Source organism: Rhizobium sp. BR 314, assembly GCF_047445805.1.
Classification (GTDB): Bacteria; Pseudomonadota; Alphaproteobacteria; order Rhizobiales; family Rhizobiaceae; genus Rhizobium; species Rhizobium lusitanum_B.
In genome coordinates this window covers 1-56977 of sequence record NZ_JARWLA010000025.1, presented here as the reverse complement: position 1 = coordinate 56977, position 56977 = coordinate 1, and the positions used below count along the sequence as shown (strand labels likewise).

The window sequence follows — 56977 nt, the reverse complement described above, 5'->3', positions numbered from 1 at the left end:
GGCCGACGTCGACGTTTCCAATTCCGGCAGAAGGTCCAATGATCCACTGAATGGCGTCTCGAACGTTTGATCAAGCGTCTGCAGAATCACATTCCAGTCGAGCAAAAGCTCGTCAATGACGTTCGATCGGCCATACATCACAACGCTCTCTGGCTCAAGATTGTTGTATAGGAGCAACTTACCGGGTCGAGCGGTGGCTTCGCGCGAGGCGTAGGTCACTCCCATGCCTCCGCTACGCGGTAGCACAATCGACAAATGCTGCACAGCGTTGATGGTAGGCTGGATTTGAAACTCAAACTCGTGTTGATGAAAACCCTTGATCACGGTGGCATAGTCACAGGTCGAAAAATCCAGACTCCACTGGAAGTCATCGACAGGGCTGACCAGCGCGGCTTTATACTCACCAAAGGCAGTACCGAGTGTTTCGATCATGCCATCAAATGACGATCCACCACGCTTAAATGTCAAATGGGGGCTGCTGCTTTGAAACATCCGATACGCCTGTTCGTGGTTGCAATTGGGATACTACACTCTTGGCGAGCCTATTTGCGGTTAGTCGCCGCGGTAACGAATTCAGCTCATAGTCCCATGAAGCCCTGGAAGTCCATCCGCACCTCGTCGTCGTAATAGGCCCAAATCCGCCCAGTAATCTTGTGGGCGGCACCCACTCAAAGACGTTCAGTTTCATTTCGGTCTCCTAAATGTCACTTTCGCGACACATCGAAGGACTTGCTACGCGGCCCGCCTCCTGCAGAATTATCTCACGCATCCAGGTGCTCGCCGGATCGTTTTCATGCGAGGCTGGCCACTGGATGCCCTCGGTGAACGCCGGAAGAGGTATTGGACTTTCCACAATTCGCAAGGGCATAGATGGTGCGAGATGCTTCACCAGTCGCAGAGGCAGAATTGCGAGCCTGTCGGTGCCCAATAGCGCTGCGGGCACCATCCCGAAGCTCTGAACGGCAACTTCGACACGCCTTTTGACACCTCGTTCCGATAAATAAAAGTCCTCAAGCGACTGCTGTTGACCAACCCCAGACTTAGCTGTGACGTGGCCCATCGCCATATACTCTCTGACCGTAAGTTGACCAGATAGTTTCGTATTCGTCGTACAGCCAACGGACACGAACTTTTCGTCGAACAGCTTCGCTCTGGGATGTGCGCTTGACATAAACAATTCCGGAAGAATTAGAAAATCGGCTTTGCCCCGCCGCAGAAGCTGGTCCGGATTATCTGGGAGCGGAATTAACTCGAAACTGACAGCGGGAGCTTCCCTTGCCAGACGCTTTATGATTTTCCGGAAGAATACTGTCGTCATGAAATCACAAAGCGCGATCGTAAAGTGTCGCTCCGGTTCGTCTAATGCGAAGCTATCTGCAGAAATAATGTTGAGTTGAATGTGCTGTAGTGTCTCTCGGACCGCGGAGGCGAGGCTTTCCGCACGTGGCGTCAGGATAAGTTTCCGGTTCTGCATCGTAAACAGGTCATCGCCGAAATAGTCGCGCAGCCGGCGGACGGCGGCACTCATTGCAGGCTGACTGAGATTGATGCTGCGCGCCGCTGCCGAAACGTTGCGTTCCGTCATCAAAGCGTCAAATGCGACGAGAAGATTAAGATCAAGACCCTTGAAACGCATACCGATTTAGCCCCAGAATTATCGTGAGGGTTGAAAAGAACAGTAGTGTTCCGATGTTTGCGGGCAGATCTGACGTCGTGACCTTTCAAAGCAAGATCAATCATTATCGCAAAGACTATTGAGTGCGTAATACGGATATCTTAGGATTGAATTGACCAGTTTTGATTGTAGGCAACCTCACATTCTGGACATTATGGCCTACTGCCTGCCGTTGCATTTTTCACAGTCTCCAGGGTGTTGAGTTTGGCTTCGTCCAGTTTTTTCTGACGGCACTTTGATGGTGCCGCATGGTTTCAACGCCCAACTTCTTGCGTGTCAGATGCTGGACAGGACGGGACCGAACTGGCACATCGTTAATTTCAGTGGGCGAACTTGCCTGGAACGCGGCTTCGAACGAGCTACTGGAAGACATGTCGACACCGTGCTTCAAAAGGGATTCGGGCACGCCGTGCCTCCTGACTGCGACGTGTCTGCCCGGTCGGGTTCAGCTTGCGTTCCAGCAAAATCGCGCAGCAACACCCGGAAGCGCCGAGAGCCCGATCGCTCATCGTCGCTAAATTGTCAGTTGTTTAAAGAAAAGCTCAATTGGCTTGCTCTTCCCTCCAGGCGGTCACAATTTTGCAAAGCCAAATTGCACTCCGCGAACATGTGGGAAGAAGCCCGCGGCGGCCTCCAGAACTCGCTTGAGGAATTCGACATATCAGAGTGCCGGGCACGAAAAATATTCGGTTGCTTGAGTGGAATCACCAACCGCAAAAGTCCAATCGAAGGGCTGCGAGCGGCGACCCTCCCGGACAGGCAAAACCATGTATCCGATAAGGGGCAAAGCGTCGTGGCAAATCATCCTATCTTTTGCATTTGCCGCGACTTGTCATGAAGAAGCTCGTTGATCGAGAGCAGCCCCTAACTTCAGATTGCTGAGATGCGCCGCGGCAGGAGCTTGGCCGGCTCGGCGATTCCTAACGAGGGATGCGCTGTTTAGCGTGTAAATTGATGCCGTGGATGTGTGCTATTCAAACAATCGATTTTGCGAATTGATGGCGGTGCTGCATCAGGCGGACCATTGATTGCAGAGAACCTGGGGCGTCGACGGCACAAGAGTGACGCTGAAAGCAATCAAAAGCAGTCAGGAGAAGCCCTGCCGAGAACTATCGCGCAATCAAAAACCGGAGATGAAGCATGCGTCTTACACTTGCCGCCGCGGCGGTACTTTCCACTTTATCTTTGCAGCAAGCCGTCGCTGGCACTGTAAACTGCGCTCCGATCACCGAGCAGCAGGTAGCAGAATTGTTCGATCGCTGGAATGCGTCGCTCAGAACACTCGACTCCGAAAAAGTTGCCGCGAATTATGCGGAAAATGCGATCCTGCTGCCGACGCTGTCGAACACACCGCGCCTGACACACGAGCAGCGAGCCGCTTATTTCGAGCACTTTCTCAAAAAGCGGCCGAAAGGATCGATCGATCTGCGCGTGATCAGGATCGGATGTAACATGGCAACGGACAGCGGCATTTATACTTTTTCATTCGCCGATGGCACCAAAATTCCCGCACGTTACACCTACACCTATGAATTCATGGACGGAAAATGGATGATTACAGCCCATCACTCCTCATCGATGCCTGAGACATAGGGATGGCTCGAGCACGCGTGCTGGCGATATGCCAGCACACGCTTGCGGTGAACTCCAGCTCATCACTCCAAGCCAGAACTTTCGCCAGCAACACTTGCCTCACTGTTCTTTCTTCCCAACGAAAATCGCTGGATCGTATGACGGGCCATAACGTGAGCTTGAAACCGCCGAAAGGGTCATGGCATGAAGGTCTATGCCGGCGTCATCTTTGAAAAAGCGGCTTCCGGCGGCCTCGTCGACACGTCGTCTCCGTCGTTCTTGCAAAAGCACTGGTCGAAATTGCCGGCGAGGAAGAGGCTGCCGCGGCCCGTCACCTTTTGAGGCCGTTTCTGTCAACCGGCGCCAGGGGCCGAACAGATTCTCCGCCCTTAGCCGGCGCAGCGATCAATCAGAGTACAAATTCAAAGCGTTCGACCAGAGCCCACTCTCAGCAACGGTGCCCGCCTCCTCGGAGAGGCCGATCGCGGGACGGCTCCTCCTCCTTGACGCAGTGCATTGTGGAGCTACGCATCCATCATGCCAAGCGACAAATGGGATTCAAAACATCGAGATGATTGGGCGGCGCGCTTGTCCTATGTCGGACATTGTCGAAAGGACAACGTTGCATTTGGCTTCAAGGCGTTGGGTCATCGTCACAATCCGAATTTAAGCACAAACGTCTTTCGGCATTCGAACTAAGGACAGCTCATTTCAGCGACGTCGATGATACGCAAGTCCTGGATCGTTCACTCGACTGGAATGACCTTTGCGTTTGCGATTTAAGGGCGGCGGGAACGGGCGACCGGCATTGGAAGACGGGAAGCCATGATGCCTGGCGGCGAAAAAGCACCCCTCGAGCGCAGAATCCCATCTGATCGAAAGGAAGACGACGCGTGAAATCTGGACATGATAAGCCGGACTGGAGACGAAAGTCATTGCGCGCCTCATCATCAACTTTCATCTCGAAAAAACATAGCGAGGCGCATTTACCTTGGTATACCATCTATCCAACGATACAGGAGTTTTCCTCTGCAATCGGCGCCCATACGTATGAGGAATGGCTGCGGAGCCTGCCAACCGATGACGCTGTTTCGCTCTATCTGCACATTCCATTTTGCCGCTCGATGTGCTGGTATTGTGGTTTTCCAACGAGCATCACTCGTCTGGATAATTTGATCATCCACTATCTAGCAATGCTCCGTGAGGAGATCCGCTTGGTCGCCGAGCAAGCGCCGAAGGCACTTGGCGTGAGCGACGTGCACTTCGGGGGCGGATCCCCGACCATCATGCCGCCAGCAGACTTCCTGTCGCTAATGGAACTTTTGCGCGGCCACTTCGCGTTCGAGAAAGCGGCTAACATCGCTATCGAGGTCGACCCGCGCACCTTCACCACCGATATGGCCGAAGCCTTGGAGAAAGCCGGTGTGAACCGCGCAAGCGTTGGTGTGCAGAGCTTTGATCCCATCGTACAAAAGGCGATCAACCGGGTTCAGAGCGAGGCGCAGGTGATGACTGCCGTCCAGAACCTTCGCCTGCATGGAATAGGGCGCATCAATTTCGACCTGATGTTTGGATTGCCCTATCAAACAGTCCAGTCCTGTCGCCAGAGCGCGAAGTTAGCTATTGAGATGCGTCCCGACCGTCTCGCGGTCTTCGGTTATTCGCACGATCTATCCTATAGAAAAAATCAGCTCCTGATTGACCGGGCAGCATTGCCCGATATAGCCGGGCGCGCTGAGCAGGCCTCGGTCATGGCCGAAACGTTAGCCGCTGCCGGCTATCTGCAAATCGGGCTCGACCATTTCGCGCTGCCGGATGATGAGCTTGCATTAGCGGAGAGAACTGGTCGTCTGCGGCGCAATTTGCTTGGTTACTCGGCCGAAACACGCCCAACTGTGATCGGCTTCGGCGCGTCGGCCATCGGTCGTTGCGGCGAAGGCTACGTTCAAAACGTATGCGGCGTCCACGCCCCATCGATTTTTCAGTTGCAGTGATCTGAGGTTGATCTACGGCCCGTCAAATGAGCTCACCGAAGAGTACCTGACGAGCTCATTGTGAGGCCTTGATGCGGGCGGCGTAGGCCCAGGGCATGAGGGCATCGATGTCTTTTGCTAGGTGGCCGTTTGCGAGGCTGACGAAGAGATCGCACAGATAGGCGTAGGGTTCAACGCTGTTCATTTTACAAGTGCCGATCAGGCTGGCAAACCGGGCCCAGTTGCGGCCCCCTCCCTCGAAGCCGGGTTCATAATGCCGGGTTTCTGGCATTCGAGTCCACGGTCACTTATCCCTTCCATCCACTGGTTGACCAAACCGTATTGGTAACCGGCAGCCATGAGCACGAAGGTGTTCATTATCTGCTGATTCGACAAGCCCATGGTGGCTCATTTCAAATCCCCGCATGGATGTTTGATCCTGCGGCAAGTTCGATCGAGATTGTAGCCGAGCCGCGCCTTTCGGCAGCCAAGCTTATTGAACTGCGCGCATTCATTGATTCTCACGTACCTTTTCGCTCGGTTCAAGAAGCCGAAGGGATAAGCCATGAGAAAGCAATTTCGCATGCAATTGGATCTGTTCGTGACAGCCCGGCCGGTAGACCTGAGCGACACCCAGCGCCGGGAAGCCTTAACACTCCTTCAATTACTGTTGACGGAAGCGGCGGCAAAGCTGGCCGGCAAGCGGTTCGCCGACGGCGGAAAGGAGGCGGGCAATGAGTAAGATTACCGCCGACCATCTTAGCCTTAGCGCCTTCGTCTACGTCCGGCAGTCGACAGCCTACCAGGTTGCCAATAACCTGGAAAGCCAACGACGGCAGTACGGCTTAGTCGAGCGTGCTCGACAGTTGGGTTGGGAGACCGTCGAGATCGTCGACGATGACCTTGGACGATCCGGAGGTGGCATCGCCCGCCCAGGATTCGAGAAGCTGTTGGCGGCGATATGTGAAGGTCGGGTGGGAGCAGTCGTATCGCTTGAGGCCTCACGTCTGGCGCGCAATGGCCGTGATTGGCATACGTTGCTGGAATTTTGTGGTCTGGTCGGCACTCTGATCGTTGACGAAGAGGCTATTTACGATCCGCGCTCGCCTAACGATCGTCTCCTTCTTGGCATGAAGGGTACGATGAGCGAGATGGAGTTATCCGTGTTTCGGCAACGATCCGTCGAGGCCATGCGCCAAAAAGCGCGGCGCGGCGAACTTCATCTGACTGTTGCCGTCGGATATGTGAAGACGGATGATGCCCGTGTCGAGAAAGATCCTGATCGGCGCGTTCAGGAGAGCATTCTGCTCGTCTTTCGTAAATTCGCCGAACTGCAGACCGTCCGCCAGGTGTTGCTCTGGTTCAGGCAAGAGAATGTCTTGGTTCCGTCTGTCAATCAAGGGCGCGGCAAACCGCCGATCGAGTGGAAAGCTCCGGTTTATCATACCCTTCATCACATACTGACAAACCCCGTCTACGCTGGCTCGTACGCCTACGGCCGGCGTGGGACACGGGTGATGATCAAGGATGGGCGCAAACGGGTCATCCGTGATACGTTGCGGCGTAATTCGAAGGACTGGGAAGTTTTGATCCACGACCATCATGAAGGCTATATTAGCTGGGCCGAGTTTGAAAGGAATCAGCATCTGATCGCCGAGAATGCGAATGGAAAAAGCTACATAGGGCGGGGTTCGATAAGGCGTGGCGAAGCTTTGTTGCCTGGACTATTTCGTTGCGGTCGCTGCGGTCGTCGACTGCATATTCAATATTCTGGGAAAGGCGGCAACACGCAGCGATACGTTTGTCGCGGCACATTCGGCGACATGGCGGCTGCAAACTGCATCGGGTTCGGTGGCATGCGCGTCGATCGGGCCGTCGCGCAGGAAGTTCTCGAACGACTGCAACCCCTCGGGATCGAGGCGGCGTTGCAGGCAATGGAGGCGCACACGCAGCGTCATAGCGATAAGCGTCAGCAACTCGAGAACTCAATCAAGCAAGCACAATATGAGGCTGCTCGAGCGCGGCGCCAGTATGACGCTGTCGATCCCGACAATCGGTTGGTCGCGGGCGAGTTGGAAAGACGCTGGAATGAGAAACTGATCCAATTGCGTGACCTGGAGATCGAGCTTGAGACGCTCTCGACCGACCGCGACATGCCCGCGCTATCGGCAGATGACCGTGCAAGACTGATGAAGCTCGGCAGGGACCTGGGGCAGGCATGGGACAGCCCCAGCGTATCCATTGAGACGCGCAAAAAGATCATTCGGCTACTAATCACGGAAATTGTTGTCGATCTCGTGCGCGCCTTGGCAAGGCAGTTACCTGATTTGTCAATCGCAGCGATCCTGAACCGCTCCGGCAAGCGGACTGGACATGGCGCCAGCTGGACACGAAGCCACGTCTGCAGTCTTCGCAACATCCACGGCATCCCCGTCTATCGGGAAGGCGAACGGGCTGAACGCGGCGAGAGAACCCTCGACGAGACCGCCGACATTCTGAAGGTAAGTCGAGCTACGGCTTATCGGATGGTAAGCAGCGGCGTCCTTCCCGCTCGACAGCTATGTGCTGGAGCGCCTTGGATCATTCAACTTTCCGACCTTCAAGACGACACTGTTCGCCGCGAAGCAGATGCCAGGCGATCAAGACGTCCGATATCTCAGGATCCGGTTCAAAATCCCCTTTTATTTTAAGGACATCGTCAGATGAGCAGTATGTCGCGCCAACGTCGCTACCGGCAAAGAGCGCATTGCGGCGATTCATGGCTGGTCGGCGGATCGCGTTTTCCACCAGGTTGGAGTCGATATCGACGTGGCCGTCGTCCAGAAACAGCCGGAATCCGTCCTGCCGCGTCAGCATATAGGCCAGGGCTTTTCCGAGGTCGGACTTGCGTGAGACGCGCTGGCTTGCGCTGCGAGCCAGGTGAAGAATTCGTCCACCAGCGGGAGGGACAGGTCCTGTCGAACTGCCCGGCGATGTTCGGGATCTGAGCCCCGGATACTGCCTTCGATCTTGTAGAGCGCGGCGATCCGCACCAGCGCCTCGTCGACGATGGGCGATCCACTCTTTGGCGCGGCCTTGATCAGCTTTCTGCGCCCGTGCGCCCAACAGAAAGCCAGCTTCAAGGGATCACCGCCCATCCGGTCCGACGTGGCGAGGTGAGAGTAACCACCGTAGGCATCCACCTGGATTGTCCCGTTGAACCCGTCGAGGATTTCAGCGGCATATTCGCCTTTACGCCCGGGCCGATAATGGAACACCACGCCCGGCGGCGCAGAACCGTTCCAGCCGCGGTCGTCACGCAACACGGCCCAGAGATAACCGGTCTTCGTCTTGCCTCGCCCCGGATCCAACACCGGAGCCGTGGTCTCGTCGACATAGAGCCGCGTGCTTTCAAACAGCAGCCGTTTTGCCATGTAGTCGACCAATCTTGTGAGCGTTGATCCGGAAGTTGCCGCGAGCAACGGGCGGGCGCTCTTGCTGGTTTCGAACTTGATGGAATTGGCCAACATGGTGGAACACCTTTGTGACAGGTTGGCAGCGCGGTGGCGAGCGGAGTGTAAGGACAATTATGCCGCTAATGTAAACGAGATTATGCCGCAAGAGGACTCGCTGTATGGCATATTTCCCTAATTTGCTCAGAGAATGTCCTTGATACAAATCAGAAGTGCGGTATAATTAGCATTACATTAATGCTCGATCTCATACCCGGAGCCCGCAATGCCTGCGAAGTACGGCGGCAAGCGATCAAAGATGGATGCCCTCATCGACGAGGGCACCTTCAATCCAAATTCCGAGAAGGTGCGCGACCCGAAGTTCCGCGGCAGCGAGTTCTTCGATCCGCGCGACGCCGTCCAGGTCAAATACGAGATGCTGCGACGCGTCTCCGTCGACAACGTCTCGGTAACGGACGCTTCCGACGAGTATGGTGTTTCCAGACCGACCTACTACCAGGCCAAGGCAAACTTCGACACGAGTGGGATTGCTGGACTGGTGCCGGCAAAGCCGGGTCCCCGCGGGCCCCACAAGGTCGACGACAAAGTCCTGGCATTTCTGCAGGCAAGGCTGGTTCCGGGCGTACCCGTTCATGCACGCGAGCTCGCCAAGATGGTCCGCAACGAACTCGATATCGAGCTTCATCCCAGGACGATCGAGCGGGTGTTAAAAAAAACGATCCGCTAGACGTTGCCACGGGACCGGCATGTTCATTGCCGGCCATCGCGGACCAGTACGAGATGCTGCGCAGTGCAGCTCTCGGCGAAGTTCTGCCGCTCAAGGCCCGTAGCGGCCTCATGCTTTTTCTGCGCCGCGGCATGTGGGGATGGGCCCGTGCACTGCCTGCGGCGGCAAGCCCTGATCAAGACCCGTTTTACCTGTCATTGGCCACCCGACCGGCGCGCGACGACCTCAGCGCCGTCGTTCATGTCCTGGCGACCATCGCCATGAGCATCCACCAACGGAGAGCACCATGAACATGAATGTACACCTCAAAGTCCAGTCCCATCACCGTGAACGCAGCGCCTACCTCTACATCCGCCAATCTTCGATGCGGCAAGTCATCGACAATACCGAGAGCGCCATGCGGCAATATGCGCTTCGCGGGCGCGCTATCGCACTTGGTTGGCGCGAGGAGCAAATTATCGTCATCGATAACGATCAGGGTGAATCCGGCGCATCGGCGGTCTGGCGCGAGGGATTTCAGCGGCTGGTCAGCGATGTCGGCATGGGGCATGCCGGGATCGTCATGGGTCTGGAGGTCTCCCGGCTGGCGCGCAACAATGCCGACTGGCAGCGTCTACTGGAGATCTGCGCCCTTGCTGACACCCTGATCCTCGACGAGGACGGTGTCTATGACCCGGCAAGTTTCAACGACCGCCTCCTGCTCGGCCTCAAGGGAACAATGAGTGAGGCCGAACTGCATGTGATCAAGGCAAGGCTGCGCGGCGGTATTCTCAACAAGGCACGGCGCGGCGAGTTCCGTTGCCCCCTGCCAACCGGACTGGTCTATGACCATTCCGGCAATGTGGCTCTCGATCCGGACATGCAAATTAGAGAGACGATTGCTCATTTCTTTGAGACGTTCTCTCGCGTCGGATCCGCCTCCCAGACCGTCAAGGCCTTTCGTCAGGAAGGTATTCTCTTTCCCTCCCGCCTGCACGATAGCCAGACTGTTTTTCGGCCACTGACGCCTTCGACGGCGATGCGCGTGCTGCATAATCCACGTTACGCCGGAGCCTATGCCTATGGTCGCCGTCGCTATCGACGAACCATCGATGGCAAAAAGCTCGTCCGTGAACAAGGTACCGACGATTGGACGGCGTGTATTCCAGATGCCCATCCCGGCTATATCAGCTGGGAGCAGCACCAAGAGAACCTGAGGATTCTAAAGTCGAACATCTGCCATAAATGGAACGCCGGTGTCGCATCGCCTCCGCGGGAAGGACCGGCGCTGCTGCAGGGACGGGCCGTGTGTGGGCAATGCGGCAGGCATTTTCACATGCGCTACGCTGCCCGACGCGGTCGACAGGAAGCCTGGTACGTTTGTGACCGCGCCCGTAGCAATCGCGGAGAACACGTGTGCCAGGCGATCGCTGCTCCTCCCGTCGACGAAGCCATCGGCATGTTGATCGCGGATCAGATGACGCCGGCAGCCGTCGAACTGGCAATTGAAGTCCGCAAAGAAATCGAAGCGCGACATGAAGAGGCGGACCGGCTGCGCTGTCGCGCAATCGAGCGCGCCCAAACCGAGGCCGATCTCGCCCAGCGCCGTTTCATGCTCGTCGATCCCAATAACCGCCTTGTCGCCGACACGCTCGAAGGGGAATGGAACGAGAAGCTCCGCATCTTGGCTAATGCCCGCGAAGAGCGCGAGCGCGCCCAGGAGCACGATCAATTCATCCTCAATAAGGCCGTCCAAGAGCGGTTGGTCACAATGACGGCGGACTTCAAAAAGCTCTGGACCAATTCAGAGACCCCGAACCGCGAACGAAAGCGCTTGCTTGCCCACATCATTGAGGATGTCACCCTCCTCAAACTACCGAAGAGAGGCACAACCAAGGCTCATATTCGCTTCAAAGGCGGCAAAACCCAGACACTCGTCACCATCAGCCCAAAATCGCCCAGCCAGCAGGTCAAGACGAGCCCCGACGTCATCCAACTGATCGATAAACTCCTCGACGATCATATTTTTTCCGAGATCGCCGACATTCTCAACAATCAGGGATACCGTCCGGGCTCGGTGACGCGCCGTGACCAGCGCAACGCCCGCTTCACAACCAAACGCGTCACCTATCTTGTTCGCGAATACAAGCTGAGATCACGCTATGACCGGCTCCGGGATCGTGGGATGTTGACAAAGAAGGAGGCGGCTGCACACCTCAATATCCATGAGCATACCCTCGCCAGATGGGCTGAACATGGCCTCGTCACCAGCCATGCCTACAACGGACACTATTACCTGTACGAGCTTCCGAAGAGCGATTTACCGCAAAAGCAATGCAGTCGATGGAACCAACTCGTCGATCGCCTCGCCGCCCATAAGGAAAATGCCAGACACGCCAAAACCTTCAACTGAATCCGAAAGAGAGATGCAGTATGAATGCAGATCGTTGTAGGTTAGCACCATTCCGGTGCCATCCCACACCAGGATCTTCAGGCGATCGCCGCGCTTCGACCGGAAGATCACCGTCACCCCGGAATGCGGATCGAGCTTCAATTCGGTCTGCACCATCAGAGCCAGCGCCTGATGCCCACAGCGGAAGTCAACCGGCCGCGTTGCAATCAGGATCGGCAGGCGTTGGCCCGCGACGATCATGCCGTCCCTCGCATGGCTCGCACCAGAGCCGCCACACGTTCAACCGGCACATCGCCGGGAACCCGCATCACAACGTCCGGGCCGATCTCCAATGTCAAGACCGACGAAACCGTCGCCGGCAGCGGCGGCGCCAAAACACTCACAGCCTCGCTCGGCTCTGCCGCAATCGCCAAAGGCACAAATGCAGGCTCGGCATCGCCGCTCTCCGACTGGCCCGACATAGTCTCAAAAGGCAACGCCAGAATGCCCTCGCGCACTTGCCGGCGCCACAAGGAAAGCTGGTGCGCAACAACGTCATGACGGCGCGCGACATCAACAACACGAACGCCAGGCTCAAGGCTTTCCGCCACGATCCGCGCCTTCACATCGTCCGGCCAACGCCGGTTTCCGCGGCGCGGCTCGACAACTTCGTAACGCCCAACAAATCCATCATCTGCCATGCAAATCTCCAGATAGTCCTGGAAACCTTCTCGCACACCCGGCAAGCCTCAAAATATAGCCAATTCAATGGGGCGGAGACGGCGCTTACGCCGCAATCATAAAAATACGAAAGTTGATTCAATTTGAGAGGGCCATTGCCGATTACATCCGGATTGATGACATTGCCGACATAGCCGATCCAATCATTATATTGAGAGCCGGCGCGGCCGATGAGGAAACCACCAAGCGATATATTCGCCACAGGTAGATCGGCGCCGATCGTGCTACTATCGTCCGTATAATCGAACCGTAGAGTCGTCGTCGTCTTCAGGAGGCCATATTCAGTCTCCGTTGCCGCATTGACATAGATTTCGCTTCGCGTCAGCCAGGTGGTGCCGCTGGGTTCAACTGGGGCGTAAGGATTGTATGACGATGCCTGCGTGCGGACCATACCCCCGACTTGCATGCAGGTTTCAGATCCAGGGATATAGAAATAGCCCTTGCCGTAGGCATCGCAGATGCGGACAAGTTCAGCCGGTTCCGGCTCGACGGCGACGACTTGATCGATAGCGCATACGGAAGGCGCGACTGAAAGTGTTGCAATCCCGCCGAGAAGAATGGGTCTGATATTCACTGAAGCTCCGATGTTTGGGTCAAAGAGAAATTCATCGCCCGCGCTAAACGCGTGCTCAACAATCGTCCTGGAAAGCGAATTTTATGCATGAGATTTGGGATCAGGGATTCATTCCCATCCCTGAGCAAGCAAGGACTATCGTTACGTTTTCAAGAGAAGCAATTCGTCCTGAATATTCCTTGGTGACAAGACCAGATCTCTCCATTACGTCCGGAAATCTGATGGCAGGAGGTAGGCGGCGGCAGAGAGCATTTTGCTGACATTTTCGACATTTCCGCTCAGTTGACTTTGATCGTGAAGCGTTCGCAAATGGCTCGAAGCAATATGCATGCCGCAGGAAAAACCCTTTGTTTTGCAGTAACTTTCTTAAAGCAGCTCTCCGGCAAGTCCGCCATTGTCGCATGTCAGACAGACCTGAGCGACATCGGCGCATGATGTTTGCAGGTAGCAGCTTTTGAAACACGGGTGGATCGTCGATCAACCGTCTGCTTATCGCTTGCAGGTCTAAAGCCTCAGTTCACGCCGTGACTCCAACTGTATCGAATGAGCGGGTGATTTCCAGCGCACGTTCGGGGCATGATCGAGCACCCCGGGATGCGCGAAATTCGTTCCCTGCAGCAACGTCGATATTGCCGGGCAGGATATAACCATCCTCATCCAACTTGAAGATCTCCGGCGCTTGGAACCAGCATCGCGCGTGTCCCTGGCATTTGGCAGTGTGGACGATGATGTGCATGCCGCACCTCCGAAGCTGCATAGCGGCGCTCGAGTTATGACCATTCCAGGACCAGATTTTCGATCCCGAACACATGGCCGCCATGGGTTATGGGGGCCGTACCTTCTTTGATACGGAAATGAGGAATATGAGACAGCCATTCCTCCAAGCCGATGATGATCTCCCGCCGGGCAAGGTGCGAACCAAGACAACGATGGGGACCTGCGGCGAACGCGGTGTGGCAGTTGTCCTCGCGTGCCAGGTCAATCACGTTGGGATCCTCGAACTCCGCCGGATCACGATTGGCAATCATCGTAGCGCAGCAAACATAATCCCCTTTGCGAATCGGCGCGCCTTCGAAATCGATATCTTTCGTTGCCACACGAATCATCTGTACGGTCGAATATGCCCGCAACAATTCTTCGGTTGCGAGCACGATCCGTTCCGGTTCACTGCGCAACAAATTTTGGTCTTTTGGATTGCGTGCCAGATGGGCCAAGTCAAAGCCGATCGCGGCTGCGACCGTATCGAGCCCCGCGACGAACAATAGTACGCCGATGCCACGGACTTCGTTTTCGGCCAGCAGGCGGCTATCGATCTGTGCCTGCACGACGAAGGTCATGAAGTCGCCTGCAGGCTCTTTCCGGCGCAAGGCCGCAAGTTCATCGATAAACTCCAGAATAGACCGAGCGGCTGCCGATCGTTGGACCTTATCTCCGTGGAGCAAGGCCTTCGCCCAGCCGACAAATACGTCGAGCCGCTCGTTCGGTAATCCCAAAAACTGAAGAAAGACGCCAACTGTGAATGGAATGGCAAAATCTTTCATCACCTCGCAGCTTTTACCCGACACGGAGATCTTTTCGACAATGGTGATCGCTTGCGCACGGATAGACGCTTCCAGCGCCATCACTCGTTTTGGCGAGAACAGGGGGTTAAGCAGGGAGCGAAAGATGCCGTGGGCCGGTGGATCAAGCTCGAGTGGGATCAACGGCCAGTCGTCACCGAGCGCAGAGGCGAAAATGCTGCGATTGCTGGAAAAAGTATCAGGGTCCTGCAGCACTTTGCGTTGGTCTTTGGCCCGGGTTCTGAGCCACGTGCCACGACCATCACGCGTATTGTGGAGTGAATAAAACACTGGTGGTCCGGCGTGAACACGAGCGGCGGCTCCATGAGGATCTCCATTGGAGACGCGTTGCATGCCGGGTGACGTGAACAAGCTGAAGTCGCTCACCATTTCGCGCGGAACATGATCTGGAATTGGGTCACCCACGAATTGATTTCTCCTGAACGGCGGCTGGCTGCATTAGCCCGTCATGTTCTTTGACGGCTGAAGTCCCATTGCCGCTCTTCATCTGCCGATCGAAAAGCCAAGAGGGCGAGTGGCGATACTCGGCAACTCCGGCTATTGACCGTCGCGATCTGGTTGTCCGGTCGATCGCGACCCGACATCCCCCGATTATGAGGCCACTCAAGGTGCCGGCAGCGCTGATCGCCTCGCAGAGAGAGTTCAAAATTCATGCCAGTTCCCTTTGGTCGGCCGAAAAGCGATCTTCCCGTTGCTCTTCGGCTATTTGATCCCGAGCAAGCTGAAAAAGCTTGTGTCGAGGAGCTAACAAAAACCGGTGAAACGCGATCGCGCTCGCGCAAGCAACTTGGCGTAGAGGTCGACGAGCAAACACGCGACATTACGGTGTCGCGCTTCCGACAATGCCGGACACGGTCAAAGGCGCATGAGTAGCACTTCATTGTTTTAAAACGATGTTCTGCCTTGGCCTGAATAATGCCTGAACCGCCGCCGACTTGCTGGAGGAGGAAAATCCGACAGTCGGCCCCACACAAAAAGGTGGGTAGCTGCAAAGACACCGCCATACGTATGGCACAGAAAGCCGCCGCCACGATCCGTGCGCTCAATGCGACGGGCAAAAGAATTTTTTGCGCAAAAGTTTCGCCTGTCGCCAATCCATCGCCACCCACAGAGGAGAGCAATTGTGAGCTTTCTTGAAACGAGTTTGAAGCTGTTTCAACAAAAATATGCGCCAGACTTAGGTCCAGAACAATACGCTCACCACACTGGATGTGATCGGGACGGCAATTCGATGAGCGGCTCGCTGTTGTGGGCAAGGGCTGAAACCCAGAGGATGAACAATGCGTTGGATACCGGGACAACCAATATGGTCGACGCCGAGATCAAGTTGGCACGAGACCTTCAGCAGAGAGTAAAAGAGTATGTCCGATGGCCTCAGGGCAAGCGATCTCAAAAAGGGGTGTCAATTCTCGACTTTGGCCCCGGAACAGTGCGAGCATTTCAGCAGAAGACCCTTCCCCTTGCAACGGAGTTGCGCGGAAAAACCTCACGTTGCGTACTGGTTGATCGCTCGAACGAGTTCCTCTCGGATATAGAGCGATCGCCACCATCGTTCGACCTGAAGATCGAGTTCATACGAGATGACATTTTTTCCGGGCGGCGCTTTTTTTCCGATGAGGAAACGGCATTGGTCGTCATGTTCGGGCGGACTTTTGGGAATCTTGCCGCTTCCATAAGTGAGGCTCCTCCGGTTGCGGCGGTTGTCCAGGCGTTGAGGAGGATATCGAACAGCGCTGAGAAGTGCTGGCTTGCGATCTCAATAGGCTCGGATCTGAGGTGGAATGTCGCAAAAGCCTACTACGAAGCGCATCCAGAATTTCAGCTAAACGTATTTTATCGAATGAAGGCAGAATTACCCGTCGACGATAACTTTGATCCAGGAGTGTTTGAGTATGAGGCGGATATAAGAGGTGATGACAGCTTCATGCAGGTGATCCACACCGCGACGGTGAATAGAAATTTGTCGTTTCGACTCAAAGGAAAAAGCATCGAACTTAAAAATGGTGATCGGCTGCATTTGAAGAACTCATTTTCTTTTTCGGAAGAGTTTTTCAGAGAATGCGCGAACCTGGCAGGGCTTGTGTCGGTTGATGTGCTTTCAGATGCCGCCGGCTCAGACATTCACGTGCTGGAAAAGGCGACCTAAGAACAAGTCCTGCCGCCGCTGCCGGCGAAGAGCCAATCCTTCGCATGCTATTGGCAATAACCAGCCATTCCACCCATGTCTGGCAACGATTTGTCGTGCCCTTTCGGCCAAAGCGCGAGGGAATATCGGGCATAACGGATTGGGCAACATTCGCGGCCGAGACGCTCGGCCCCGAACTCGATGTCCCGGCGAGGAGGTCGGCAGCAGTCCCTCGCGCTCGTCAGGCGGTTAACGGGTCAAGATCACTTGGCCTTGTCCGATATGCGACAATCGATCGATATGCAACGCCGGGCGGTTTGATCGATTATGTTGAACAAGAAAACATTTTTTCCTTTGGCACGCATATTGCTGCGAAGCATTTGCAGACGCGTCACGGTCCGACGGTACCGCATGGAGATGTCGAAATGTTAGCGCCAAATTATCTGCCGGGACCTATGCCCGGTCATCCGAGAGCAGAAGGCTCCAGATCCCGAAGAAGGAACAGGCCATGTTCGCCGAGGAATATCGAACGGTGGCCACGCAGACGCATCAGGTTGTACCTGGGTGGTCGCGACGAACGCACGAGCAAACCCTCATCGTCGTCATAACCTCTAATCTGACGGCGCCTCAATAGGCGGCTTTTTGTTCGCGGCGATCAATGCCGACCGGTCCGGCGCGTTTTGAATTGATATTTGCCGAATTGCTGCAGAATCTCCCCAAACGCCCGTCGTGGAACCCTCGAACTTGGACAGCAATCGCATCCAGGCGCGAGGCCTTGGACGATTGGTCCAGATCCTTCAACCGCAGGAACCTAATCCATGGCTCACTTTGAAGACATCGACCAGTTTCGTCAGCGTATCGCCGAAGCACTCCCTTCGGCCAATATCCCAACCTTGTTGCTCCTGCTTTATCAGTTCACAGGACGAGAATATTGGCTAGGTCCGCGGTTTATTCCTGCCAAGAGCGGCTGGGACGACAACGACTCCGGTGGTCTGGCAATCGAATTGCAGGCGGAGATTCGCGATGCAGCACTGAGCGCCATCATGGCTTGGCGCCAAGGCGTTCCCATCGCAAGGGCAGACTTATCGGCAGAAGAATTGATCCGCATGCTCTCCATGTCAGAAGCTGAGCCTATTCCGCCGGAATATGCTGACATGATGATCCACAAGCTGCGGAGGTATTCAGGCGCGGTTCCTGATCCGGTGTGTTTGCCGGACAACTTCCGCATACTTGTCATCGGAGCCGGCATGTCCGGCATCGCGGCCGCAGTTCGGCTGCGACAACTGGGCGTTTCTTACATCCAGATTGAAAAGCAGGACCGCACAGGCGGGGTCTGGCATTCACATCGCTATCCTGGCTGCGGGGTCGACACGCCCGGACATCTATACTCCTTCACGTTTGCCAGCGGCGACTGGAGTAAGTTCTTCCCGTTGCAGCAGGAAATTGATGAATATCTCAACCGGGTCGCCTGCGACTTCGGTATTGAAAGCTCAATCCGCTACGGCACGGAATGCCTGTTTTCTCGTTATGATGAGGAAAGCCGGACTTGGCATTCTCGATTGCGCTTGCCAGACGGGCGGGAAGAAACCCTTGTAACCAATGTGGTCATTTCAGCCGTGGGCGGATTTACCACGCCAAAATGGCCAAACATTCCCGGGCTGCGTGACTTCGACGGACCGTTGGTGCACACCTCCAATTGGGATCCCGGGGTTACGCTCGACGGCAAACGCGTGGCTGTGATCGGAAACGGAGCATCGGCAATGCAGATTGTCCCGGCCATCGCCGATCGGGTGAGCGCCCTGACAATCTTCCAACGATCGCGCCAATGGGCGGCACCCTTTCCAAAATTTCTTATGTCGGTTCCCGAGTCGATGCAGTTCTTGCTCCGCGCGGTACCACATTACGAATGGCTTTATAGGCTCCGGCTGAGTTGGATTTTTGATACTCAAGTGCACGAATCCCTGCAGAAGGATCCGGCATGGCCGCATCCCGATCGCTCTGTGAATGCGCTGAACGACGGCCACCGCGAGACGTGTACACGATATATCGAAGAACAGCTCGCCGGGCGGCCCGAGCTACTGGCGAAGGTCATTCCCCCCTACCCGCCGTTCGGCAAGCGAATGCTCCTGGACAATGGCTGGTACAGAACCCTTCTGAAGCCGCAGGTCAGTCTGGTGGACAGCGCTGCTGCACAGGTCGAAGGCAAGTCGATCCGAGCGATAAATGGCGACAGCCATGAGGCAGATGTTCTCATCGTCGCCTCGGGCTACGATATCACACGCTTCTTGCTTCCAGTTCAGATATTCGGACGCGATGGCGTGACAGTACGTGAGGCTTGGGACGATGACGACTGTCAGGCGTATCTTGGTAGCGTCATGCCGGGTTTCCCGAACTTCTTCATGCTCTACGGCCCCAATACAGCCCTCGGTCATCGCGGGAACTTCATCTTCACGATCGAAAGCCAGCTGGACTACGTGCTGAGCGTTCTGCGCCAGATGGGAGAAAAGAAGTTATCCGAGGTGGAATGCCGGCAAGACGTTTATCAACACTACAACCGGACGATCCAGGAAATGCACCAGAAGATGATCTGGAGCCATCCCGGCATGTCCACTTATTTCCGCAACGCCCGGGGGCGAATCGTAACAAACAGCCCTTGGCGCCTTATCGACTATTGGAACCTAACGAAGGAGGCAGACCTCAGTGACTACCACATCATGGGGAACGTCGGCTACCAGTCAAAGGCCTCGGCTGAAGCGGTTTGAAAAGCGGTCGCCACTCAGGGGTCGAGTTGAGATCGAGGATTAAAATCGCTCACTGAATAAAAAGGCCTCAGGGGTGGGAAGGTGGAGGAGCAGGATGGCCGCGACCGAAACGTTTTACGATGTTATCCGTCGCCAGGGCATAACCCGGCGCAGTTTCATGAAGTTCTGCAGCCTCACGGCGGCCTGCCTCGGCCTTGGCTCCGATACGGCCGCAGCGATGGCCGAGGCACTTGAAACCAAAGAGCGTGTGCCGGTGATCTGGATGCATGGGCTCGAATGCACCTGCTGCTCGGAAAGCTTCATCCGCTCCGCCTATCCGCTGGCCAAGGATGTAGTCCTGTCGATGATTTCACTCGATTACGACGATACAATCATGGCGGCGGCCGGCTACCAGGCCGAGGCGATCCTCAAAGAGACCAAGGAGAAGCACAAGGGCAAGTACATTCTTGCCGTCGAAGGCAATCCGCCGCTCAACGAAGGCGGGATGTTCTGCATCGATGGCGGGCGACCCTTCGTCGAGAAACTCAAATGGATGGCCGAAGGCGCCCTGGCTGTCATCGCCTGGGGAACCTGTGCCTCTTCGGGCTGCGTTCAGGCCGCAACGCCCAACCCCACCGAGGCGACGCCGATCGACAAAGTGATCCGCGACAAGCCGATCATCAAAGTGCCTGGCTGTCCGCCGATCGCAGAGGTGATGACCGGCGTCGTCACCTTCATCACCACGTTCGGCAAGCTCCCCGAACTCGATCATCAGGGTCGGCCTAAGATGTTTTATTCGCAGCGCATCCACGACAAGTGCTATCGGCGCGCTCATTTCGACGCCGGCCAGTTCGTCGAGGAGTGGGACGACGAAGGCGCGCGCAAGGGCTACTGCCTCTACAAGATGGGCTGCAAAGGCCCGACCACCTATAACGCCTGCTCGACCGTTCGCTGGAATGGCGGCGTCTCTTTCCCGATCCAGTCGGGTCATGGCTGCATCGGCTGCTCGGAACAAAATTTCTGGGACGCAGGAAGCTTTTACTCCCGACTGACCGAGGTCAGCCCATTCGGCGTGGAAGCCACTGCAGACCAGGTGGGCATGACCGCAGCTGGTGTTGTCGGTGGGGCGATTGCTGCCCATGCTGCAATCAGCGCCGTCAAGCAGGTCACCGCCAAGCGCGGGAAAACCGGTCCTAAAAACGGCAATGGACAGGAAAGATCACGATGACCATCCAAACGCCAGATGGCTTCACGCTCGACAATTCCGGCAAGCGTCTTGTGGTCGATCCTGTAACCCGCATCGAAGGCCACATGCGGGTCGAGGTCAATGTCGACGAGGACAATATCATCCGCAATGCCGTTTCCACCGGCACAATGTGGCGAGGCATTGAAGTCATCCTCAAAAATCGCGATCCACGCGATGCCTGGGCTTTCACGGAACGGATCTGCGGCGTCTGCACCGGAACCCATGCGCTCACATCGGTGCGGGCGGTTGAAAATGCGCTCGGCATAACCATTCCGGAAAACGCCAATTCGATCCGCAATCTCATGCAGCTGGCATTGCAGGTTCATGACCACGTCGTGCATTTCTATCACCTGCATGCGCTCGACTGGGTGGATGTCATATCTGCCCTCACGGCCGATGTGAAGGCCACCTCGGCGCTTGCCCAATCGGTGTCCGATTGGCCATTGTCTTCGCCGGGCTACTTCAAAGACATCCAGACACGGCTGAGAAAGTTCGTCCAATCCGGCCAGCTTGGTCCATTCAAGAACGGCTACTGGGGCAATCTATCCTATAAGCTGCCGCCTGAAGCGAACCTGATGGCCGTAGCACACTATCTCGAAGCCCTCGATTTCCAGAGGGAGATCGTCAAGATCCACACGATCTTCGGCGGGAAAAATCCGCATCCGAATTGGCTGGTCGGCGGAGTGCCCTGTCCGATCAACCTCGACGGCACGGGAGCCGTCGGCGCGATTACAATGGAACGGTTAAACCAAATTTCGTCGGTGATCGACCAGCTGATCGAGTTCAACGAGAAGGTATACCTACCGGACATCATGGCGATCGGTTCCTTCTACAAGGATTGGCTGTTCGGCGGCGGGTTGTCGGGCAAGAACGTGCTTGCCTATGGCGACGTGCCGGAACACGCAAATGACTACACGGAGGCGAGCCTGAAGCTTCCGCGCGGTGCGATCATTAATGGCAATTTCAACGAAGTCCTGCCAGTCGACCATTCCGATCCAGAGCAGATCCAGGAATTCGTCAGTCACTCCTGGTACGAATATCCGGACGAGGCCAAGGGCTTGCATCCCTGGGACGGTGTCACCGTGCCGCATTACGAGCTTGGGCCGAATGCCAAGGGCACCAAGACCAACATTCAAGAGCTGGACGAAGGCGGAAAATATTCTTGGATCAAGGCGCCGCGCTGGCGCGGCCACGCCATGGAAGTCGGCCCGCTTTCCCGTTGGGTCTTGGGCTACGCCCAGGGCAAGGCAGAATTCAAGGATCCCGTCGACAAGGTCCTGAAGGACCTCGGCCTGCCGACCGCGGCGTTATTTTCGACACTAGGGCGTACCGCCGCTCGCGCGCTCGAATCCGTCTGGGCAGGCCGGCAGATGCGCTATTTCCACAACAAGCTGGTCGCCAATATCAAGGCCGGCGACAGCGCCACCGCCTTCATCGACAAATGGAAGCCGGAGACTTGGCCTTGCGAGGTCAAGGGCGTCGGCTTCACCGAGGCCCCGCGCGGCGCCCTCGCACACTGGATCAAGATCAAGGGGGGCAAGATCGACAATTATCAATGTGTGGTGCCGACCACCTGGAACGGTAGTCCGCGCGATCCGCACGGCAATATCGGCGCGTTCGAGGCCTCACTGATTGACACGCCTATGTCGGATCCGTCGCAGCCGCTCGAAATCCTCCGAACCCTCCATTCCTTCGATCCGTGCCTTGCATGCTCCACCCATATCATGAGCCCGGACGGACAGGAAATGGCCAAGGTCCAAGTCAGATGAGGAGGACGATCATGAGCATCTCTGCTATCTCAAACGCCGATGACGAACGCGCCAGCGAGCGCGAAAACGTGTATGCCTACGAGGCGCCCGTTCGCCTCTGGCACTGGATAAACGCTTTCTCCATCCTGGCGCTGGCGCTGACGGGTTATTTCATCGGCAGCCCATTGGCGGCGGCACCCGGCGAGGCGAGCGCCAATTTCCTGATGGGCTATATCCGTTTTGTCCATTTCGCCGCCGGGCAGATCCTGGCCGTGGCCCTGATCCTCAGAATCTACTGGGTCTTCGTCGGCAACGTGCATGCACGCCAAATCTTCTACGTTCCCTTCTGGAGCGGACGGTTCTGGAGCGAATGGCTGCACGAGGTGCGCGTTTACACATTCCTTACTGGACGCGCGTTGAAATATGCTGGCCACAATCCGCTGTCGCAATTCGTCATGTTCGTGACGTTCACGCTGCCGCTGACATTCATGGTGATCACCGGATTTGCGCTCTATGGCGAAAGCGTCGGCCACGACAGCTGGGCATACAGGCTGTTTGGTCGGGTATTCTTCATCTGGCCGAACAGCCAGTCCGTTCATACCCTTCATCATCTGGGAATGTGGGTGATCCTGATCTTCGTGATGATCCATATCTATATCGCGGTACGCGAGGACATCGTCAGCCGCCAGAGCATCGTTTCGTCGATGATTTCGGGCGAGCGGCTGTCCAAGCACAACGAGGACTAGGATGGACGAAGCGAACTCTCGCAAACCGAACGTTTTGGTGCTCGGCATTGGCAATATTCTCTGGGCGGACGAGGGTTTTGGCGTCCGCGCTGTCGAAGCCTTCCACCAGGCCTATGCGGTGCCGACCAACGTCACCGTGCTCGACGGCGGCACCCAGGGCCTTTATCTCGTGCAATATGTCACCGAAGCCGATCATCTGATTGTATTCGACGCGGTCGACTTCGGTCTCGCGCCCGGCACGCTGAAGATCGTCGAGAATGACGACGTGCCGAAATTCACCGGCGCCAAAAAGATGAGCCTGCACCAGACAGGCTTCCAGGAAGTTCTGAGCGCTGCCGACCTTCTCGATCGCTATCCCGCAAGACTCGCACTGATCGGCTGCCAACCGGTGGACCTCGATAGCTGGGGCGGACCGGTGACTGAGCCCGTCAAATCCGTAATCCCGGCCGCCGTAATGGTAGCCGCCGGCATCCTGGAGCGATGGGGCGTCGCCATCAGTTCGCGCCGCACCGCCGCGCCCGCTCTCCTCGCCAACGACATCGATTTTGCACATTACGAGCGGCGAGCGGACCGGGCGAATTGAGTGGTTCAGGGGGGTTCCGATGCAACCGAGGCAGTCGTCGGTTGCGTTCCTGTTCGCCGGCTGCATCCAAAACCCAAGGACCCGCGCGAGAACCCTTCCGGTTCCCAATATCATGAACCCAGGCAGATCGAGGGGCTGATTGTGTGCATAGGAATTCCGATGCAGGTGACTGGTGGCGAATTTACAGCGGAGTGCGAGCGCCACGGATCGGTTTTTGCGATTTCGATGGTGCTGGTCGGCCCGCAACCGGTTGGGACGTACGTTCTTACTCATCTAGGATCTGCGATCCGGGTGCTCGATGCCGACGAAGCACACAAGATCGACGATGCGTTGGCCGGTCTTGCTGAAGCGGTCGAAGGACGGTCATTCGAAACGCTATTTGCCGATCTTATCTCCCGCGAGCCGGAATTACCGTTGCATTTGCGGGAAAACTGGCAGTTCGTATTTCTCAACTGAACGCAATCTCCTCTTCCTTGTCGGCCACATGTTCATGTGGACTGTCCAAGGGCAGCCGGAGACGGACGAGATCGATCCTGCTGGCTGCGGGCGGATTGCTGAATATTGCGAAGCGTAACGCGCTGCCTCAGCATCGGGGCCGCGTGTGCGCATCCGCATAAGACCGCGACCGGAATTTTCCTTCAGATCAATACGACCCATCTTTCTCAGCAACTGGTACGCCGCTTGCAGATCCCAAGTGCGAGAATGAATTACACGCTGATTTGGAGCAGACAATGCCAGCCTACCCAGTTGGCTCCCTAAACGGCCGAAGCTGCCGAGCCGCAATGCTCATATCCGACATTGCTGCAACGCTTGCGGTGCAAAAAGCCGGCCAGCCGGGGCAGCTATTCGACATTTTCGAATTCGACGACGATGACAAGAAATTGGTCACGCAGACGCTCGGCAAGGGCGAGGTTTGCGGGGTAGCGGCGCTGCCCTCCGGGGTCCTGGCGCAGTTCAAGGAAGCGGTTATGGCCGGCGTCTGGCATATGCGCTTTACCGACCCCGCCGGCGACCTCATTGCGGAATATATCGAGGTCGGCCCGATTCCTATGACGGTGCGGAGGGCCTGCACGGCGCTGCCGGCCTTGGTCTCACATGGACCTGCGCCGCCTGGCGCTATGAACGTCATGCCGGTGCTGACCGAGATCGGTGACCGCATTGTCCAGTACCGGGATGGCGATCCTGCGCACGCTATCATTTTGTCGTTGTTTCCGATGAGCATCGAGGATGTGAATTTCCTGCAGGTCACGCTCGGAGCCGGTCCCGTACAACTGACATCACGCGGCTACCGCACCTGTCGCGTGACGGCAGCAGGGGCCCGAAACGTTTGGTCCGTACAGTTTTACGACAACATGGATGAGATCGTCCTCGACATGCTGCAAATCGTCGACATCCCATCCCTCGCCCTCGCGACTGAAGAGGATTTCCGCGACTCCGCCGCGCGCCTGCGTGATGTCGAGGAGGCTTATTTCAAATGATCAGCTTCGAGAATCTCGTCACGCATGTGACCGTTTCGGATAAGGATAGGGTGAAAGGCGGCACATGCTGGACGTCTATGCGCCCGCGAAAGGCGCTTCGGAAACGAGCTTGCTGGCATTCGGCGGGCGAACGACCGCATCGTCGCGACGCCACGGTTCATGATTTTGGCTGCTGTAGGCACGACTCGGAATGTGCGGGCAGGCGTGATCGAATTCATCGCCGGCAAAAATCCGAGACGACTGGCGGTTTTGATTCCTGCTTGCTGTTTTTCATGGCCTTTGAGTTTGAAACGATGGGGACGGTGTTGAAGGCGATGCGCGCATTTTTCAACATCGTTGCGCTCGCGCCGCCATCCCATCCAACCGCCAGCCCCATGCGCCGTGATCTGCGTTGGAGGGTTTTCCGAGCGCTTCGGGAGCTTGTTGCATGACCTATCTCCTTAGCGCCGGCTCGATCCGGATCGATGTGACGGTGTCGCAAGCGCTTGCCTGTTTCGTGGACGTGAGGGTCAACCGCCCGCAAGAATTGGCACGCATGTTCATTGGCCATCGACCGGAAGAGGCGCCCATGCTTGTCGGATGGGTTTTTTCGCTCTGTGGCTATTCGCAATCGGTGGCGGCGCGCCTTGCCATCCTGAATGCAGCCGGCCTACCGATGCCCATCGAGGAGCAGCTCGCGGCGGTGGCCGGATTGCTTGCCGAACGGATATTCGAAACTTTGAGGGCGCTGATTTTGCACTGGCCCTCATCAATATCGTTACGTCTGGTGGCTGACGCGGGCCAATATCTGCGCGGCGCCCTGGCCGCGTCGCAGGCAATCATCGGCCAATCGCGAGAGAAAAAAGTGAACCATAGTGCCCTGGCTGCCAACGCGCGGCGGCTTGCCGATGCAGCAGAGGGGCTCGGCATCTCGAAAGACGACGGATTGTCGCCGGATGGCACGGCTTGCGCGGCGATTTTTCGAGATATCAAGGACGACCGAACTTTTTCAGGCCGGCGCCCTGATCCGCTGAGTGCCGCCGATGATGCCGAAGTTATTGCCCATCTTTGCAAAGATGCGCACTACTGCGCCTTGCCGCATCTTGCCGGTCGGGTCGTCGAAACCGGTGCTTATGCCCGGCATTGCGACACCAGCAGGCCAGACGATCCGCACCTTAGGCAACGCTTCATGGCACGCATAGGCGACGTTGGCCTTTGCTTGAAGCAACTCGCGCATCTTGCCAAGGGCCAGAATGATCCTTCCGAACTGATGGCCGGTGGTTCGGTGCCCGGCGACGGCGGCTTTGGCGTGGTGGAATGTGGGCGTGGCAGACTTTATCATCAGGCCGAGATCGACGCGAACGGGAAACTTTGCGCCTACCGGATACTGGCCCCGACCGAATGGAATTTTCATCCGGCCGGTCCATTTGTCAAAACCCTACTGTCATCGCGGATCGGTGCTCATGAATCAGCAGCCCGGTCAGTTTATCGCCTCGCGGCTCTGTTCGATCCCTGCGTCGAGTTCAAGCTTAACGTTCGCGATGCCGCGCATGCATGAAATGTCGTTGATGGAGAGTGTGATCGCCATCGTCTGCGAGATGGCGCAGCTAAATGGTGCGAGCGCAGTCAAATCGATCCGCCTCGATGTCGGTGTCTTGAGCCATATCAATCCGGATTCGCTCCTGTTCTGCTACGAAGCTGTGCGGCGTGGGACGATTGCCGAACATGCCGCACTCGAAATCAACCGCATCGCCGGCGAGGGCTGGTGCCTCGATTGTGGGAAGACGGTGCCCCTCGATGAGCGATTTGGCGCCTGCCCGGATTGTGGGCGGTATCAGGTGCAGGCGACGGCGGGCGATGAATTGAGGATCAAGGACATGGAGGTGATCTGATGTGCACGGTATGCGGCTGCGAGATGGCAACATTGGAAGATGGCAAGAGCAAGACAGGCGCGCAAGGCGACCATGATCATCATCGCGGTCACCTGCACGATCATGGACATCCTCATGATCGTCACTACGCGGAACACGGTGCGCTCCAACATCATCAACGGATTGCCGGCGTGCATGTCCCGGGCATGAACCCGGAGCGCATCGTCCAGATCGAAAAGGACATCCTGTCCAAAAACAATGCCTATGCTGCCGAAAACCGGGCTCGGTTCGTTCGTGACAGCATCTTTGCGCTGAATTTCGTTTCAAGCCCCGGGTCGGGAAAGACCAGCTTTCTGGTGCGCGCCATTCACGACCTCAAGGACCGAATGTCGATCAGCGTGATTGAAGGCGACCAGGAGACCTCCAACGATGCCGCACGCATCCGCAAGACCGGTGTTTCCGCAATCCAGATCAACACCGGCAAGGGCTGTCACCTCGACGCCCACATGGTCGGCCACGCGGTCGAGGACCTGGCGCCCGAGCCCGGTTCAGTCTTGTTCATCGAAAATGTCGGCAATCTTGTCTGTCCCTCCGCTTTCGATCTCGGCGAGGCCCATAAGGTCGTGGTGCTTTCGGTTACCGAGGGCGAGGACAAGCCGCTCAAATATCCCGACATGTTCGCGGCCGCCGACCTGATGATTCTCAACAAGTCCGACCTGCTACCGCATCTCGACTTCGATGTCGGGCGCTGCATCGCTAATGCGCTGCGCGTCAATCCACGCCTTCGCACTCTCACGGTTTCTGCGCGCAGCGGCGACGGCATGGAAGCGTTCTATTTCTGGCTGGAGGCTGAGGCGGCCCGGATCGCGAAAGCTTCGCAGGTAGTCTGACGATGGTGAGCACCTTGGCATCCATGGCGGAAGATCGTGTCCGGCGGTTGCGAGTGCGTGTGCGCGGTGCCGTGCAAGGGGTGGGATTCCGGCCGTTCGTCTATAGGCTTGCGAGAATGATGCAGCTTACCGGCTTCGTGCTCAACGACAGCGCCGGCGTGCTGATCGAGGTCGAGGGCACCGCTGTCGACTGCTTTGCGGAACGCGTCTGGAAGGAGGCGCCGCCGCTTGCCCGCGTCGATACCGTCGATAAGCTGGAACTGGAGCCGGCCGGCGACGAAACGTTCGAAATCCTCGAAAGCGTCGGCGGCCGTGGCGCCACGCGCATTGGCGCCGACGCTGCCACCTGCGTCGAATGCCGGCACGAACTGAATGATCCGGACAACCGCTTTTTCGGTTATCCTTTTGTCAACTGCACTCATTGTGGCCCGCGCTTCACCATCACCCGTGCGCTCCCCTATGATCGCGGCCGGACCTCGATGGCTGCGTTCCCGATGTGCAGCGCCTGCGGCGCAGACTATGCCAACCCCGAAAGCCGGCGGTTCCATAGTGAGCCCCTCGCCTGCCCGGCTTGCGGCCCACAGCTTAGCCATCCTATCGCGGAGGTCTCCGCGCGGCTCATGAATGGCCAGATCATTGCGATCAAGGGCGTCGGCGGCTTCCAGCTCTTCTGCGACGCACGCAATGATACGGCGATTGATCGTCTCCGACGACGCAAAATGCGCGACGAGAAGCCGTTCGCGATCATGGTGCCGGACATTGAGACAGCCCGAATACTTGCCAGGCCCTCGCGGGCGCAAGAGGATTTGCTCGCCTCGACCGCCGCCCCGATCGTCCTTATCGAGGCGCGTGATCACCTTTCCAAGCTCATCGCTCCCGGCCTCAGTCGGATCGGCCTGCTGCTCGCCCATGCGCCGGTGCACCACCTGTTGTTTGCCGCGTTTGCAGCAGAAGCGGCCGGCGCTCCCGCCGCTCTGATTGCGACCAGCGCCAATCCGGAGGGTGAACCGCTCGTATCAGATAATGACGATGCCATGCATCGGCTTCCCGGGGTTGCCGACCTGATCGTCACACATGACCGTGACATTGCCATTCGCGCTGACGATTCCGTCATGCAGGTAATTGACGGCGCGCCGAGCTTTCTGAGGCGCGCCCGGGGTTTTGTCCCGGAGCCGGTCGATCTTGGCGAGGACGGCCCATGCGTGATTGCCACCGGCGCGGACTTCAAAAACGCGATCTGCGTGACACGGGGCCGGGAAGCGTTCCTGTCGCAGCACATCGGCGGTCTCGACAATGTCAAAGCGATCAGATTCCAGCGGGAAGCCCTCGAGCATCTCTGCTCTATCCTTGATGTCAGGCCCGAATTTGCTGCCTGCGATCTGCATCCGGATTTTCGTTCAGCGCGGATCGCGGAACATTTGGATTTGCCGCTTCTGCCGGTGCAACATCACCTCGCCCATGTCGCGGCCGTGGCGGCGGAACATCATGCCGGCGGGCCGGTCCTCGGGCTTGCACTCGACGGCCACGGCTATGGCGTCGATGGCAGTAGTTGGGGAGGCGAAATGCTGGTCGTCAACGGTCCTCGCTGGCGACGGCTCTCTTCGCTTCTGCCCTTGCCGGCGCCAGGCGCCGGCCGGGTCGCGCGGGAGCCCTGGCGCATGGGAATTGCCGCTCTTCAGGCCGCCGGCCGGCGCGACCTTGCGGCCACGCTTTGGCCCGGACATCCTGGTGTCGCGCAACTTGATGCGATGTTTTCCCGCGGCTTGCAATCAGCCGATACGTCCAGCTTGGGGCGGCTATTCGATGCAGTGGCTGCGATAGCGGGCGTCCGCCTCGTCCAGAGCTACGAGGGGCAGGCAGCAATGGAACTCGAAGCACTCGTCGATGATCCCCAATGTCTTGCCGGGGGCTACAGTCTCGCCGATGGCCTGCTTGATTTCCGACCCCTCATCATCCATCTGGCGGAGCGGCAGCTTGGCCGCCGAAAGGCCGCAGACCTATTCCACGGCACGCTGATCAGCGGCCTCGCCGATTGGGCTTCCCTTGGTGCATCGCAGGCTGGCACGCGAGCGATCATGCTCGGCGGCGGCTGCATCACAAACCGCATTCTGGCCGAAGGTCTTTCCAGCGCCTTGCGCGACCATGGCCTCGAGCCCTACCTGCCGCACCAGATCCCGCCCAATGACGGGGGTATAGCGCTCGGTCAGGCCGCCTTTGCACGGCACGTCATCAAACACGACTGCGCCCAGAACTGGGAGCACCGGACATGTGCCTAGCCCTACCGGTCCAGGTGGTGGAATTGCTGCCAGACAATATGGCCAAGGTAACGCTGGACGGCGTCTTAAAGGTCATATCGATTGCACTCGTGGAGGATGTGACGCCCGGTGACTATCTCATCCTCCACGTCGGCTACGCGCTTGCAAAGATCGAAACTGAAGAAGCAGAAAGGACGCTTGCCTTGATCCGCGAAGCTGCCCTGGGAGGTCCGGCGTGAAATATATAGACGAATACCGCGATGCCAAGCTCGCCAAAGATATTGCTCGCCAAATCGCAGCGGCGGTAGATCCGGCGCGCAGCTATCATTTCATGGAATTCTGCGGCGGCCATACCCATGCAATTTCGCGCTATGGCCTTGAAGACCTGCTGCCGTCCAATGTGCAGATGATTCATGGACCGGGATGTCCAGTCTGTGTGCTGCCGATCGGCCGCATCGACGCAGCGATCGCGCTTGCCATGTGCCCAGAAATCACACTTTGCACCTATGGTGACTTGATGCGTGTACCATCCTCAAACGGCTCGAGTCTGCTCAAGGCCAGGGCGACCGGCGCCGATATTCGCATGGTCTATTCGACACTCGATTCGCTAAACATCTCCGAAGCCGAACCGAACAGGCAAGTCGTCTTCTTTGCCATCGGTTTCGAGACCACGACGCCGCCGACGGCGCTGTCGCTGCGGTTCGCGATCGCTAAGGACCTCGCAAACTTTTCGATCTTCTCAAACCACGTGCTAACACCGGCTGCGATCCAGACTATCCTTGAAAACTCCGATGCTCGCACGCTCGGCACTATCAAGATCGACGGATTGCTCGGCCCTGCACATGTCAGCACCGTCATTGGTACGCAGCCATTTGAAGTCCTTGCCGAAGAATATAACAAGCCGATCGTGGTGGCAGGCTTCGAGCCGCTCGATGTCATCTATTCAATCCTGATGCTCGTCCGCCAGGTCAATGAGGGCGTCCATAAAGTCGAGAACCAGTATATCCGAGCCGTGACCACCCTTGGCAACGAGAAGGCGAGGCGCGAGATCGCCAATGTCTTCGAATTGCGGGAAAGCTTCGAATGGCGGGGACTGGGCGCGATTCCCCAAAGTGGGCTTGGCCTCAGGCCTGGATATGCCAAATACGATGCCGAGAAACGTTTCGACGTCGTGACGCCGGCGGCAAAAGACAATCCGGCCTGCGAATGCGGCGCCATCCTGCGCGGTGTGAAGAAGCCGTCCGACTGTAAGCTGTTTGGTAAGGTTTGCACGCCCGATTCGCCGATGGGTTCCTGCATGGTGTCGTCGGAAGGCGCCTGCGCCGCGTATTGGCTCTACGGCCGTTTCGGCAGGCAGGGAAAGGCGGACGAAAGCAGCAGGACGATCGCATGACCACGAAAGCCAAAAGGTCGCGGCTCGACCTCAGGAACGGACGCATCGATCTCTCGCATGGGGCGGGGGGGTGCGCCACGGACCAGTTGGTCAAGGGCATTTTCCACAGGGCCTTCGACAATGACTGGCTCCGGGCTGGCAACGATCAGTCGGCATTTGCGGTTCCGGCAGGGTGCATGGTGATGACCACCGACAGCTATGTTGTCTCGCCGCTGTTCTTTCCGGGGGGCAATATTGGCTCGCTTGCGGTGCATGGGACGATTAACGACATTGCCATGGCCGGCGCATGCCCGCTCTATCTTTCGGCAGGTTTCATTATTGAAGAGGGGTTTCCGCTCGCAGATCTTAATCGAATTGCCGACGCCATGGGAGCGGCCTCCCGCGCGGCAGGTGTGCCAATCATCACTGGCGATACGAAAGTGGTTGAGCGCGGCAAAGCCGACGGCGTGTTCATATCCACCTCCGGCATCGGCATGATTCGAGCCGGTCTCGACCTACGCTCCGATGCCGCGCGGCCAGGCGATGCGGTCATCATCTCTGGTTCGATAGGCGATCACGGCGTCGCCGTGATGTCGAAGCGCGAGAACCTGGATTTCGATACGGACATCATATCGGATTGCGCTGCGCTGCACGGGTTAGTAGCGGCAATGGTCGAGGTCGCCGGATCGTCAATCAGGCTGATGCGAGATCCAACGCGCGGTGGACTTGCGGCGACACTCAACGAAATCGCCAATGCCTCAAATGTCGGCCTCCGCATCGACGAGGAGACCATTCCGATCAAACCGGAAGTAGCCGCGGCCTGCGAATTGCTCGGCCTCGACCCGCTCAACGTCGCCAACGAGGGCAAGCTCGTCGTATTGGTGGCGCCAGAGTTTGCGAATGCGCTGCTCGCCGTCATGCGCGCGCATCCGTTGGGTGCGCAGGCCGCATTGATCGGCCATGCCGAGGATGACGACCATTGCTTCGTCCAGATGGCGACGTCGTTTGGTGGCAGTCGCATTGTCGATTGGCTATGGGGCGAACAGTTGCCGCGGATCTGCTGAGCACGGCTGTGCATATCGCTTCACGCAAGACGGCGTGCCCGGAGCCAGCAACGAGCTTGGTGAGCAGCTTTAATGCGTACTTTCCATACGCACTCCCTCCTGTGGCCATGAAGAGATCTAAGTGCGGGCACACAAACATGATTGGTTCACAAGATCTCGCGCTGATCGCTGAATCGCGCGAGCATCTGTCGAATCTGCATATTTTCTTGACGAAGATATTTCATCAGCAAAGCCTTAAGCCGTCGATTCTCTTCTTCAAGTGCGATTAGCTCCTCGCCTGAGATATCGTCGTGGCTGGCGTTTGATTGGCCGCTTGTCATTTCGTCGGCATTATCGATATTCGCTTCACGTCGACGCTTTATGTTCTTTCGAGACCGGCTGGAAGAGCCCTCTTTCGGTTGTGAAACAGAGGCGAAGATCGCCCCATCGTCCTTCTGAGACGGGCACGTTTGTTCGGTTTCGAGAGAGGACGCCGCAATCCGTTTATCATCGCCGGTTTCAACCTCGTCGTTGAGATGAGTCTCTGGTATTGGATCCGACCACAGCTCGCTTTCTCGCTTCGGAACATCTGAGACGGTGTCAGGCTCGAAGAGATGTGGTGCGTCTGCCTCCGCCTCGCGCGCCAGCGTCTTGAGGTCGGTATCACCCCAGATAGAAGCTGGCTGGATCGTTGATCTGCGCCGGGCCGATTTGAGCTCGACAACGAATTTTCGCTGCTGTGTTTTCATGTATGTCCCATCTTTGAGATCGTAAGGAGGATTACGATCGGTCAAATCGCTCAAGCATCTTTTTAAGCTGATCATTCTGCAAAAGCAGCTTTTGAGCCAATTTAACCCTCAGTTGCGTGATTTCCTCGTCCAGGTTTGTCACCTCTTCGAAAAAGCCGTCCTCAGACGATGAGGATGTCTCATCTTGAGCATTGCTTGAGACAGCTGTGCTCTGCGCAGTGACGTCAATGTGAACTCCTTTCGCATGTGCCGGCTTTTTCGTCCGCGGTATGCCAGGGACCCGACTGCGCGTATTGCTTTCAAGCGGCACCGCGGAAGCTTCAGCGCTCGGCTGCCCGACCTCCGGAGGCGACAGTTCTTGAACCTCGTCACCTTCAACCGGTGCCGCACCTTCAATTTCGACCTCACCTTCGAATTCTTTTGAATCAGTCCTTATGATCTCAATAGATCGGCTTTCATCGGGCTCGGAGCTACTGGAGGGCTCTGGTGGGTTTAGCGCAAGCTGCGGTACGTCTTGAGTTTTGCTTTGGCTTGCGTCGGTATCGACACCATGCCCAATCGAACTTTCGGGTGCGGACTGTCGCCGCGACGTTAATCGAGCAAGGAATTTCCAGGGTAATTTCATAGTGCCTCAACCTCGACCAGTCCGTATCCATAGTGGCGCCGCAGCTTGACACCGGGCTCGGAAGGCGAGCCCGGCGAACGCATCTTCTGCCGAGAAGGATAGCTCAGGTCGATTTCGCCACCATCCCGCTGTTGATCGGCGATCAATCTAGCCCGAGCCGCTTGCGCAGATCGGCATTTTCGGCACGCAATTTCTCTGCCAAGAGGTTACGCAGCCTCTTATTCTCTTCTTCCAGCTGAAGAAGATCCGCCATCTCGTCCCTTGCCGAAATGGCCGTCGTACCTTTTTGCACGGACTGCTGTGCCGGCCTCTTGGCTGCAGTGTCCTTTATGGGTTCCTTGACGGAGATGTCGGCCACCTGCATTTCGACAGGCTGGGACTTTGTGTCTGCGGCTTGGTCGCTACGCTTCCTGCGACCTCGCGGCGCCTTCGCGGGTTTCCCAACCTGCGTAGTACCCGCTGCCTCGGCAGTTGCTTTCGGGCGTCGCGGAGCGCGCTGTTTTTTAGGCGCCGGCGTTTTTACCGGTATATTCGTGTCTGCCATCTCAGTGCTTGTGCCAGTATTATTCTCGTCAGCCATGAGTATCTCCCTCTGTCGGCAGGAGTTCTTTTCGGCTGAGTGAAAGACAGAGTCAACATTGGTGATTTTGTGGCCTACTTTTTGGACAGCACCTCTCAAAACTCGTGCCTAAAGGCGAGCGGCTGGCCTGCGGACTTTGGCAATGAAAAAATGCAGAGCTTGCGAGGTCGAACCGTCTGTCGAACGACGAGTTAGCGACCACATCTGCCAGGAAAGGGAGCTCCCCCTACCAGCTTCTGCGATCGCTCACGTCATTCAATGTTCGGATTTTCCTAAATCATTTGCAATAGATCGATGCTTCAGCTGGCACCCGATTCTTGACAGATATGTGCAAAGCCCGTTTGCACCGTCATGGAAATTGGCCCTTGGTTTGACCGACAAAGAGGATACGAAATGCGTGCACCATCAGGTTCTGTTCCCGGACTTTGCTCTGCCTCCGCCACCATGTTCGCTGTCGGAATGGCGTTCCTTGGCTATTGGGGAGTGTATGAGCCAGGCGGCTGGCATCGGTCCGATTTGATCGTCGTGTCTTGGCGCTAATCGGTTTTGCGGCGCTTGGCTCAGTTCCTTGGATCGTAACGACCCCTGTCGCGGAGGAAGGCCAGGAAAAGATCGTAGCCGCCAGGCGAGCGCTGTTGCTGGGCGTCGCATTGATCTGGTTGTCCGTTCTCGTGTCGTTTTTTTCTTAAGCCTCAGTCCGCACCAGACTGGGATTGCAGGGTCTGTGCAGTTCCTTGGCTGGATCGAGCACATCCAGTACGCAACTCCATGCGCCAACAGCTTCAGCTGCCCAGGAACCCCCAAATCCACCAGCAATTTGTTGCAATTCGGTTTTCGAGAAAGATGGCGGTTTTCATTTGAAATGTGGATGATTGCAAAGGATTTGACCAGATGCGGTCTCTAAGGACTGGGGCCGTTCTCTGCTTAGATTATGAAATTCAGCAATTCGCAGACGACGAGACCCGCCGCGCCGCGCAGGCCGGCGACATCTTCACGATCGCCGAGGGCAAGGGCGATCTCGTTATCTCCGGGATTGAACATCAGTTGCCTGACGCTCTTTCGAATAAGATCTAACATCAATTTTCCGCCATGCACGATGTCGCCATGCAAAGTGATGCAGCTGGGTGCCATCAGCTGTTGAAGGTTCACTAACCCGACAGAAATATTGGACGCGTAGTCTTCAAGCAGTTCTTTTGCCCCTTTAGCGCCAGTTTCGGCGAGCCACACCAAGCGGCTCGCATCCAACAAGCCAGCCTGCGGCAGGCCCCTGGCCCTTGCTTCGCCTCTCAGCCATGGCAGTGTCGCGATCGTTTCCCAACATCCGCGTCGTCCGCATCTGCACATTTGGCCATTGAGTTGCACGATGGTATGGCCGATCTGGCAGTGTTTACCCCCGGCGGCCCTATAAGGATGTCCATCGACATAGAGGGCCGCGCCCAACGACTGACCGATGTAAACGACCGCAAAATTTCTCTGTCCACGTCCTTGCCCGAACCAACGGTCGCCAACCAGCAAGGCTCTGGCATCTTGGTCGACGCAAGCCGGAACCCCGAAACGCTTTGCTAACTCCGCTTTTATCGGAAAGCCATGAAGGTACGGCGCGAAATCCATAGCCGCGATCGAGCCCGTTTGCGGGTTGAGCTCTCCTGCAACTGCCATGCCGATGCCTAGAACCTCTTGGTCGGCAGATGCGACTGACTTCTCAATGCAGGCACTGACGATCTGAAATGCATCGGCAGCATCTGTCAGATCTTTCGCCAAATCCACCTCGTGTTGAGCATAGAGCTCGCCCTCCAGAGAGACCAAGCATGTGTGGACACGGTCGTGCATCAGCCGAACTGCGCAGATCGGCTTGGCCCCTTTCGAGAACCACAGCTTTGTAGCGGGTTTTCCGCCGGACCGATCGGGGGGTACCAGGTCGCCTTCTTCAAGAATACTCTGATTGATCAGTGGTTGGACTATGCCGCCGATGGTTGCGCGGCTGGCACCGGTGACGCGCGCAAGCTCGACCCTGCTGGACGGACCCATATCGTAAAGGGCCTGCAGCAAGCGTCCTCGATTTGCAATCCCTAGCGTCCGCGCGGCGATTAGGGGATGAGCTGGCCTAAATCCTTTACTGTCGCTCTGGTCCCCCTCGGCCGGCCTGATGAGGCGCTTGCCAGATCCTTCGTGAGTGTTCGCGTTGCTCGCACACGCAATTGATGGTTTTTCCGTTCTTTTTATCATGGACTCCGTCTGATCCGACTTTCTCTTGTTGTGGAAACTCGATCGTCTTTACGCCACTCCCGCCTGAGTGCCTGCAGTCGTTGCCGAACGCTCCCGAACCCCCGAACCGATATAGCAATCATCACACACCTGCTTTTCTCCACCGCCGTTTGAATGTTCATTTCGAAAACGAAGAATTATCCTTCGAGTATATATTTATATTCGGGATTAAAATTTCCAAAAACCGGAGCACTACAACAGAAAGTCCCACAAACGCAAAATATACTTTTAAATATATTTCAGAACTACTGTTGATCTGACCTCCTAAAACATTAGAACTCTTCAGCAAATCGACAGACATCGACGTAACCAATCGCCGGAGGAATAAATGAACGAATTTGCCAGCAATAATCTGGACCTCTGTGAGTCCGGAGGGCACCAGCGAGAAAGGGATCTCGCTCTCCTTGGTGGGGAGCCCACCGTTCCTTCCGGGCGGATCACGCCTTGGCCAGCCACACAGACGGAGCATTTGGATGCACTCCGCGAAGTTGTAGACAGTGGAAAGTATCATCGGGTCAATCACCCTATCGTGGCCGATTTGGAGCAGGATCTCGCTACTTGGACGGGGAAGTGGAAGGTGCGCGCCGTCGGCAGTGGTACGGCGGCAATCCATATCGAGCTTGATTATTTTAAAGGTCGAGGCGAGCAGGTGGTGACTGCGGCGCTAAATTGGCCGGGCGCGGTGGGGCCAATTGCGATTAGTGGCCTTCAGCCCGATTTCGTTGATGTCGACATGAACCTCGCCGGGATCGATCAAGACGCGGCAGCCGACCGATTCGGACCCGGTGTCGGAGCGGTTCTCATTACCCATCTCTTCGGGAATAACATTCGTGTTCCTGATGCAAGATCTGCCGCGCGCGCCGAAGGGATTGCCGTGATTGATGACGTCTGCCAATCGATCGGCGCCATAAAAGCGATCGCAAATGGGGCATACATTGATACAGACGCCCTCGCTTTGTCTGGCAACGGCGCCAAGCATCTTGGAGCCGGCGAGCTCGGATTCGTGATTACGGAGGACAAAGATCTAATTGAACATGTGGACTGCGTTTCACTGACGAGTTCATCTCGAAACGGAGATCGGACTTTTTCGCCGTCTTCAGCAGGATATAACTACCGTCCGAACGTCTTCTCCTCCTCCATAGCAAAAATGCGATTGAGCAACCTCGAGACACAACTTCAGATTCGAAGGAATAATGGGAAAATTCTATGGGAAATGATCCGAGATCTCTCCGGTATATTTCCCCTCTTCGACCCATCTGACTGCAATCAGTCCATGCTCAGCTTCCCACTTCGCATCGAGCCGGAAGCTCTCGGTTTTGGTCCGGGTCCGACGGCAAGGGATACCATCGTCAAACTGCTGCAGGCGGAGGGCGTGCCCGTTTTGATCTGGCTCAGGAAGCCAGTGTTCGAATATCTGCCGAATATTGCCAAGGATTGGAAAGCCGCCGATTTTCCAAACACGGTAAAACTTTTAGATACCATGTTTTGCGTATCGGAAATCGCGCCACCCAACGAAGCCGGGGTAATGGAACTTTACGCAGAAGCATTTCATCGGGTCTGGACGGCTCTTTCCAAGTTTGGCCCAAAGATTTCCGATATCATGACAACCGTCTGAACAAGCTGAATCCAAGCAAAGTCACCTTCGCGCTTGCTCTCTTGCAACGCCGTTTTCCAGCGACAACGGAGTGATCCCATGACCTCGTACAAAACGCCAAAACTTCTGATTTTCGATTGTGATGGAGTCCTAATCGACAGCGAAATCATTGCGACAGCGGTTCATATCGAAGTGTTGGCAGCGCACGGATATAATATAGCTGCGGAGACTTACAATCGTCGCTTCACAGGCATGACTGATCGGCAAACCTATTCAACCATCGAAGCTGAGTCTGGCTTGCGCTTGCCGGCGGGGCATCATGAATATGCTATGGCAGAAATTGGTAGACGGTATGCCAGCGATCTCAAAGCCATCTCAGGCGTCAACGAAGTTCTGGATGCCATTGATGTGGCGCGTTGCGTGGCATCGAGCAGCAATCTGAAGGAACTGCATTTCGCGCTCAAGCTAACAGACCTCTACGATTATTTTTCGCCGAATGTATTCAGTGCTTCCCAAGTCTCACGTGGCAAGCCCGCCCCGGATCTTTTTCTATTTGCGTCTGAGAGAATGAACACGTCGGCGGATAATTGCTTGGTCATCGAAGATAGCGTTGCCGGGGTCCAGGCGGCTGTGGCGGCTAAAATGCGGGTAATTGGTTTCGTCGGTGGTTCTCATTGTCCTCTTGGACATGCTGAAAAATTGCTGGAAGCCGGCGCCATGAGAACATTCAGCCAGATGGCGGCTTTGCCAGAAATTCTATCAAGTTGATGGTTGGGCGATGGTGTGCCAGGCAGGCTGGAGCCGTAGCGAGCGAACCAAACGCGCAAATGCGTTTGCGTTGGAGGGTTACCCAGGTGAGGACCCCTTTTGTCCGCGGCTACTGATCAGCGTCAGATTATCCCGCTGCAATGCTCTTTAGGAAGAGCTTCAATCTAAAGCAACCCGACACTCGGCAAATAGGAAGAGACGATGGCTGAAAAGCAAATACACATTCAAGCTCCAATAGTGATTGAGTATCTGGAGAATTGTCGCGATCTGGTTCCGGTTTGTGCAAGCTGGTCCTTTGGGCAATGGGGTTGTCAGGCCAATGGCTCATTCGAGCAGACACAGCGTGAGTTCCAAGCCTCCTCAAGAAGTTCTATGCCGCTAACTTTGGTTGCTAGCGAAGACAGCAGACCCACAGGGATGATCAGCCTTTCCAATTGTGATTTTAAAGGAAGGCCTGATCTTTCGCCCTGGCTAAAGTCGCTGTACGTCCATCCATTTCATCGCAATAAGGGTACAGCTTCATTGCTGGTTAAGAGGCTGGAACACGAAGCTTTGCGCCTCGGCTACGAAAGGCTTTATCTTACCACGGAGAGCGCAAAGCTCCTCTATACAAAGAATGGCTGGTCGGAAATGGACCACGTACAGACACCTTATGGTGATGCGACTTTAATGACAAAGATGTTGCTGGTCGCAAGTACGGCCTAGGTCAGACGGGCCAAGGGGCGCCTGTGTTGGTCTGCGTGTACTCAAACCTCCTCCGGGACTCCAACTGATCTGACCGTGTGAACATATCGTAGACTGCCATGAATCGTGTTTCGGACCATCAGATCATGGAAGGCGTGACCTCAGCCAGACTGTCATCTATAGTGGACTTCAAAAATCACGTCCCCACGAATCCTTAAGCAGCCCAAAGCGTTGTGGCGTTTGAATTTCCCGGCGTCACGCGGTCTTCAATTGCATCGACAGAGGAAACTGAAAAATGTGGCTTTGCGAGAATGCTCTCCAATGTCGCGGAATAGCCGTTCCAACTTCCGCTGGTGAACAGGTCCCCGCAAAGGCTGACGCGGCCTATAATGCGGTACTTCAATTGCTTTACCGCTATGCTCGCGTGCCGGTGCAACATCTTAGTGATCAGGAGCTTGCCTGCGAACTGGACCTTGGGCGGACACCGATACGCGAAGCACTCATCCGACTTGCCGCAGAGGGCAAGATCGTTTCGATCCCTCAGAAAGGCTATTTCACCAGGCCGCTCGTGGAGGGAGCATTGTTGGACTTGTATGGTATCGCACGTCAAACCCTCACCTACGCGCTCTGGCGTATGCGGCCGCATGTGCCGGATACTGACGGCGAGCGTGACAACCCGCCCCGCGACCAGCTCGCGATACATGCCGAAGCCGTCTTTGCCCAAATTGCCCAGCTGTCGGCAAACTGCGAAATCTGCCGAATTGTCGACAAATTCTGTTTTTGCTCACATCCCGTCCGGATGGAAATAATTATCTCGGAGCTTGGCCCTTCCTACGAACAAAGCCTTGCAAGGCTGATCGACGCGATGCGGTTATTGAGCAAGGCAACGGGCGCGGTGGAATCAGCATTGATGAGTCACCTTGATCTCGAACAGAACGCGCTCCCACGCGTCGTACAAGAGGTAAACAGGCGGCGGTCGACAAGTTTTCCTCGGCTGGTGAGAAGTTTGTAAATATGCAGTTGTGATTGCCGAAATCGAGCTCCGCGGCTGGACACATGACGGCAACCTTCGTCATGCCTCCTACAAGGGTTTGCGCGAAAACCAGGATAATGCCGCTGTCTTCGACATCGCCGAGCGGCCTGCGAGGGCGCTCGACCCTTTCGAGGAGCGCCCTATCGAACCTGGACGATCGCGCGCGGCGGGCCGAGCAAATCACCTGCTGACATTACTCACCCCAAATTCGTCCGCCGATGCCCCCATTTGGAGCGATCTCGTCGATACGCTTGAGGTCCGCGTCCGTCAGTACCAGTTCCGCGGCGGAAATGTTCTCCGACACACGTTGCTGATTGCGAGCACCTGGGATCGGCACGATGTAGTCCTTTCGCGTGAGCAGCCAAGCCAACGCAAGCTGGGAGAGGCTGACGCCTTTCGCCGCGGCGAGCGAGGTGAGCTCTTTTGCAATCTCGACGTTCTTGGCGAAATTCGCCGGCGCCCACCACCCGAGGTTCTGCCGGAAATCGTCGGCGGCGTATTGATCGCGAGATGCTACGTGGCCAGTCAGGAAACCACGCGCCAACGGGGAATAGGCAACCAGTCCGATGCCTAATTCTTCAAGGACCGGCAGCAGCGGCTCCACGTCCCTGGCGAGGATGGAATACTGGTATTGCTGAATCGAGATAGGGGCAACGGCACTGGCGCGACGGATGGTGTCCTCATCCGAGTTGGAGAGGACCGAGGCATTTCACCTTACCCGCGTGGACAAACTCCTGCATCACGCCGACCACGTCTTCGATCGGGACGTTGGGGTCGGGAATGTGCTGGTAAAGCAGATCGATGGTGTCGATGTTCAGATTCTTGAGTCTGGAGTCCACAACGTCACGGATGGTCTCCGGCCGGGAGTCAGGGGAGTAGCTTTCCGTCAAGCCGAATTTCGTTGCGATCGTCACCTGATCACGAATTGGCCGCAGCGCAATGCCGAGCAGCTTCTCACCTTCACCCCAGCCGTACATGCGTGCGGTGTCGAAGTGGGTGACGCCGAGCTCATGGGCGCGGCGGATGGCCGTGATCGATTCCTGATCGTCGCTGGGGCCGTAACCGATGGCGGTGCCCGTGGCACCGTAACCAATGGCGCCGACCGTAAGGCCGTGTCGGCCAAGCTTGCGTTGCTGCATCGTGAATGTCCTTTCTTATCCGATGCGCCCATTTTGAGTTTGACACTTCGATTGACGATGTCCGATCCTACCGTTTCATTGCCTGATCCTGCTGATCGCTTGACGTTTGCAGGCTAACGAGGGCAGAGGGCCCCATGACCGATCTTGCCCAGCTCAAAGCCATTGTCTTGCGCCATGCAGGCAAGCCCCAACCGAAGATGCCGCGGGTCAGCGTCAGCACCTTCGATCGACCGTCGGAGCCGGGCTGGCGGTCTACAACCCGGTTGTCTGCTTCGTGCTGCAAGGATCCAAGCAGGTCTTCATCGGCGACCAGGTGCTTGAGTATGGCGCCGGCCACTGCATGGTCGTGGCGGCCGAACTCGCCGCCATGGGACAGATCAGCGAAGCGTCACCCGAGGAGCCCTATGTCGCTCTCAACCTCTACATCGATCCGGAGGTAATATCCGCACTGCTCCTGGAGATGGGCAGCATGCCGGAACCCCCAATGAATAAAGGATTCGGCTTCAGCCCCGCAGGGCCGGCATTGATCGACGCCTGGCGGCGCCTCGTTGAACTTCTCGACCGCCAGGATGAAATCCCGATCATGGCGCGTCACAGGGAGCACGAACTCATGTTTCGCTTGCTCATGGGACCTCAAGGGGCGTTGCTCCGGCAGATTGCCGGCAACGGTAGCCGCCTGTCCCATGTCCGGCGGGCAATGGCATGGATTCGCGAGCATTACACGGAGCATCTCAGCATCGCAGCCATGGCCACTGTGGCCGGCATGAGCGTGTCGGTGTTCCATCGCCGCTTCAAGGCGATTAGCGGCTTGAGCCCGCTCCAGTACCAGAAGCAAATCCGCCTGCACGAGGCGCGTCGGCGCCTGATCGCGGAGCGCTCAGAAGCAGCAAGCGTCGCCTACGCTGTCGGCTACGAGAGCGTTTCGCAGTTCAGTCGCGAATACAAACGGCTGTTCGGCGCACCACCCCGGCAGGACGCCGGAAAACTGCAGAACATCGTTGAATCGGTAGCCTAGTCTTCTTAGAGCTCATGCACGAACCAGCGCGCGACAGGCTTCAATTTCGCCCAGATGATCCAGCACCCAGGTCGCCAGTTGCATGATCGGTGCGGCAAGAGACCTGCCGAGATCTGTCACGCCATACTCGACCTGAGGCGGCACGGTCGCATAGACCTTGCGGGTCACCATCCCGTCCGCTTCCAGAGACTTCAGGTTGCGGGTGAGCATTTGTTGGGAAATCTCGCCTATCACGCGTTTCAACTCATTGAAGCGCCGCGGCCGGTCGGCAAGCATCGTGATCTTCAGGATGGTCCATTTGTCGCGGATGCGGCCGAGAATCGCGTTGACCCTGCGACAGTTGGGGTTTGGTATAAGGCTGATTTGGCGGGACAGGCATATGCATGTGACTACGCCTCGAAAATATGCGTTGTTGCGGCATCGGCAGTCAGTAACGACCGTTCCTGCCAGATCATCGACGTGGGATTTGAAGTGGTGGAACGAGAGAGCACACGACAGTCTGATTGGGTCTCGCGCAAACCCTAAGCTGGTTCCGGCGATGAGTCGTGATCGGCGGCGCGTCGGAACTCAAACAACGTCGTTCTTTGCCTCACAGGACTTGACGGGGTGTGGCCCATAATGGAGATGTCGCTTCGTGGCTTTGCCGCTCAATTCTCCCTTCTTCGCGTAGGAGAAAGTCACTTTGAACAGAAAGTCACCGGTCTATCTGAACGCGCTGCGTGCCTTTGAAGCCAGTGCACGTCACGGCAGCTTCTCCGGGGCTGCCGAGGAACTCAAAGTCACCTCAGCTGCGGTAGGACAGATGGTGCGGGGGTTGGAGGATTGGCTGGGAATGCCGCTCTTTCATCGTACCACCACCGGAAAGGCGAGGCTTACCCCGACCGAACGGGCCGAACATGCCCTTCCCGATATCAGGGCAGGGCTCGATCAGCTAGTCATTGGGCTGGAGCGTCTTCGCGCGTCCGCAACGAGCGGAATCCTCAACGTAACCGTCAGTCCTGCTTTCGCCGCCAAATGGCTATTGCCCCGCATCGACCGCTTCCAGGCCAGATGTCCGGAGACCGACATTCGGCTCGAGACGAGCCTGAAGCTGGTCGATTACAAGGCACATGGAATAGACATTGGCGTGCGCTACGGAGATGGAAGCTGGCCGGACCTGATCGCCGAAAAGCTGATGGACGAGGAAGTCTTTCCTGTCTGTTCGCCCAGGTTTTCAGAAATTGGAAGTCTAAACGTCCCAGCCGATCTGACGCGCCAGACGCTCATACACGATCTCTCCGTGGACCCGGCACTCGGTTTTGTCACCTGGGACCGCTGGCTGCGCGCCGGCGGCGTATCAGATTCCCAGCCGCAAAGGGGCATGAGTATCAATAATTCCGCTGCCGTCCTGCAGGCTGCGATCGAGGGTCGGGGCGTAGCGCTGGCCCGCAGCATCCTCGCCCATGACGATCTGACTGCGGGAAAGCTCAAGCGGCTCTTCCCCGATGTGACCGTGCCATCGACGCTTGCCTACTACATCGTCTACCGGTCGCAGTATGCGTCGCTGCCGAAACTGCAGGCCTTTCGCAACTGGCTGCTTGAAGAAGCCGGCACGGCACGGCCCTAACTCGGCCGCAGCGCAGCGCGCCAAGATTTTCTTTGCCGCGCCCAAGAAACTCTCATTTGTCAAGCCGGCCATGCGGGCGCATCAAACGGCGCATATGCATTTTTGGCGAGGAACATCCCTCGCCGCGTGCGGCCAAGCGAAACCCGAAAGTATGACCGTGGCTTATCTCCAAATCACCCTTCAGATCGCCGCCGCGAACCGTCGCGCTGCCATCGGCATCTATCAGAAATACAAGGAAACGTTCCTCACAGACATCGGAGCGACCTCCAAGGAGCTTCTGATCCGCGACGATGACGTGCAGGTTCTCCATGGGTTCAACAGCGTTGAGGACGCAGGGCCTATCTCGAAAGCGAACTCTTCAACGACGACGACGTCACCGATTGAAGCCGCTGCTGGCGGCAGCGCCGGACATTCGGATTTACGCCATCGCCTGAACTGCAGCGAGCATAACATCCAGATAACCCGCTAATGGCTTCAACGACAACAATATCGACTAAGGCCATTGTCATCGTCGGCGGCGGCCTTGCCGGACTTACGGCAGCCTATCACCTTCATCGCAACGGGCTCGACTTTACCCTGGTCGAGGCACGGGAACGGCTGGGCGGCCGCATTCTCACGGCTGACCCGCAAACCGATGTCTCGCACGACGGTTTCGATCTCCGCCCTTCCTGGCTGGCCCGACATGCATCCGTCGGTTCAGGAATTTGCACGCGAGTTGGGGGGTCGATCAGACCTGGCAGAGCTGGATCAGTTTGGCAGGCAGCGAACAGCACTCAACGATCCCGGTTATCTGGCTGGGGCCATCGAAGCCGGTGAGCGTGTGGCCACGCCCCTGATCACCAGGCGAGACGGAGATCGTTCATCCCCTATCTTGAAATGCGAGGAAAGGAGCAGGTCATGAAAACAACCTATCGGGCGATGCAGATATCCACGTCCGGCGGCCTTGAGCTTGTGGACCGACCGACGCCGGGCGACGAAGAAGTGCTGATTGCGGTTGAAGCCTGCGGCATCTGCGGCGCGGATTTAAGCGACATCGACAAGGCGGACCGGAGACTACAGCCGCCGCGCGTTCCCGGCCACGAAGTGGTCGGCCGGATCATCGCGCTTGGATCAAACACGCCCTCGGCTTGGAAGCTCGGCCAGCGCGTCGGCGTTGGCCGGCTCGGCGGGCATTGCAACGAATGCAATGAATGCCGTGGCCGTTTCAATCTATGCCGCAACCAGCCCGTTCTCGGTTCTTCCTGCGATGGCGGTTACGCGGAAATGATGATTGCGCGCGCGACCGGACTCGTTTCCATTCCGGACAAGCTTTCATCGGAAGAGGCAGCACCGATCCTTTGCGCCGGCATCGCCACATTCAATGCCTTGAAGAAATCGGGCGCTGAGGCAGGCGATACGGTTGCTATTCTCGGAATAGGCGGGCTCGGGCACATGGCGCTGCAATATGCCCGCAAGATGGGCTTCCGCGTGGTCGCGGTGGGTCGGGGCGACAATATTGCCGAAGATGCTGTGAAGCTCGGCGCCCATCGTTACATTGACACGAACAAGGAAAATGCCGCCGAGGCTTTGAATAAGATGGGCGGCGCCAAAGCGATCCTGACCACGATCGGCAATCCGGACGCCGTCTTGGTTTTGATGCCTGCACTTACACCGGAAGGCCGCCTGGTCGTGCTCGGCGTCGGCAAGGATCCCCTGCCGGTATCGACTGGATATCTGGTGGGCGCTGAGCGAGGCGTGATCGGCTCAATTACGGGGTCGCCGTTCGAGAACGAGAAGACATTGGACTTCAGCGTCCTGGCCGGCGTGCGGCCGATGATCGAAACCATGCCGCTGGAGCAGGCCGCCGAAGCGGTCCGAAGAATGCGTTCCGGTGAGGCGAAATTCCGGATCGTTCTGACGATGGGAGACCAGACCAATGCGGATCAATGAAGACCTGACAAAGCCGGTCATCGCCCATGCGGCCAAGCTCGACTGGGTGCCGAGCCCCGCCGCCGGCGTCGACCGACGGATGCTCTACCGCGTCGGCGGTGAAGTCGCGCGTGCGACCTCGATCGTGCGCTACGCGCCGGCAAGCGCCTTTCCCCGCCATGTCCATAGCGGCGGCGAAGAAATTCTTGTGCTTCAGGGGACGTTCCAAGATGAGCATGGCGACTATCCGGCCGGAAGCTATTTCCGCAACCCGCCCGGCACCTCGCACGTACCGGCGCCGGAGGAGGGCTGCATGATTTTCGTGCGCCTTTGGCAGTTTCGTCAGGGCGACAGCATGCAGATTGTCCGGCAGCCAGGCGAAGGCCAAGCGGCCCCATTGCGCGCCGGCGCCCGTGCGGCGCGTGTTCTCTTCGAGGATATCGCGGAACGCGTTTCGATCGAGACCTGGCAGTCCGGCTCAGCCATTGCCATCGAAAATCGCCGTGGCCTCGAATTTCTGGTGCTGTCCGGCAGCCTGATATTGCAGGGCGAGACGCTGGAGCCGCAATGCTGGGGACGGTTGCCGGCAGGCAGATCATTTGAGGTGGCGACAGGCCCAGAGGGCGCCGAAATCTGGATCAAGGACGCCCCTCTTCAGCACGCCGATGTGCTGCCGATGCCCTCCTCGGCCAAATGGGGATCGCCGAGGCGACGTTCCGCGACAAGGACGATGTCGCGAAACAGGAAAAAATTGCGTCAAGAAACGTCTGGGTTCTGACGGCGGCACAGTCGCTCGGGGGCGCCAATTCTCCCATCGTCATTTCGCTCGGCGGGCTCGTCGGCCAGCATCTGGCATCTGATCCGGCCGCAGCAACTTTGCCGGTCAGCATGCTCAACCTGGGGCTTGCTCTGGGAACGCTGCCGGCTGCGGCCGTTATGCGCCGGTTCGGACGGCGCGCCGGATATATAATAGGTGCAGCGCTCGGTACGATCGCGGGGATCGTTGCCACGATGGGCATCGTCCAATCAAGCTTCATTGTCTTCTGCATGGGCACGCTGATCGCCGGTTTTTACTCGGCCTATGTCCAGAGCTACCGCTTTGCGGCGACCGACGGCCTGACTGGCGCCGGGCGTGACCGCGCAATATCGCGCGTGATGGTCGGCGGGCTGATTGCTGCCATCATCGGGCCGCAACTCGTCATATGGACGCGTAACGCTCTGCCGGGACATGCCTTTGCCGGCAGTTTCCTCAGCCAGGCGATGCTCGCCCTGCTCGCGGTGCCGATCCTTTTGCCACTGCGCCGCCCGGCGGGTTCCGCCGCCGTGCATGCCACCGCCATCAGCGCCCGCCCGCTTGCACAGATACTGACCTCGCCAGGCTATCTGCTGGCCGTTGCGACCGGCGTCGTCTCCTACGGCCTGATGACCTTCGTCATGACGGCGGCACCTATGGCCATGGTCGGACACGGCCATTCCGTCGATTCCGCAGCGCTTGGTATTCAGTGGCACGTTCTCGCCATGTTCGGGCCAAGCTTCATTACCGGCCGCCTCATGGCACGCTTCGGCAAGGAGCGCGTGGCGGCGGTGGGACTTCTCCTGATCGGCGGGTCGGCGCTTATTGCGCTCAGCGGTGTCGATATCGCGCACTTCTGGGGATCGCTTATCCTCTTGGGGCTGGGCTGGAATTGCGGCTTCATTGGCGCCACGGCGATGGTTGCCGAGTGTCATTCGCCATCCGAACGCGGCAAGGCGCAGGGCGCTAATGCATTTATGGTGTTCGGGACAGTTGCCTGCGCCTCCTTTTTCGCCGGTTCGCTGCTGCACAGCTCAGGCTGGAGCACGGTCAACTGGCTTGTGCTGCCGGCCGTAGCTTTTATGCTCGTTCCGTTGGTATCGCGCGCCGCCAGCTTACCCCGCAACAGATGAGGAAGGACTCTAGTGTCGGTTTCCGCGCGTCGCTCGATCAGATTGTACTCGCGCTTCATGTCTTGAGGCCGCAGCGCGTTTCTACGAGCGCTTGGCTTCCGGCGTGGCGCGCGCAACCGTCACCCAGGACGCCTTGGCATGGCAATCGGTTTTGTCTCGGACGGCTAATGCGGCAGGACACGCAACTTGCGCGGCGAACGAAACTGCCTCACCACGCATCCCGCAATCACGCGAGGGGTGTGCGGCCCATCTCTCGGGCAAGCGTCAGGAAGCCATCGATATAGGAGATGGTCTCCTCGCCGCGCCTGACGCCCAGATTGATGCTCTTCCGGATGCCGGCTTCTCCGAGGCTGAGCGCCCGTATCGGCATTCCTGCCCCATCCTCGTGCAGCAACCAGTCCGGAAGGACGGTGACCCCCCTGCCCGCGCAGACGAGTTGCAACATCAGGTCTACGGTTTCGGCCGTGCGGTGCTGACGGGGCCGATAATGGGCGGGAACGAGAAACTTGGTGTAAATGTCCAATCGCTCTAGGGTGACGGGAACAGTGATTAGCTCTTCGTCCATCAGATCGTGCGGTTGCACGCATGTCCTGCCGGCAAGAGGATGGGACTCGTGCACCATAAGGACCAGCTCGTAATCGAACACGGGCGTGAACAGCAGCTCCGGCGCCTCTACCGGGTCCGGCGTTATCAAGAGGTCGATTTCATAACCGAGCAGCGCCTCGACCCCGTCGAAGCGAAAGGCGGTGCGCACGTCGAAATCCACGTCGAGCCACTGAGCCAGATAGGGTGTCGCCATTCTCGAGAGCCAGCGCTGGCAGGGATGGCATTCCATGCCAACTCGGAGCATTCCTCTTCGCCCCAATGAGAAGTCTATGAGGACCCGTTCCGCGTGCTCCAGTTGCGGCAGAACCCGCTCGGCCACGGTGAGCAGGTATTCGCCCGTTTGCGTTAGGCGCAAACCCCGACCGGTTTTCATCCAGATCTTGATGCCATGCCGATCCTCGAACTTCGCGATCGTGTGGCTGAGCGCCGACTGTGTGACGTTCATCTTCTCGGCCGCCGCGGTGACGCTGCCGTGACGGTTGACTTCCCTCAGGATCGCAAGATGCTGCCGATCTATCATTATGACCTCCGCTCATCACCACATGAATTCATACCATTTCCATTCATAATGAACTGCGATTAACCTTTTCGTCAACCATGATCCTGCCGAGGCAGCCGCGACGGACGAAAGGAAATGTATTGACGAAGCTTGCAACTGCGCCGCATCCGCGTGGGGATCACGCCATGCCGTCATCTATTTTTGACGAGGTCATCGATCGCAAGAACAGCAACTCGATGAAATGGGCTTTCGCCGAGCGCCTGCTGTCCGCAGACGAAGCGGCCGCCGATCCTCTTCCCATGTGGGTTGCCGATACCGATTTCAAAGCCCCGCGACCGGTCATCGATGCGCTTGCCGAGGCTGTCCAGCACGGCGTCTTCGGCTATCCCGGCGGCATGACCAAAAATTACCTTGAGGCCGTGACCGGATGGCAGGCAAAGCGCTTCGGTTTTGACGTGGCGCCGGAATGGGTTGTTGCCTCGGCCGGCATCATTACCATCCTGAAGGTCGCCGCACAGGCGTTTTCCGCGCCTGGCGACTCCATTCTCATCCAGCCGCCCGTCTATGCCCATTTCCACAACGACATGCTGATGAATGGCCGTCATCTGGCCTTCGCCCCGCTCGTTCGCACCGAGGACGGCTACCGGTTCGATGCCGCCATTTTCGAGGCGGCCATACGGCCCAACACGAAGATCTTCATCCTCAGCAATCCGCACAATCCGACCGGAAATGTCTGGTCGGAAGAAGAACTGCGGACCATGGGAGAGATCTGCGCCCGGCACGACATTCTGGTGATTTCCGACGAAATTCACCAGGACCTGATCCTCAACCCGGCGAAGAAACACATCGCCTTCGCATCGCTGGGCGAAAAATTCGCGCAAATGAGCATCACGTGCACCGCGCCGAGCAAGACCTTCAATCTGCCGGGTCTGCAATGCGCAAATATCTTCGTGCCGAATCCGCGGCTGCGTGGTGAACTGCTGCGCCAATACGACCGCAACATGTTCCCGCTGGTCAACGTACTGGGCATGGTCGCTTGCGAAGCGGCCTATGCCCATGGCGAACCCTGGCTGGAGGAGATGCTCGCCTATGTGCGCGGCAATCACCTCTATTTCGCGGATCGGATCAATAATGCGACCGACAAGGTCCGCGTGCTTCCGGCAGACTCGCTCTATCTCGCCTGGATGGATTGCCGTGGGCTCGGCATGGATGCCGCAACACTCGAAAAATTCATGCTGACCAAGGCGCGCGTCTGGCTCGACAAGGGCCAGAAGTTTGGGATTGAGGGCCGCGGCTATATGCGCGTCAATCTCGGCTGTCCTCGCTCGACTGTCGATGATGCGATCACCCGCATCAACGCCGCCATCTCTAAACTGTGAGGCGCGCCGATGTCTCAAACGATTGAAAAACGCATGGCCGAACTCGGGCTAGAACTGCCTGAAGCGGCGAAGTCGGTAGCGAACTATCTCCCCATCGTCGCAAGCGGCAATCTCATTCTCACGTCGGGTCAGCTGCCACTGTCGAACGGCAAGTTGATTGCCACAGGTCTCGTCGGCCGCGAGCTTGACGTCACGGCCGCAGCGCTGGCTGCCAGACAATGCGCCTTGAACATCCTCGCCCAGGCGCAGGCACATCTCGGCAGCCTCGATCGGATTGCACGGATCATCAAGATCACGGTCTTCGTGGCTTCGGCTGAGGACTTCACCGAGCAACATCTCGTTGCAAACGGGGCGTCTGATGTCCTCCTCGCTGTCTGCGGCGACAAAGGCAAGCACGCGCGCTCCGCCGTCGGCGTCGCCGCTTTGCCGATGAATGCACCCGTCGAGATAGAGGCGATGCTCGAAATCGACCAATAACAATACGTGTCACCAGGCTCTGCGGAACGACGAACAATCGGGAACTCAACCGATCCCAAAGCGGAGAACCGGCAGGAAGCCGCTGCTTTCGGATCACAAACCGGGAGAATGTCAATGAAGAAGACTTTGTTGTTGGCCACAGTGGCCGCGGCGACGCTGACGGCGGGCATAGCGTCGGCCGGCACGATGGCCGACGTCCAGGCGCGTGGCAAGCTCAACTGCGGCGTGACCGGTGGTCAGGCTGGTTTCTCCGCGCCGGATGCGTCCGGCGTTTGGCAAGGCATGGACGTCGCCTATTGTCGGGCGATCGCCGCCGCGGTCCTGAAGGACCCCAATGCGGTGAACTTCGTGCCGACGACCGGCCAGACGCGCTTTACGGCGCTCGCATCGGGCGAAATCGACATCCTGTCGCGCACTACGACCTGGACGTTTTCGCGCGACGTCGACCTCAAGTTCACCTTTGCCGGCGTGAATTTCTATGACGGGCAAGCCTTCATGGTGCCAAAGGCGCTCGGCGCAAAGAGCGCCAAGGACCTGAACGGCGCGACGATCTGCATCCAGACAGGCACCACCACCGAGCTGAACCTTGCGGAATATTTTCGCAAGAACAGCATGACCTACGAGCCGGTACCGGTCGAGAACAATGCCGACATCGCCCAGAAGTACTTGGCTGGCGCCTGCGACGTTTATACCAGCGACGGATCGGACCTCGCCTCTACGCGCTCCAGCTTCAAGACTCCGCAGGACCACGTCATTCTTCCGGATGTCATCTCGAAAGAGCCATTGGGTCCGCTTGTGCGTCAGGGCGACGACCAATGGGCTGATGTGGCGCGATGGACGTTGCAGGCGCTGATTGCTGCCGAAGAGCTCGACGTCACCGCAGAGAATGTCGAGAAGCTTTCCGCCGGCACCGACAACCCCGAAATAAACCGCCTGTTGGGCAAGGAAGGCAATCTCGGCGAACAGCTCGGCCTCGATGCCGCCTGGGCCAAACGTGTGATTGCCGCCGAGGGCAATTACGGGGAAATCTTCGCCAAGAACATCGGCGAGAAAACGCCGATCGGATTGGCCCGCGGACAAAACGCCTTGTGGAACCAGGGCGGTCTTATGTACCCGCTGCCGTTCCGCTGAGAGCCTTCAAGGTGCGGGCTTGCCCCCGCGCCTTTCGCTTTCGCCTCGTCTGCCCGCACCGAAGGCCGCGCAGACCTTCAGGGAGATATCTCGCATGACAATGAAAACCGGTGCTCCGCGCCAGCCGTTTCACCTGGGCATGCTGTTTAACGACACCCGTTATCGAGCACGGACGATCCAGATCCTGGCGTTCATCCTGCTCCTGCTTGCGGCAGCGTGGCTGGTCGACAACACGATTCGCAATCTCGCCGCACTTGGAAAAGACTTCTCCTTCGGTTTTCTATGGAGCACGGCCGGTTACGACATTTCTCCGCATGCCATCGACTACTCCAGCACAAGCACACACGCCCGTGCCGCCGTCGTCGGCCTGCTCAACACGCTGATTGTCGCCGCAATGGCGTGCTTGACCGCATCAATTCTTGGCGTTTTGGCAGGGGTGCTGAGGCTTTCAGACAACTGGATCGTCGCCCGCTTGATGACGGTTTATGTCGAGAGCTTCCGCAACATTCCGGCTCTGCTCTGGATCATCGTCGTAGCTGCGGTGATGTCGCAGGCGATGCCGACACCGAACGCATTTCGCGGCGAGCATCCCACAGCAGCGATAATGCTCTGGGACAGCATCGCGGTTACGAACCGCGGCATCTACCTACCCACGCCCGCCTTCTCGCAAAGCCTGGGGCCGGCTCCTGATGTGCTTGGAGCATTTGATCTCAATTACGTAGCGATTCTGACTATTGTGGCGCTTTCACTCATCGGGCATCGGGGATTGGTAAAAGCACGCCGCGCAGGTCCAAGGCAAAACCGGTCAGCGCCCGGCCACGTGGTGGAAGAGCCTGGGCGTCTTTGCGTTGCCGATGATAATCCTCCTTTACGTACTCGGCTTCCACTTAGACTGTCCGGCCTTGAAGGGCTTGAACTTCACCGGCGGTCTGCAGTTGCGCAATGCCTTCATCGCGCTCTGGATAGGGCTGAGCCTCTATACCGGCGCCTTCATTGCGGAAATCGTTCGTTCCGGCATTCTTGCCATTTCGAAGGGCCAGTCTGAAGCGGCGCATGCGCTTGGGCTCTCCTCAGGACGCACGATGCGTCTGGTAATCTTGCCGCAGGCCCTGCGGGTCATCGTGCCGCCGCTGATCTCGCAATATCTCAACATCACGAAAAATACGTCGCTGGGCCTAGCCGTCGGCTACATGGATCTCCGTTCGACGCTCGGGGGCATCACGATCAACCAGACCGGGCGCGAGCTCGAAGGCATGCTGATGCTGATGCTGACTTATGTCGCGATCAGCCTCAGCATCTCGGCTGCCATGAACATCTACAACAATCGCGTCAGCCTGAAGGAGCGTTGAGATGAACATGCAAAACCTCTCCTTTGTGCGCCAGGACATGGTCGCCGCATCGCCAAGGCCTTCGGGGCGAGGGGGGACGCTCGAATGGACGAGAAAAAATCTTTTCAACAGCTGGCTCAGCACGCTTCTAACAGTCGGGTCCGTACTTACGGTCGCATGGCTCATCGTGGCCGTCGCACCATGGCTCGGCAATTCAGTCTGGCGGGCCAACTCACTTGTCGAGTGTCGGCAAGTCCTGGGCGATGCGCCGGGCGCGTGTTGGGGCGTGATCCGCGACCGCTGGCCGCAGCTTCTCTTCGGTTTCTACCCTGCGCATCTCTACTGGCGGCCGGTGCTGGCATTCGCGCTGCTCTTCGCCGCTTTGGCGCCAGTTCTGCTCCGCGCTTTGCCGCGACGGGCTCTCTGGTTCAGCATCGTCTACCCCGGCATAGCCTATTTCCTGATCTGGGGTGGCAGCCTCTGGTTTCCGATCTCGGTCTATTTCGGCTTCGCTGTCGGCGCTGGACTGTTCATGTTGGCAGCACGGGCCGGAAAAGGGCCGAGCGTCGGCATTGCTGTCATCGGCGCGAGCGTCTGGTGGGTTTATGCGGCCCAGCCGATCTCGTCCCTCGCAGACGGCATGGCTCCAATCGCTCTCGATAGCATCGCCTCGCGCGATGTCGGCGGCTTCCTGCTATCGATCATCATTGGCGTAACAGGGATAGCTATGTCGCTGCCGCTCGGGATCCTGCTTGCACTTGGCCGCCGTTCCAACCTGCCCTCATCCATATGCTGAGCGTCGTGTTCATTGAATTCATCCGCGGCGTGCCGCTGATCACGCTCCTTTTCACGGCTTCGCTGCTGCTCAACTACTTCCTGCCGCCCGGCACGAACTTTGACCTCATCCTGCGCGTTGTGATCATGGTGACGCTCTTTGCCAGCGCCTATATGGCCGAGGTCATTCGTGGCGGTCTGGCCGCTCTACCGAAAGGACAGTATGAGGCGGCGGAAGCGCTCGGCCTTGACTACTGGAAGTCCCAGCAGCTCGTCATCCTGCCGCAGGCCCTCAAGATCTCAATCCCCGGCATCGTCAATTCCTTCATCGGGCTGTTCAAGGACACGACGCTCGTCATGTTCATCGGATTGCTTGACCCGATCGCCCTTGCCGCCGCCATTCGTGCCAACACCAACTGGCAGGGCATATACTGGGAGCTCTTCATCTTCATCGGCGCCGTGTTTTTCGTCTTCTGCTTCAGCATGTCGCGCTACTCGCAATATTTGGAGCGTCGGCTGAAGACCGACCACCGGTAGGAGGATATCATAATGACCAACATCATGATGAAAACGGCGTCGTTACAGGACGACCGGCCAAGTCTTGCAGATATCGCCGTCGAGATTAGCGCCATGAACAAGTGGTATGGCGAGTTCCACGTCCTGCGCGACATCAATCTCACCGTGCAGCGGGGCGAGCGGATCGTCATTTGCGGACCGTCCGGCTCCGGAAAATCAACCATGATCCGCTGCATCAATCGGCTTGAGGAACATCAGGCCGGCAAGATCGTCGTCGACGGTATCGAACTGACCAACGACCTGAAGAAGATCGAGGAAGTCCGCCGCGAAGTCGGAATGGTGTTCCAGCATTTCAATCTCTTTCCGCATTTGACGATCCTTCAGAACTGCACCCTCGCACCGATCTGGGTCCGCAAGATGCCGCAAAAGGAAGCCAGGGAACTCGCCATGCACTTTCTTGAGAAAGTGAAAATACCGGATCAGGCGCATAAATATCCGGGTCAGCTCTCCGGCGGGCAGCAGCAGCGCGTGGCGATCGCGCGAGCTCTCTGCATGAAGCCGCGGCTGATGTTGTTCGATGAGCCGACCTCCGCGCTTGATCCAGAGATGATCAAGGAAGTGCTCGATACGATGATCGCGCTTGCCGAAGAAGGCATGACCATGCTCTGCGTCACCCATGAAATGGGTTTTGCCCAAGCGGTGGCCAACAGGGTGATCTTCATGGATCGGGGTCAAATCGTAGAACAGAACGAACCCAAGGCATTTTTCGGCGCGCCGCAATCGGAACGCACGCGCGCATTCCTCAGTCAGATCTTGGGTCACTAGGCAATAGCTACCGTTGAAGTTTGGGCACTGGCCGTATAGCATTTGATGACACAGCAGTGTCAGTGACGAACCGACTCGGGACTGCACGGACATCTGTTTGAGGCGGTCTAAATCCAAGCACTGACGCCCTGAACTTACCGGCAATCATCCGGAGACATTCATATCTTGGCCAAGTTTCTATTCTCGCGCCTCGCCGCGGGAATTCTCAGTGTTTGGATTGGCAACCTTCCAACCGCATCTAACGCGGGGGACATGATGCACCCGTAGGGCGTGCGGACCGCCGATTGGCTCCGCCTCAGCACCCGTCACCGTGATCGAATACTCGTCGCCGACCTGCCCCCATCGCGTCGAATACCGAACGCATGTCGCACTGCAGATCGAAGAGGAATTCGTCCGCACCGGTAAGGTCAGGATTGTCTTCCGACTAATTGTGCGCAACAATGTGGACATGGTCATCTTGATGCTTGCCGAACGGCAGCCCGCACCGAAGTCCCAGCAAATCCTGGATGCCTATTATGCAAGGCATGACGAGATCGTGCAATCGAGCAACATCGAACAGCACGGCGCTGAATCCGGGTTAACAGTCATGCTCGGATGATTTCGGCCATGTATTGTGGGTTTCTGCCTGCTTTGTTTCGTCTGAGTTTGATACTGCGCTTGTCGTTATGGCTTCGAACCATGTTGATGGCGAAGTGTCGGACGACGGCCATGTTGGCTGGTCCATGCCCGGTTCGAGATCGGGCGGCATCCTCGTTGAAGGTGACGTCGAGTACCCAATGGAGGGAGTTCTCGATGGCCCAATGGCCAC

The 56977-nt window shown here is 57.4% G+C and carries 57 protein-coding genes and 8 pseudogenes (1 of these 65 cut by a window edge); 46 read left to right on the top strand and 19 right to left on the bottom strand.

Features of this window, described 5'->3' with window-relative positions; all coding sequences use genetic code 11:
* Window positions 1-492 carry the start of an AraC family transcriptional regulator gene (locus QD461_RS25335; protein WP_004112928.1) on the bottom strand. 558 nt of this gene lie to the left of the window's left edge, so 492 of the gene's 1050 nt are visible here — the first part of the coding sequence; its start codon is at window positions 490-492; its stop codon lies beyond the left edge, outside the window.
* Window positions 493-697: 205 nt separating this feature from the next.
* Complete coding sequence (locus QD461_RS25330) at window positions 698-1636, bottom strand: LysR family transcriptional regulator (protein ID WP_004112925.1); 939 nt, start codon at window positions 1634-1636, stop codon at window positions 698-700.
* 1179 nt (window positions 1637-2815) lie between these two features.
* On the opposite strand from QD461_RS25330, the gene QD461_RS25325 reads away from it, so the two are divergent.
* Both QD461_RS25325 and QD461_RS25320 read left to right on the top strand, forming a co-directional pair.
* Window positions 2816-3268 carry an SgcJ/EcaC family oxidoreductase gene (locus QD461_RS25325; RefSeq protein WP_004112919.1) on the top strand — a complete coding sequence of 151 codons (453 nt, stop codon included), beginning with the start codon at window positions 2816-2818 and terminating at the stop codon, window positions 3266-3268.
* Between the two features lie 914 nt (window positions 3269-4182).
* Window positions 4183-5199: pseudogene (locus QD461_RS25320) on the top strand (radical SAM protein); the annotation flags it as partial.
* Window positions 5200-5296: 97 nt separating this feature from the next.
* Here the strand turns inward: QD461_RS25320 and QD461_RS25315 are convergent.
* A pseudogene (locus tag QD461_RS25315) lies at window positions 5297-5485 on the bottom strand (transposase domain-containing protein); the annotation flags it as partial.
* Between the two features lie 77 nt (window positions 5486-5562).
* Between QD461_RS25315 and QD461_RS25310 the strand changes: the two are divergent.
* From QD461_RS25310 to QD461_RS25300, 3 genes and pseudogenes are all read left to right on the top strand, one after another.
* Window positions 5563-5679, top strand: a pseudogene (locus tag QD461_RS25310) (hypothetical protein); the annotation flags it as partial.
* A 106-nt stretch (window positions 5680-5785) separates the two neighbouring features.
* On the top strand, window positions 5786-5962 hold the full coding sequence (locus tag QD461_RS25305) for a hypothetical protein (RefSeq protein ID WP_240535395.1): 177 nt from the start codon (window positions 5786-5788) through the stop codon (window positions 5960-5962).
* Window positions 5955-7910 (top strand): recombinase family protein, encoded by a 1956-nt coding sequence (locus tag QD461_RS25300; protein ID WP_004112912.1) that lies wholly within the window; start codon window positions 5955-5957, stop codon window positions 7908-7910. Before QD461_RS25305 ends, QD461_RS25300 begins: the two co-directional genes overlap by 8 nt.
* Here QD461_RS25300 and tnpC read toward each other — a convergent pair.
* Window positions 7801-8729 (bottom strand): annotated as a pseudogene (gene tnpC / locus QD461_RS25295) (IS66 family transposase). The gene QD461_RS25300 and the pseudogene tnpC sit on opposite strands and share 110 nt — an antisense overlap.
* Before the next feature lie 208 nt (window positions 8730-8937).
* Between tnpC and QD461_RS25290 the strand changes: the two are divergent.
* From QD461_RS25290 to QD461_RS25280, 3 genes are read left to right on the top strand one after another with little or no spacing between them, the layout of a single operon-like run.
* A complete protein-coding gene (locus tag QD461_RS25290; RefSeq protein WP_004112894.1) occupies window positions 8938-9399 on the top strand; it encodes a helix-turn-helix domain-containing protein in 462 nt (153 codons plus the stop codon).
* Between the two features lie 26 nt (window positions 9400-9425).
* Window positions 9426-9689, top strand: a complete 264-nt coding sequence (locus QD461_RS25285) for a hypothetical protein (RefSeq protein ID WP_037136419.1) — start codon at window positions 9426-9428, stop codon at window positions 9687-9689.
* Window positions 9686-11791: a recombinase family protein gene (locus QD461_RS25280; protein ID WP_240535394.1), complete on the top strand. Its 2106-nt coding sequence runs from the start codon at window positions 9686-9688 to the stop codon at window positions 11789-11791. The genes QD461_RS25285 and QD461_RS25280 overlap by 4 nt, the downstream gene beginning before the upstream one ends.
* Here the strand turns inward: QD461_RS25280 and tnpB are convergent.
* From tnpB to QD461_RS25255, 5 genes are all read right to left on the bottom strand, one after another.
* Window positions 11699-12031: an IS66 family insertion sequence element accessory protein TnpB gene (gene tnpB / locus QD461_RS25275; protein WP_081598427.1), complete on the bottom strand. Its 333-nt coding sequence runs from the start codon at window positions 12029-12031 to the stop codon at window positions 11699-11701. The two genes, QD461_RS25280 and tnpB, sit on opposite strands and share 93 nt — an antisense overlap.
* Window positions 12028-12471, bottom strand: coding sequence for an IS66-like element accessory protein TnpA (gene tnpA, locus QD461_RS25270; RefSeq protein ID WP_015341991.1), 444 nt, complete (start codon window positions 12469-12471; stop codon window positions 12028-12030). The genes tnpB and tnpA overlap by 4 nt, the downstream gene beginning before the upstream one ends.
* The gene (locus QD461_RS25265; RefSeq protein ID WP_004112883.1) at window positions 12393-13085 is read right to left on the bottom strand and encodes a porin; all 693 of its coding nucleotides are present in this window, start codon (window positions 13083-13085) and stop codon (window positions 12393-12395) included. The genes tnpA and QD461_RS25265 overlap by 79 nt, the downstream gene beginning before the upstream one ends.
* Window positions 13086-13602: 517 nt before the next feature.
* Window positions 13603-13821: a ferredoxin gene (locus QD461_RS25260; RefSeq protein ID WP_004112880.1), complete on the bottom strand. Its 219-nt coding sequence runs from the start codon at window positions 13819-13821 to the stop codon at window positions 13603-13605.
* A gap of 34 nt (window positions 13822-13855) precedes the next feature.
* Complete coding sequence (locus QD461_RS25255; protein WP_051043313.1) at window positions 13856-15034, bottom strand: cytochrome P450; 1179 nt, start codon at window positions 15032-15034, stop codon at window positions 13856-13858.
* 754 nt (window positions 15035-15788) lie between these two features.
* On the opposite strand from QD461_RS25255, the gene QD461_RS25250 reads away from it, so the two are divergent.
* Entirely contained in the window at window positions 15789-16811 is a 1023-nt protein-coding gene (locus QD461_RS25250; protein ID WP_240535393.1) for an L-histidine N(alpha)-methyltransferase, read from the top strand.
* A 606-nt stretch (window positions 16812-17417) separates the two neighbouring features.
* On the opposite strand, the gene QD461_RS25245 is transcribed toward QD461_RS25250, so the two are convergent.
* On the bottom strand, window positions 17418-17591 hold the full coding sequence (locus tag QD461_RS25245; RefSeq protein WP_154660802.1) for a hypothetical protein: 174 nt from the start codon (window positions 17589-17591) through the stop codon (window positions 17418-17420).
* A gap of 17 nt (window positions 17592-17608) precedes the next feature.
* Between QD461_RS25245 and QD461_RS25240 the strand changes: the two genes are divergently transcribed.
* From QD461_RS25240 to hypE, 15 genes are all read left to right on the top strand, one after another.
* Window positions 17609-19552: a flavin-containing monooxygenase gene (locus QD461_RS25240; protein WP_004112870.1), complete on the top strand. Its 1944-nt coding sequence runs from the start codon at window positions 17609-17611 to the stop codon at window positions 19550-19552.
* 94 nt (window positions 19553-19646) lie between these two features.
* Window positions 19647-20759, top strand: coding sequence for a hydrogenase small subunit (locus QD461_RS25235; protein ID WP_004112868.1), 1113 nt, complete (start codon window positions 19647-19649; stop codon window positions 20757-20759).
* Window positions 20756-22546 (top strand): nickel-dependent hydrogenase large subunit, encoded by a 1791-nt coding sequence (locus tag QD461_RS25230; protein WP_004112865.1) that lies wholly within the window; start codon window positions 20756-20758, stop codon window positions 22544-22546. The genes QD461_RS25235 and QD461_RS25230 overlap by 4 nt, the downstream gene beginning before the upstream one ends.
* Entirely contained in the window at window positions 22543-23271 is a 729-nt protein-coding gene (gene cybH, locus QD461_RS25225) for a Ni/Fe-hydrogenase, b-type cytochrome subunit (RefSeq protein ID WP_004112862.1), read from the top strand. The genes QD461_RS25230 and cybH overlap by 4 nt, the downstream gene beginning before the upstream one ends.
* Window position 23272: 1 nt before the next feature.
* Entirely contained in the window at window positions 23273-23854 is a 582-nt protein-coding gene (locus QD461_RS25220; RefSeq protein WP_004112860.1) for a HyaD/HybD family hydrogenase maturation endopeptidase, read from the top strand.
* 141 nt (window positions 23855-23995) lie between these two features.
* On the top strand, window positions 23996-24310 hold the full coding sequence (gene hypC, locus QD461_RS25215) for a HypC/HybG/HupF family hydrogenase formation chaperone (RefSeq protein WP_004112857.1): 315 nt from the start codon (window positions 23996-23998) through the stop codon (window positions 24308-24310).
* A gap of 275 nt (window positions 24311-24585) precedes the next feature.
* On the top strand, window positions 24586-25332 hold the full coding sequence (locus QD461_RS25210; RefSeq protein WP_051043299.1) for a hydrogenase expression/formation protein: 747 nt from the start codon (window positions 24586-24588) through the stop codon (window positions 25330-25332).
* On the top strand, window positions 25329-25763 hold the full coding sequence (locus QD461_RS25205; RefSeq protein ID WP_028754846.1) for a hypothetical protein: 435 nt from the start codon (window positions 25329-25331) through the stop codon (window positions 25761-25763). Before QD461_RS25210 ends, QD461_RS25205 begins: the two co-directional genes overlap by 4 nt.
* A gap of 260 nt (window positions 25764-26023) precedes the next feature.
* Window positions 26024-26869, top strand: a complete 846-nt coding sequence (locus QD461_RS25200; RefSeq protein ID WP_245305030.1) for a hydrogenase assembly protein HupF — start codon at window positions 26024-26026, stop codon at window positions 26867-26869.
* Window positions 26862-27203 carry a hydrogenase maturation nickel metallochaperone HypA gene (hypA, locus tag QD461_RS25195; protein WP_004112848.1) on the top strand — a complete coding sequence of 114 codons (342 nt, stop codon included), beginning with the start codon at window positions 26862-26864 and terminating at the stop codon, window positions 27201-27203. Before QD461_RS25200 ends, hypA begins: the two co-directional genes overlap by 8 nt.
* Window positions 27203-28072, top strand: a complete 870-nt coding sequence (hypB, locus tag QD461_RS25190; protein WP_004112846.1) for a hydrogenase nickel incorporation protein HypB — start codon at window positions 27203-27205, stop codon at window positions 28070-28072. The genes hypA and hypB overlap by 1 nt, the downstream gene beginning before the upstream one ends.
* 2 nt (window positions 28073-28074) lie before the next feature.
* Window positions 28075-30348, top strand: a complete 2274-nt coding sequence (hypF, locus tag QD461_RS25185) for a carbamoyltransferase HypF (protein ID WP_004112843.1) — start codon at window positions 28075-28077, stop codon at window positions 30346-30348.
* Window positions 30339-30566, top strand: coding sequence for a HypC/HybG/HupF family hydrogenase formation chaperone (locus QD461_RS25180; RefSeq protein ID WP_004112840.1), 228 nt, complete (start codon window positions 30339-30341; stop codon window positions 30564-30566). The genes hypF and QD461_RS25180 overlap by 10 nt, the downstream gene beginning before the upstream one ends.
* The gene (gene hypD, locus QD461_RS25175; RefSeq protein ID WP_004112837.1) at window positions 30563-31720 is read left to right on the top strand and encodes a hydrogenase formation protein HypD; all 1158 of its coding nucleotides are present in this window, start codon (window positions 30563-30565) and stop codon (window positions 31718-31720) included. The genes QD461_RS25180 and hypD overlap by 4 nt, the downstream gene beginning before the upstream one ends.
* Window positions 31717-32763, top strand: a complete 1047-nt coding sequence (hypE, locus tag QD461_RS25170; RefSeq protein ID WP_004112828.1) for a hydrogenase expression/formation protein HypE — start codon at window positions 31717-31719, stop codon at window positions 32761-32763. Before hypD ends, hypE begins: the two co-directional genes overlap by 4 nt.
* A gap of 146 nt (window positions 32764-32909) precedes the next feature.
* On the opposite strand, the gene QD461_RS25165 is transcribed toward hypE, so the two are convergent.
* The 3 genes from QD461_RS25165 to QD461_RS25155 all read right to left on the bottom strand — a co-directional run bounded on the left by QD461_RS25165 (window position 32910) and on the right by QD461_RS25155 (window position 34696).
* Window positions 32910-33545 (bottom strand): hypothetical protein, encoded by a 636-nt coding sequence (locus tag QD461_RS25165; protein ID WP_244441506.1) that lies wholly within the window; start codon window positions 33543-33545, stop codon window positions 32910-32912.
* Complete coding sequence (locus QD461_RS25160; RefSeq protein WP_004112823.1) at window positions 33523-34116, bottom strand: hypothetical protein; 594 nt, start codon at window positions 34114-34116, stop codon at window positions 33523-33525. Before QD461_RS25160 ends, QD461_RS25165 begins: the two co-directional genes overlap by 23 nt.
* Window positions 34117-34258: 142 nt before the next feature.
* The gene (locus tag QD461_RS25155) at window positions 34259-34696 is read right to left on the bottom strand and encodes a hypothetical protein (RefSeq protein WP_004112820.1); all 438 of its coding nucleotides are present in this window, start codon (window positions 34694-34696) and stop codon (window positions 34259-34261) included.
* Between the two features lie 393 nt (window positions 34697-35089).
* On the opposite strand from QD461_RS25155, the pseudogene QD461_RS25150 reads away from it, so the two are divergent.
* A pseudogene (locus tag QD461_RS25150) lies at window positions 35090-35385 on the top strand (hypothetical protein).
* Window positions 35386-35620: 235 nt separating this feature from the next.
* Here QD461_RS25150 and QD461_RS25145 read toward each other — a convergent pair.
* Window positions 35621-36745, bottom strand: a complete 1125-nt coding sequence (locus QD461_RS25145; RefSeq protein ID WP_240535390.1) for an ROK family protein — start codon at window positions 36743-36745, stop codon at window positions 35621-35623.
* A gap of 544 nt (window positions 36746-37289) precedes the next feature.
* Between QD461_RS25145 and QD461_RS25140 the strand changes: the two genes are divergently transcribed.
* The 5 genes and pseudogenes from QD461_RS25140 to QD461_RS25120 all read left to right on the top strand — a co-directional run.
* Window positions 37290-38576 carry a DegT/DnrJ/EryC1/StrS family aminotransferase gene (locus QD461_RS25140; protein WP_004112816.1) on the top strand — a complete coding sequence of 429 codons (1287 nt, stop codon included), beginning with the start codon at window positions 37290-37292 and terminating at the stop codon, window positions 38574-38576.
* A 78-nt stretch (window positions 38577-38654) separates the two neighbouring features.
* Window positions 38655-39323: an HAD-IA family hydrolase gene (locus QD461_RS25135; protein WP_004112813.1), complete on the top strand. Its 669-nt coding sequence runs from the start codon at window positions 38655-38657 to the stop codon at window positions 39321-39323.
* A 201-nt stretch (window positions 39324-39524) separates the two neighbouring features.
* Window positions 39525-40028, top strand: a complete 504-nt coding sequence (locus QD461_RS25130) for a GNAT family N-acetyltransferase (protein WP_004112810.1) — start codon at window positions 39525-39527, stop codon at window positions 40026-40028.
* A gap of 274 nt (window positions 40029-40302) precedes the next feature.
* Window positions 40303-41019 (top strand): GntR family transcriptional regulator, encoded by a 717-nt coding sequence (locus QD461_RS25125; RefSeq protein ID WP_004112807.1) that lies wholly within the window; start codon window positions 40303-40305, stop codon window positions 41017-41019.
* Between the two features lie 10 nt (window positions 41020-41029).
* Window positions 41030-41152 (top strand): annotated as a pseudogene (locus QD461_RS25120) (ATP-dependent DNA ligase); the annotation flags it as partial.
* An 81-nt stretch (window positions 41153-41233) separates the two neighbouring features.
* Here QD461_RS25120 and QD461_RS25115 read toward each other — a convergent pair.
* Together QD461_RS25115 and QD461_RS25110 are read right to left on the bottom strand one after the other, a co-directional pair.
* Window positions 41234-41680, bottom strand: coding sequence for an aldo/keto reductase (locus tag QD461_RS25115; protein ID WP_276307812.1), 447 nt, complete (start codon window positions 41678-41680; stop codon window positions 41234-41236).
* A gap of 40 nt (window positions 41681-41720) precedes the next feature.
* A complete protein-coding gene (locus QD461_RS25110; RefSeq protein ID WP_004112801.1) occupies window positions 41721-42179 on the bottom strand; it encodes an aldo/keto reductase in 459 nt (152 codons plus the stop codon).
* 274 nt (window positions 42180-42453) lie between these two features.
* Here QD461_RS25110 and QD461_RS25105 point away from each other — a divergent pair, with 274 nt between their 5' ends.
* A complete protein-coding gene (locus tag QD461_RS25105) occupies window positions 42454-43194 on the top strand; it encodes an AraC family transcriptional regulator (protein WP_240535389.1) in 741 nt (246 codons plus the stop codon).
* A 12-nt stretch (window positions 43195-43206) separates the two neighbouring features.
* Here QD461_RS25105 and QD461_RS25100 read toward each other — a convergent pair whose 3' ends face one another.
* A complete protein-coding gene (locus QD461_RS25100; RefSeq protein ID WP_004112797.1) occupies window positions 43207-43470 on the bottom strand; it encodes a winged helix-turn-helix transcriptional regulator in 264 nt (87 codons plus the stop codon).
* 406 nt (window positions 43471-43876) lie between these two features.
* Between QD461_RS25100 and gcvA the strand changes: the two genes are divergently transcribed.
* From gcvA to QD461_RS25070, 6 genes are all read left to right on the top strand, one after another.
* On the top strand, window positions 43877-44800 hold the full coding sequence (gcvA, locus tag QD461_RS25095) for a transcriptional regulator GcvA (protein WP_414090147.1): 924 nt from the start codon (window positions 43877-43879) through the stop codon (window positions 44798-44800).
* Window positions 44772-45269, top strand: coding sequence for a hypothetical protein (locus QD461_RS25090; RefSeq protein ID WP_240535388.1), 498 nt, complete (start codon window positions 44772-44774; stop codon window positions 45267-45269). The genes gcvA and QD461_RS25090 overlap by 29 nt, the downstream gene beginning before the upstream one ends.
* Complete coding sequence (locus QD461_RS25085) at window positions 45269-45616, top strand: FAD-dependent oxidoreductase (protein WP_081598424.1); 348 nt, start codon at window positions 45269-45271, stop codon at window positions 45614-45616. The genes QD461_RS25090 and QD461_RS25085 overlap by 1 nt, the downstream gene beginning before the upstream one ends.
* 81 nt (window positions 45617-45697) lie before the next feature.
* Window positions 45698-46729 (top strand): alcohol dehydrogenase, encoded by a 1032-nt coding sequence (locus QD461_RS25080; protein WP_004112791.1) that lies wholly within the window; start codon window positions 45698-45700, stop codon window positions 46727-46729.
* Complete coding sequence (locus QD461_RS25075; protein ID WP_004112789.1) at window positions 46716-47486, top strand: cupin domain-containing protein; 771 nt, start codon at window positions 46716-46718, stop codon at window positions 47484-47486. The genes QD461_RS25080 and QD461_RS25075 overlap by 14 nt, the downstream gene beginning before the upstream one ends.
* Window positions 47402-48634, top strand: a complete 1233-nt coding sequence (locus tag QD461_RS25070; protein ID WP_015341989.1) for an MFS transporter — start codon at window positions 47402-47404, stop codon at window positions 48632-48634. The genes QD461_RS25075 and QD461_RS25070 overlap by 85 nt, the downstream gene beginning before the upstream one ends.
* A gap of 226 nt (window positions 48635-48860) precedes the next feature.
* On the opposite strand, the gene QD461_RS25065 is transcribed toward QD461_RS25070, so the two are convergent.
* Window positions 48861-49760: a LysR family transcriptional regulator gene (locus QD461_RS25065; RefSeq protein ID WP_004112786.1), complete on the bottom strand. Its 900-nt coding sequence runs from the start codon at window positions 49758-49760 to the stop codon at window positions 48861-48863.
* 119 nt (window positions 49761-49879) lie between these two features.
* Here QD461_RS25065 and QD461_RS25060 point away from each other — a divergent pair, with 119 nt between their 5' ends.
* From QD461_RS25060 to QD461_RS25020, 9 genes and pseudogenes are all read left to right on the top strand, one after another.
* Complete coding sequence (locus QD461_RS25060) at window positions 49880-51118, top strand: MalY/PatB family protein (RefSeq protein ID WP_240535387.1); 1239 nt, start codon at window positions 49880-49882, stop codon at window positions 51116-51118.
* A 9-nt stretch (window positions 51119-51127) separates the two neighbouring features.
* Window positions 51128-51595 carry a RidA family protein gene (locus QD461_RS25055; RefSeq protein ID WP_004112782.1) on the top strand — a complete coding sequence of 156 codons (468 nt, stop codon included), beginning with the start codon at window positions 51128-51130 and terminating at the stop codon, window positions 51593-51595.
* A 114-nt stretch (window positions 51596-51709) separates the two neighbouring features.
* Entirely contained in the window at window positions 51710-52726 is a 1017-nt protein-coding gene (locus QD461_RS25050; protein ID WP_004112780.1) for an amino acid ABC transporter substrate-binding protein, read from the top strand.
* A 94-nt stretch (window positions 52727-52820) separates the two neighbouring features.
* Window positions 52821-53201 (top strand): annotated as a pseudogene (locus tag QD461_RS25045) (amino acid ABC transporter permease); the annotation flags it as partial.
* A gap of 379 nt (window positions 53202-53580) precedes the next feature.
* A complete protein-coding gene (locus QD461_RS25040; protein ID WP_081598423.1) occupies window positions 53581-54075 on the top strand; it encodes an ABC transporter permease subunit in 495 nt (164 codons plus the stop codon).
* Window position 54076: 1 nt separating this feature from the next.
* Window positions 54077-54850 carry a hypothetical protein gene (locus tag QD461_RS25035; protein ID WP_004112775.1) on the top strand — a complete coding sequence of 258 codons (774 nt, stop codon included), beginning with the start codon at window positions 54077-54079 and terminating at the stop codon, window positions 54848-54850.
* A gap of 5 nt (window positions 54851-54855) precedes the next feature.
* Entirely contained in the window at window positions 54856-55365 is a 510-nt protein-coding gene (locus QD461_RS25030) for an amino acid ABC transporter permease (RefSeq protein ID WP_240535386.1), read from the top strand.
* A 12-nt stretch (window positions 55366-55377) separates the two neighbouring features.
* Entirely contained in the window at window positions 55378-56169 is a 792-nt protein-coding gene (locus QD461_RS25025) for an amino acid ABC transporter ATP-binding protein (RefSeq protein ID WP_004112771.1), read from the top strand.
* Between the two features lie 283 nt (window positions 56170-56452).
* A complete protein-coding gene (locus tag QD461_RS25020; protein WP_081598422.1) occupies window positions 56453-56767 on the top strand; it encodes a thioredoxin domain-containing protein in 315 nt (104 codons plus the stop codon).
* On the opposite strand, the pseudogene QD461_RS25015 reads toward QD461_RS25020, so the two are convergent.
* A pseudogene (locus QD461_RS25015) lies at window positions 56754-56977 on the bottom strand (ISAs1 family transposase); the annotation flags it as partial. The gene QD461_RS25020 and the pseudogene QD461_RS25015 overlap by 14 nt on opposite strands.

Excerpts from the sequence above, each read along its gene's own strand:
- QD461_RS25330 (WP_004112925.1), bottom strand. The coding sequence starts at position 1,636 with ATGCGTTTCAAGGGTCTTGATCTTAATCTTCTCGTCGCATTTGACGCT.
- QD461_RS25325 (WP_004112919.1), top strand. The coding sequence starts at position 2,816 with ATGCGTCTTACACTTGCCGCCGCGGCGGTACTTTCCACTTTATCTTTG.
- QD461_RS25305 (WP_240535395.1), top strand. The coding sequence starts at position 5,786 with ATGAGAAAGCAATTTCGCATGCAATTGGATCTGTTCGTGACAGCCCGG.
- QD461_RS25300 (WP_004112912.1), top strand. The coding sequence starts at position 5,955 with ATGAGTAAGATTACCGCCGACCATCTTAGCCTTAGCGCCTTCGTCTAC.
- QD461_RS25290 (WP_004112894.1), top strand. The coding sequence starts at position 8,938 with ATGCCTGCGAAGTACGGCGGCAAGCGATCAAAGATGGATGCCCTCATC.
- QD461_RS25280 (WP_240535394.1), top strand. The coding sequence starts at position 9,686 with ATGAACATGAATGTACACCTCAAAGTCCAGTCCCATCACCGTGAACGC.
- tnpB (WP_081598427.1), bottom strand. The coding sequence starts at position 12,031 with ATGATCGTCGCGGGCCAACGCCTGCCGATCCTGATTGCAACGCGGCCG.
- tnpA (WP_015341991.1), bottom strand. The coding sequence starts at position 12,471 with ATGGCAGATGATGGATTTGTTGGGCGTTACGAAGTTGTCGAGCCGCGC.
- QD461_RS25260 (WP_004112880.1), bottom strand. The coding sequence starts at position 13,821 with ATGCACATCATCGTCCACACTGCCAAATGCCAGGGACACGCGCGATGC.
- QD461_RS25255 (WP_051043313.1), bottom strand. The coding sequence starts at position 15,034 with ATGGTGAGCGACTTCAGCTTGTTCACGTCACCCGGCATGCAACGCGTC.
- QD461_RS25240 (WP_004112870.1), top strand. The coding sequence starts at position 17,609 with ATGGCTCACTTTGAAGACATCGACCAGTTTCGTCAGCGTATCGCCGAA.
- QD461_RS25235 (WP_004112868.1), top strand. The coding sequence starts at position 19,647 with ATGGCCGCGACCGAAACGTTTTACGATGTTATCCGTCGCCAGGGCATA.
- QD461_RS25230 (WP_004112865.1), top strand. The coding sequence starts at position 20,756 with ATGACCATCCAAACGCCAGATGGCTTCACGCTCGACAATTCCGGCAAG.
- cybH (WP_004112862.1), top strand. The coding sequence starts at position 22,543 with ATGAGGAGGACGATCATGAGCATCTCTGCTATCTCAAACGCCGATGAC.
- QD461_RS25220 (WP_004112860.1), top strand. The coding sequence starts at position 23,273 with ATGGACGAAGCGAACTCTCGCAAACCGAACGTTTTGGTGCTCGGCATT.
- QD461_RS25210 (WP_051043299.1), top strand. The coding sequence starts at position 24,586 with ATGCCAGCCTACCCAGTTGGCTCCCTAAACGGCCGAAGCTGCCGAGCC.
- QD461_RS25205 (WP_028754846.1), top strand. The coding sequence starts at position 25,329 with ATGATCAGCTTCGAGAATCTCGTCACGCATGTGACCGTTTCGGATAAG.
- hypA (WP_004112848.1), top strand. The coding sequence starts at position 26,862 with ATGCATGAAATGTCGTTGATGGAGAGTGTGATCGCCATCGTCTGCGAG.
- hypB (WP_004112846.1), top strand. The coding sequence starts at position 27,203 with ATGTGCACGGTATGCGGCTGCGAGATGGCAACATTGGAAGATGGCAAG.
- hypF (WP_004112843.1), top strand. The coding sequence starts at position 28,075 with ATGGTGAGCACCTTGGCATCCATGGCGGAAGATCGTGTCCGGCGGTTG.
- QD461_RS25180 (WP_004112840.1), top strand. The coding sequence starts at position 30,339 with ATGTGCCTAGCCCTACCGGTCCAGGTGGTGGAATTGCTGCCAGACAAT.
- hypE (WP_004112828.1), top strand. The coding sequence starts at position 31,717 with ATGACCACGAAAGCCAAAAGGTCGCGGCTCGACCTCAGGAACGGACGC.
- QD461_RS25160 (WP_004112823.1), bottom strand. The coding sequence starts at position 34,116 with ATGAAATTACCCTGGAAATTCCTTGCTCGATTAACGTCGCGGCGACAG.
- QD461_RS25155 (WP_004112820.1), bottom strand. The coding sequence starts at position 34,696 with ATGGCTGACGAGAATAATACTGGCACAAGCACTGAGATGGCAGACACG.
- QD461_RS25140 (WP_004112816.1), top strand. The coding sequence starts at position 37,290 with ATGAACGAATTTGCCAGCAATAATCTGGACCTCTGTGAGTCCGGAGGG.
- QD461_RS25135 (WP_004112813.1), top strand. The coding sequence starts at position 38,655 with ATGACCTCGTACAAAACGCCAAAACTTCTGATTTTCGATTGTGATGGA.
- QD461_RS25130 (WP_004112810.1), top strand. The coding sequence starts at position 39,525 with ATGGCTGAAAAGCAAATACACATTCAAGCTCCAATAGTGATTGAGTAT.
- QD461_RS25125 (WP_004112807.1), top strand. The coding sequence starts at position 40,303 with ATGTGGCTTTGCGAGAATGCTCTCCAATGTCGCGGAATAGCCGTTCCA.
- QD461_RS25110 (WP_004112801.1), bottom strand. The coding sequence starts at position 42,179 with ATGCAGCAACGCAAGCTTGGCCGACACGGCCTTACGGTCGGCGCCATT.
- QD461_RS25100 (WP_004112797.1), bottom strand. The coding sequence starts at position 43,470 with ATGCTTGCCGACCGGCCGCGGCGCTTCAATGAGTTGAAACGCGTGATA.
- QD461_RS25085 (WP_081598424.1), top strand. The coding sequence starts at position 45,269 with ATGGCTTCAACGACAACAATATCGACTAAGGCCATTGTCATCGTCGGC.
- QD461_RS25080 (WP_004112791.1), top strand. The coding sequence starts at position 45,698 with ATGAAAACAACCTATCGGGCGATGCAGATATCCACGTCCGGCGGCCTT.
- QD461_RS25075 (WP_004112789.1), top strand. The coding sequence starts at position 46,716 with ATGCGGATCAATGAAGACCTGACAAAGCCGGTCATCGCCCATGCGGCC.
- QD461_RS25070 (WP_015341989.1), top strand. The coding sequence starts at position 47,402 with ATGGGGATCGCCGAGGCGACGTTCCGCGACAAGGACGATGTCGCGAAA.
- QD461_RS25065 (WP_004112786.1), bottom strand. The coding sequence starts at position 49,760 with ATGATAGATCGGCAGCATCTTGCGATCCTGAGGGAAGTCAACCGTCAC.
- QD461_RS25055 (WP_004112782.1), top strand. The coding sequence starts at position 51,128 with ATGTCTCAAACGATTGAAAAACGCATGGCCGAACTCGGGCTAGAACTG.
- QD461_RS25050 (WP_004112780.1), top strand. The coding sequence starts at position 51,710 with ATGAAGAAGACTTTGTTGTTGGCCACAGTGGCCGCGGCGACGCTGACG.
- QD461_RS25040 (WP_081598423.1), top strand. The coding sequence starts at position 53,581 with ATGATAATCCTCCTTTACGTACTCGGCTTCCACTTAGACTGTCCGGCC.
- QD461_RS25035 (WP_004112775.1), top strand. The coding sequence starts at position 54,077 with ATGAACATGCAAAACCTCTCCTTTGTGCGCCAGGACATGGTCGCCGCA.
- QD461_RS25025 (WP_004112771.1), top strand. The coding sequence starts at position 55,378 with ATGACCAACATCATGATGAAAACGGCGTCGTTACAGGACGACCGGCCA.